48 protein-coding genes (2 of these 48 running past the window's edge) are annotated in these 57,671 nt (G+C 44.6%); 32 read left to right on the forward strand and 16 right to left on the reverse strand.

All coding sequences use genetic code 11. The features are described from left to right. Both acnA and OCV11_RS07155 read right to left on the reverse strand, forming a co-directional pair. Positions 1-2,085, reverse strand: partial view of an aconitate hydratase AcnA gene (acnA, locus tag OCV11_RS07150; RefSeq protein WP_261895951.1) — the 5' portion only. 531 nt of this gene lie to the left of the window's left edge; only the first 2,085 of its 2,616 coding nucleotides appear in the window; it begins with the start codon at positions 2,083-2,085; its stop codon lies beyond the left edge, outside the window. 32 nt (positions 2,086-2,117) lie between these two features. Then, the gene (locus OCV11_RS07155; protein WP_261895952.1) at positions 2,118-3,098 is read right to left on the reverse strand and encodes an NAD(P)-dependent oxidoreductase; all 981 of its coding nucleotides are present in this window, start codon (positions 3,096-3,098) and stop codon (positions 2,118-2,120) included. Between the two features lie 294 nt (positions 3,099-3,392). On the opposite strand from OCV11_RS07155, the gene OCV11_RS07160 reads away from it, so the two are divergent. After that, complete coding sequence (locus tag OCV11_RS07160) at positions 3,393-5,981, forward strand: bifunctional aconitate hydratase 2/2-methylisocitrate dehydratase (protein ID WP_261895953.1); 2,589 nt, start codon at positions 3,393-3,395, stop codon at positions 5,979-5,981. A 102-nt stretch (positions 5,982-6,083) separates the two neighbouring features. Here the strand turns inward: OCV11_RS07160 and OCV11_RS07165 are convergent, their stop codons facing one another. Next, entirely contained in the window at positions 6,084-6,968 is an 885-nt protein-coding gene (locus OCV11_RS07165) for a LysR family transcriptional regulator (protein ID WP_261895954.1), read from the reverse strand. A 945-nt stretch (positions 6,969-7,913) separates the two neighbouring features. Between OCV11_RS07165 and OCV11_RS07170 the strand changes: the two genes are divergently transcribed. From OCV11_RS07170 to OCV11_RS07190, 5 genes are all read left to right on the forward strand, one after another. Then, positions 7,914-9,602 carry a sulfatase family protein gene (locus OCV11_RS07170; RefSeq protein ID WP_261895956.1) on the forward strand — a complete coding sequence of 563 codons (1,689 nt, stop codon included), beginning with the start codon at positions 7,914-7,916 and terminating at the stop codon, positions 9,600-9,602. A 99-nt stretch (positions 9,603-9,701) separates the two neighbouring features. After that, positions 9,702-10,253 (forward strand): hypothetical protein, encoded by a 552-nt coding sequence (locus OCV11_RS07175; protein WP_261895958.1) that lies wholly within the window; start codon positions 9,702-9,704, stop codon positions 10,251-10,253. A gap of 31 nt (positions 10,254-10,284) precedes the next feature. Then, the gene (locus OCV11_RS07180; RefSeq protein WP_261895959.1) at positions 10,285-11,505 is read left to right on the forward strand and encodes an anaerobic sulfatase maturase; all 1,221 of its coding nucleotides are present in this window, start codon (positions 10,285-10,287) and stop codon (positions 11,503-11,505) included. 424 nt (positions 11,506-11,929) lie between these two features. After that, complete coding sequence (locus OCV11_RS07185) at positions 11,930-12,196, forward strand: hypothetical protein (protein WP_261895960.1); 267 nt, start codon at positions 11,930-11,932, stop codon at positions 12,194-12,196. A 22-nt stretch (positions 12,197-12,218) separates the two neighbouring features. Then, entirely contained in the window at positions 12,219-12,674 is a 456-nt protein-coding gene (locus tag OCV11_RS07190; protein WP_261896247.1) for a GNAT family N-acetyltransferase, read from the forward strand. Positions 12,675-12,768: 94 nt separating this feature from the next. On the opposite strand, the gene OCV11_RS07195 is transcribed toward OCV11_RS07190, so the two are convergent. The 3 genes from OCV11_RS07195 to OCV11_RS07205 all read right to left on the reverse strand — a co-directional run bounded on the left by OCV11_RS07195 (position 12,769) and on the right by OCV11_RS07205 (position 16,600). After that, on the reverse strand, positions 12,769-13,932 hold the full coding sequence (locus OCV11_RS07195; RefSeq protein WP_261895961.1) for a hypothetical protein: 1,164 nt from the start codon (positions 13,930-13,932) through the stop codon (positions 12,769-12,771). 457 nt (positions 13,933-14,389) lie between these two features. Then, positions 14,390-15,568: an MFS transporter gene (locus OCV11_RS07200; RefSeq protein ID WP_261895962.1), complete on the reverse strand. Its 1,179-nt coding sequence runs from the start codon at positions 15,566-15,568 to the stop codon at positions 14,390-14,392. Positions 15,569-15,676: 108 nt separating this feature from the next. Next, positions 15,677-16,600, reverse strand: coding sequence for a LysR family transcriptional regulator (locus tag OCV11_RS07205; protein ID WP_261895963.1), 924 nt, complete (start codon positions 16,598-16,600; stop codon positions 15,677-15,679). A gap of 878 nt (positions 16,601-17,478) precedes the next feature. Here OCV11_RS07205 and OCV11_RS07210 point away from each other — a divergent pair. Next, entirely contained in the window at positions 17,479-20,271 is a 2,793-nt protein-coding gene (locus tag OCV11_RS07210) for a hypothetical protein (protein ID WP_261895964.1), read from the forward strand. Between the two features lie 132 nt (positions 20,272-20,403). Beyond that, positions 20,404-20,691 (forward strand): GIY-YIG nuclease family protein, encoded by a 288-nt coding sequence (locus OCV11_RS07215; protein WP_261896248.1) that lies wholly within the window; start codon positions 20,404-20,406, stop codon positions 20,689-20,691. Positions 20,692-20,766: 75 nt separating this feature from the next. Here the strand turns inward: OCV11_RS07215 and OCV11_RS07220 are convergent, their stop codons facing one another. Beyond that, positions 20,767-21,330, reverse strand: coding sequence for an RBBP9/YdeN family alpha/beta hydrolase (locus OCV11_RS07220; protein WP_261895965.1), 564 nt, complete (start codon positions 21,328-21,330; stop codon positions 20,767-20,769). Between the two features lie 213 nt (positions 21,331-21,543). Here OCV11_RS07220 and OCV11_RS07225 point away from each other — a divergent pair, with 213 nt between their 5' ends. After that, positions 21,544-23,163, forward strand: coding sequence for a PAS domain-containing sensor histidine kinase (locus OCV11_RS07225; RefSeq protein WP_261895966.1), 1,620 nt, complete (start codon positions 21,544-21,546; stop codon positions 23,161-23,163). Between the two features lie 102 nt (positions 23,164-23,265). Here the strand turns inward: OCV11_RS07225 and OCV11_RS07230 are convergent, their stop codons facing one another. Beyond that, positions 23,266-24,822: an HD domain-containing phosphohydrolase gene (locus OCV11_RS07230; RefSeq protein ID WP_261895967.1), complete on the reverse strand. Its 1,557-nt coding sequence runs from the start codon at positions 24,820-24,822 to the stop codon at positions 23,266-23,268. Between the two features lie 263 nt (positions 24,823-25,085). Between OCV11_RS07230 and OCV11_RS07235 the strand changes: the two genes are divergently transcribed. The 8 genes from OCV11_RS07235 (at position 25,086) to OCV11_RS07270 (ending at position 33,787) form a co-directional block, all read left to right on the forward strand. Then, a complete protein-coding gene (locus OCV11_RS07235) occupies positions 25,086-25,433 on the forward strand; it encodes a putative quinol monooxygenase (RefSeq protein WP_261895968.1) in 348 nt (115 codons plus the stop codon). Positions 25,434-25,736: 303 nt separating this feature from the next. After that, positions 25,737-26,675, forward strand: a complete 939-nt coding sequence (locus tag OCV11_RS07240; RefSeq protein WP_261895969.1) for a GlxA family transcriptional regulator — start codon at positions 25,737-25,739, stop codon at positions 26,673-26,675. 204 nt (positions 26,676-26,879) lie between these two features. Continuing rightward, the gene (locus OCV11_RS07245; protein WP_261895970.1) at positions 26,880-28,097 is read left to right on the forward strand and encodes a bifunctional succinylornithine transaminase/acetylornithine transaminase; all 1,218 of its coding nucleotides are present in this window, start codon (positions 26,880-26,882) and stop codon (positions 28,095-28,097) included. Positions 28,098-28,099: 2 nt separating this feature from the next. Continuing rightward, positions 28,100-29,113 carry an arginine N-succinyltransferase gene (locus OCV11_RS07250; RefSeq protein WP_261895971.1) on the forward strand — a complete coding sequence of 338 codons (1,014 nt, stop codon included), beginning with the start codon at positions 28,100-28,102 and terminating at the stop codon, positions 29,111-29,113. Between the two features lie 21 nt (positions 29,114-29,134). Then, positions 29,135-30,169, forward strand: coding sequence for an arginine N-succinyltransferase (gene astA, locus OCV11_RS07255; protein ID WP_261895972.1), 1,035 nt, complete (start codon positions 29,135-29,137; stop codon positions 30,167-30,169). 3 nt (positions 30,170-30,172) lie between these two features. Next, positions 30,173-31,660, forward strand: a complete 1,488-nt coding sequence (gene astD, locus OCV11_RS07260; protein WP_261895973.1) for a succinylglutamate-semialdehyde dehydrogenase — start codon at positions 30,173-30,175, stop codon at positions 31,658-31,660. A gap of 8 nt (positions 31,661-31,668) precedes the next feature. Continuing rightward, positions 31,669-33,012: an N-succinylarginine dihydrolase gene (astB, locus tag OCV11_RS07265; protein ID WP_261895974.1), complete on the forward strand. Its 1,344-nt coding sequence runs from the start codon at positions 31,669-31,671 to the stop codon at positions 33,010-33,012. A gap of 232 nt (positions 33,013-33,244) precedes the next feature. Beyond that, positions 33,245-33,787, forward strand: coding sequence for a flavin reductase family protein (locus OCV11_RS07270; protein ID WP_261895975.1), 543 nt, complete (start codon positions 33,245-33,247; stop codon positions 33,785-33,787). Positions 33,788-33,885: 98 nt separating this feature from the next. Here the strand turns inward: OCV11_RS07270 and OCV11_RS07275 are convergent, their stop codons facing one another. Further along, the gene (locus tag OCV11_RS07275) at positions 33,886-34,773 is read right to left on the reverse strand and encodes a LysR family transcriptional regulator (protein WP_261895976.1); all 888 of its coding nucleotides are present in this window, start codon (positions 34,771-34,773) and stop codon (positions 33,886-33,888) included. Between the two features lie 170 nt (positions 34,774-34,943). Between OCV11_RS07275 and OCV11_RS07280 the strand changes: the two genes are divergently transcribed. From OCV11_RS07280 to OCV11_RS07290, 3 genes are all read left to right on the forward strand, one after another. Continuing rightward, positions 34,944-36,146, forward strand: a complete 1,203-nt coding sequence (locus tag OCV11_RS07280; RefSeq protein WP_261895977.1) for an MFS transporter — start codon at positions 34,944-34,946, stop codon at positions 36,144-36,146. A gap of 163 nt (positions 36,147-36,309) precedes the next feature. Beyond that, positions 36,310-36,516, forward strand: a complete 207-nt coding sequence (gene nqrM / locus OCV11_RS07285) for a (Na+)-NQR maturation NqrM (protein ID WP_261895978.1) — start codon at positions 36,310-36,312, stop codon at positions 36,514-36,516. A 254-nt stretch (positions 36,517-36,770) separates the two neighbouring features. Further along, positions 36,771-37,385: a hypothetical protein gene (locus tag OCV11_RS07290; RefSeq protein ID WP_261895979.1), complete on the forward strand. Its 615-nt coding sequence runs from the start codon at positions 36,771-36,773 to the stop codon at positions 37,383-37,385. Between the two features lie 118 nt (positions 37,386-37,503). Here OCV11_RS07290 and OCV11_RS07295 read toward each other — a convergent pair whose 3' ends face one another. From OCV11_RS07295 to OCV11_RS07320, 6 genes are all read right to left on the reverse strand, one after another. After that, entirely contained in the window at positions 37,504-39,585 is a 2,082-nt protein-coding gene (locus OCV11_RS07295) for a methyl-accepting chemotaxis protein (RefSeq protein ID WP_261895980.1), read from the reverse strand. An 18-nt stretch (positions 39,586-39,603) separates the two neighbouring features. Next, entirely contained in the window at positions 39,604-40,770 is a 1,167-nt protein-coding gene (locus OCV11_RS07300) for an ABC transporter substrate-binding protein (RefSeq protein WP_261895981.1), read from the reverse strand. A gap of 236 nt (positions 40,771-41,006) precedes the next feature. Continuing rightward, positions 41,007-42,146 (reverse strand): hypothetical protein, encoded by a 1,140-nt coding sequence (locus tag OCV11_RS07305; RefSeq protein WP_261895982.1) that lies wholly within the window; start codon positions 42,144-42,146, stop codon positions 41,007-41,009. A gap of 446 nt (positions 42,147-42,592) precedes the next feature. Further along, positions 42,593-42,901, reverse strand: a complete 309-nt coding sequence (locus OCV11_RS07310; RefSeq protein ID WP_261895983.1) for a hypothetical protein — start codon at positions 42,899-42,901, stop codon at positions 42,593-42,595. Between the two features lie 76 nt (positions 42,902-42,977). Beyond that, positions 42,978-43,208 (reverse strand): hypothetical protein, encoded by a 231-nt coding sequence (locus OCV11_RS07315; RefSeq protein ID WP_261895984.1) that lies wholly within the window; start codon positions 43,206-43,208, stop codon positions 42,978-42,980. Between the two features lie 327 nt (positions 43,209-43,535). Beyond that, the gene (locus OCV11_RS07320) at positions 43,536-44,714 is read right to left on the reverse strand and encodes a pyridoxal phosphate-dependent aminotransferase (RefSeq protein WP_261895985.1); all 1,179 of its coding nucleotides are present in this window, start codon (positions 44,712-44,714) and stop codon (positions 43,536-43,538) included. A 446-nt stretch (positions 44,715-45,160) separates the two neighbouring features. On the opposite strand from OCV11_RS07320, the gene OCV11_RS07325 reads away from it, so the two are divergent. From OCV11_RS07325 to OCV11_RS07380, 12 genes are all read left to right on the forward strand, one after another. Then, on the forward strand, positions 45,161-45,661 hold the full coding sequence (locus tag OCV11_RS07325) for a hypothetical protein (RefSeq protein ID WP_261895986.1): 501 nt from the start codon (positions 45,161-45,163) through the stop codon (positions 45,659-45,661). After that, entirely contained in the window at positions 45,658-46,005 is a 348-nt protein-coding gene (locus tag OCV11_RS07330) for a hypothetical protein (protein ID WP_261895987.1), read from the forward strand. Before OCV11_RS07325 ends, OCV11_RS07330 begins: the two co-directional genes overlap by 4 nt. Next, positions 45,996-46,682: a hypothetical protein gene (locus OCV11_RS07335; protein WP_261895988.1), complete on the forward strand. Its 687-nt coding sequence runs from the start codon at positions 45,996-45,998 to the stop codon at positions 46,680-46,682. The genes OCV11_RS07330 and OCV11_RS07335 overlap by 10 nt, the downstream gene beginning before the upstream one ends. Positions 46,683-46,746: 64 nt before the next feature. Further along, positions 46,747-47,613, forward strand: a complete 867-nt coding sequence (locus OCV11_RS07340) for a viperin family antiviral radical SAM protein (RefSeq protein WP_261895989.1) — start codon at positions 46,747-46,749, stop codon at positions 47,611-47,613. Between the two features lie 423 nt (positions 47,614-48,036). Further along, positions 48,037-48,645, forward strand: coding sequence for a dTMP kinase (locus OCV11_RS07345; RefSeq protein WP_261895990.1), 609 nt, complete (start codon positions 48,037-48,039; stop codon positions 48,643-48,645). Next, complete coding sequence (locus tag OCV11_RS07350) at positions 48,645-48,872, forward strand: hypothetical protein (protein ID WP_261895991.1); 228 nt, start codon at positions 48,645-48,647, stop codon at positions 48,870-48,872. The genes OCV11_RS07345 and OCV11_RS07350 overlap by 1 nt, the downstream gene beginning before the upstream one ends. A 369-nt stretch (positions 48,873-49,241) precedes the next feature. Further along, on the forward strand, positions 49,242-50,261 hold the full coding sequence (locus tag OCV11_RS07355) for an ABC transporter permease (RefSeq protein ID WP_261895992.1): 1,020 nt from the start codon (positions 49,242-49,244) through the stop codon (positions 50,259-50,261). A 2-nt stretch (positions 50,262-50,263) separates the two neighbouring features. Then, positions 50,264-51,175, forward strand: coding sequence for an ABC transporter permease (locus OCV11_RS07360; protein WP_261895993.1), 912 nt, complete (start codon positions 50,264-50,266; stop codon positions 51,173-51,175). 3 nt (positions 51,176-51,178) lie between these two features. After that, positions 51,179-52,879 (forward strand): dipeptide ABC transporter ATP-binding protein, encoded by a 1,701-nt coding sequence (locus tag OCV11_RS07365; protein ID WP_261895994.1) that lies wholly within the window; start codon positions 51,179-51,181, stop codon positions 52,877-52,879. Between the two features lie 16 nt (positions 52,880-52,895). Continuing rightward, positions 52,896-54,461: a hydantoinase/oxoprolinase family protein gene (locus OCV11_RS07370; protein ID WP_261895995.1), complete on the forward strand. Its 1,566-nt coding sequence runs from the start codon at positions 52,896-52,898 to the stop codon at positions 54,459-54,461. Position 54,462: 1 nt separating this feature from the next. Then, complete coding sequence (locus tag OCV11_RS07375) at positions 54,463-55,542, forward strand: DUF917 domain-containing protein (protein ID WP_261895996.1); 1,080 nt, start codon at positions 54,463-54,465, stop codon at positions 55,540-55,542. A gap of 29 nt (positions 55,543-55,571) precedes the next feature. Beyond that, a complete protein-coding gene (locus tag OCV11_RS07380; RefSeq protein WP_261895997.1) occupies positions 55,572-57,158 on the forward strand; it encodes an ABC transporter substrate-binding protein in 1,587 nt (528 codons plus the stop codon). 75 nt (positions 57,159-57,233) lie between these two features. On the opposite strand, the gene OCV11_RS07385 is transcribed toward OCV11_RS07380, so the two are convergent. Then, positions 57,234-57,671: the final stretch of a LuxR C-terminal-related transcriptional regulator gene (locus OCV11_RS07385; protein WP_261895998.1), read on the reverse strand. 1,923 nt of this gene lie beyond the right edge of the window; only the last 438 of its 2,361 coding nucleotides appear in the window; its start codon lies beyond the right edge, outside the window; it ends in the stop codon at positions 57,234-57,236.

A 57,671-nucleotide genomic window follows, 5' to 3' on the forward strand; every position in this document is an offset into this window, starting at 1 on the left:
CATCATCACTTCCCAGTTACCACGTCGGGAGGCAAACACATTCAAATCGTTGCGATCTTCTCCGCGTGCCACCAAATAATCGGCGATGAAACTGTCTGGCGGAATGGCACTCGCAGGTGATATGTGGTCAGTAGTGACGTCATCACCTAATGACAAAAGTGGGTAGGCCGTATAGTGGCCGAGCAATGAGCCTGCGGAACTGTCGACAAACAGGGGGCGACGCAGCGTATTGGATGCTGGGTCCCATGGGAAGAGTGGTGAATCTTCCACCTCAAGAGCTTGCCACAATAAGTTATTACTGGCCTTGGCAAAATCACGGGCAAAGTCATCAGCGTTGAGCGCTTTTTGGGTGAATTCAGTGATTTCTTGGCGAGTTGGCCAGATATCTTTCAAGAAGACGTCGTTACCTTGTGAATCGGTAAAGAGGGGGTCGTTGGCTAAGTTAACCTTGGCATCTCCTGCGATTGCAAAAGCGACCACCAAGGCTGGAGACATCAAAAATCCCAGCTCAAGATCTGGGTGAATACGACCAGGGAAGTTACGGTTACCCGAAACAGCCGCGACGGGTTTGCATTGCTTGGCTTTTTGAGCATCAGCAATCACTTTAGGCATCGGTCCTGGGTTACCGATACAGGTCGTACAGCCAAATCCCACAATGCCAAAGCCCAAGGATTCAAGTTCAGACAGCAACCCTGCGCGTTTTAAGTAGCTGGCGGCTGCGGGTGACCCCGGGGCCAGGGATGTTTTTACCCAGCTTGGCACTTGCATACCGTACTTATTGGCGTTACGAGCGAGTAAACCCGCCGCGATCAATTGCTGTGGGCTTGAGGTATTAGTACAGCTAGTAATTGCAGCAAAGGTAATTGGGAAAGAGGGCAGCAGATCGTGTTGGAATTCTGGTGCCTTTTCTTTCTCGGTCAAGATCTGAGGAATATCACCAAAGTGAATTAAATCTTGCGGACGTCTTGGGCCTGCCGCTTGCAGCTGAATTGCGCTCAAATCGATCTCAATTTGGCGAGTATAGCTTGGTTCTTGCGCGGCATCGAACCATAGACCATTAAGTTGGCTGTAGGCTTGCACCAGTTCAACACTGCTCTTCTCACGACCAGTGCGGTGTAAGTAAGCGAGGGTTTGATCGTCAATGGCAAAGTATCCCGTGGTTGCACCGTATTCTGGTGCCATATTGGCGACAACACTACGGTCATCCGCGGTTAGCGTTGAAACGCCAGGGCCATAAAATTCAACAAATTCACCAGTGACACCTAATTTACGTAATTCATGGGTCACTTTTAGGGCTAGGTCGGTTGCTTGAGCCATAGGATCCAATTCACCTACCAATTTCACACCCACGACATCAGGAATGCGGAGCATGGTTGGTACACCAAACATCACGCTTTGCGCTTCAAGGCCGCCAACACCCCAACCAAGGACACCGATACCATTAATCATCGGAGTATGGCTATCTGTTCCGAGCATCATGTCAGGAACCACCCATTGTTGACCCTCTTTTTCTTCCGTTTTCACAACTGTGGCGAGTTGCTCTAAGTTGATGGTGTGCATAATCCCTGTACCTGGAGGATTGATATGCACGTTTTCAAAGGCTTGGCTTGCCCAACGTAGGAACTGATAACGTTCACGGTTACGCTTCATTTCTAAAGCGAGGTTTTTGCTGATCGCGTTTTCTTCGGCAAAATATTCAACCGCGAGTGAGTGGTCGACGGATACATCCACTTGCAGCAAGGGGTTGAGGATGGTGGGATCGATATCTTGTTCAGCCAGAGAATCACGCATCGCCGCCATATCGACGAGCGCCGGTGTGCTGGTAGTGTCGTGCATCAATACACGGCCTGGTTGGAATGGGATCTCTTTATCGCTAGAGCGATTATCAAGCCATGACAAGACGGATTGAATAGTGTTATCACGTTCTGCACCCTGCAAATGGCGTGCAGCATTTTCTAGTAATAGACGCATCACATAAGGTAGTTGAGTGAGTTTATTACCGCAAATCTGGTGTAGATCGATGTAATGAAATTCTTGGTTGTGCCAAGAAAAAGGTTTAATAAAGTCAGTGGTGACGAAAGACATTGCTGTTACCCCAAAGCGTTTGTTTTTATTGGTTATCGTTGATTTATAATTGCGTTAGCGGGCATTCCTTTGTCCACGTTCTGAATATTGTTGAACGCGAAATCAATGCGTCGTTGCCAGTTATCAATCGATGTTCCTGCAACGTGTGGCGTTAAAATCACGTTGTCGAGAGAGCGCAATTCATCGTCACTTGGCAGAGGTTCTGTGTGAAAGGCATCTAAGCCTGCGCCGCCAATAGTGCGGTTTTTCAGAGCGTTAGTTAGAGCTTCCTGATTCACAATTGGACCGCGTGCGGTATTGATCAGAAGGGCTGTTGGTTTCATCAGTGCAAATTGTTTTTCACCAATCATATTGCGCGTGGCTTCAAAAAGAGGAATGTGCAGGGTAATGATGTCAGAGCTTACTAATAGCTCATCAAGTGGTAACCACTTAGTATTGAGCTCGGTTTCGATACGTTCATCGACCGGACCACGGTCGGTATAAACCACGTCACCACCGAACGCTTTGACAATACGAGCAACGCGTTGGCCGATATTACCAAAACCGATAATGCCGACCCGTTTACTGCAAAGCTCTCCCAGTTCAAGTGCATATTTGTGACCTAGCCATTCACCATTCACCATGCTGTTATGATGAATAGGTAGTTTTTTGAGCAAACTTAACATCATTAAAATGGTGTGTTCTGCAACGGTCGGTGCATTCACACTACCGTTATTTGCAACAGGAATATCGAGTTGTTTGAAGCGGTTAAGGTCGAGCAAGTCTGCTCCTGCACTGAGCAATTGCACAAAACGTAATGATCCCGCTTTATCAAAATCCTCAAACGGAACACTGTAGTTTACTAGGTATTCAGCCCCATCAATCATGGCTCGGCGCTCATCAACTGGCGTGTCATTGGTACACACGTGTAATTCAAAACCAGCCGGTGTTCTGTCTTTGATGCGATCAACGATCAGGTCAGGAATACTTTTGCTTCCTTTGTACATCAGGACAATCTTTTTATTCGTTACCATAAATGTCTCCTACGACGAGCATTGCTTAAATCGGCAACTCCATCACATTTTGTAAGGTTACTCACGAGAATGGATTGCATTTTAATCGATCAAAAGTTAACTTTCGGCGATATTGCACTTTGATGTAAAAAAGTTCAACAACCAATATATTCCATTTGTGAGTTACAGCCGATATTCGCTATAGGAATGATCAGAAACGGTGATCTATCGGGAAAAAGAAAGTCGTAAATGCACATACAACGGATGTCGACTCTGACTCACCCCTAACAAGTAAAAAGAAGCTGGGAAATAACCATGTTGAGTGCCTATTTTGAAATGAAACAAGCGCGTGATGCCCTTGGTATCGCACCAAAACCGTTAAACGAACAAGATACCCAAGAGGTTGCTAACGCTTTACTCGATGCAAGCTTGCCAAGAGAGGAGCAAGTTAAATGGCTGGAACTGCTGACCAAACGTGTGCCACCGGGTGTGGATGAAGCGGCGAAAGTGAAAGCTCAATTTCTCCATCAAATTGCAGCGGGTCAATTAACGTCGCCAGTGCTCAATTCGGCACAAGCGATTGAATTATTGGGAACGATGCAAGGGGGTTACAATGTAGCACTGCTCATTAGCCTATTAAAACAGCCAATCTATGCCGCTCAAGCTGCGCAAGCGTTGAAGCATACTGTCTTGATGTTTGATGGATTAGATAAAGTGGCTCAGCTTGCCAAGCAAAATAACAAGGCAGCGGCTGAACTCATCAACTCATGGGCACAAGGTGAATGGTTTACCGATAAAGCGCCAGTACCAGAAAAAATGACATTAACGGTATTTAAGGTTCCGGGCGAAATTAATACCGATGATTTTTCGCCTGCTCAAGATGCTTGGTCTCGTCCTGATATTCCGCTTCATGCTCAAGCTATGCTAAAAATGCCCCGTGAAGGTATGGTTGATAACCCATTAAAATGCATCAATAAATTAAAAGAGAATGGCTATCCAATTGCGTTCGTAGGCGATGTGGTGGGGACAGGTTCATCACGTAAATCTGCGGCGAACTCACTACTTTGGCATATTGGTCACGATATTCCCTTTGTTCCGAATAAACGCAGTGGTGGAGTGGTACTAGGCCAAACCATTGCGCCCATTTTCTACAACACATTAGAAGATGCAGGGGCACTGCCAATTGAAGCCGATGTATCAAAGCTGAACACAGGGCTGATCATCGATGTGTATCCGCACCAAGGTGAAATTCGCGATCATAAAACCAATGAGCTTATTACTACTTTCCAACTTAAGTCCGATATGCTGCTCGACAGTGTCCGAGCGGGTGGTCGTATTCCATTGATTTTGGGACGTCAATTGACTGACGACAGCCGAGAACATTTACACTTACCTCAATCTTCTTTGTTTGTTCGTCCAATGCAAATAGAAAAAGAGTGCGGTTTTACCTTAGCGCAAAAGATCGTTGGTAAAGCGTGTGGTGTTGATGGTGTCTATCCTGGTCAATATTGCCAACCCAAAGTGACTTCAGTGGGTTCGCAGGACACAACCGGCCCGATGACTCGTGATGAAATTAAAGATTTAGCATGCCTATCCTTTAAAGCCGACTTGGTATTGCAAACATTCTGCCATACCGCACCCTACCCAAGACCTATCGATGCGGAAAACCATCGCACCATGCCCGCGTTTTTTGAACCACGCGGCGGGGTCGCAATTAAACCGGGAGATGGCATTATTCACTCATGGCTTAACCGCATGATTTTGCCTGATACCGTCGGTACAGGTGGTGACTCTCATACTCGTTTCCCGATGGGGATCTCGTTCCCTGCAGGTTCTGGGCTAGTCGCATTTGCGGCAGCAACGGGCATGATGCCACTGGATATGCCTGAGTCAGTCTTGGTGCGTTTCAAGGGGGAAATACAAGAGGGGATTACGCTGCGCGATCTGGTCCATTCAATTCCTTATTTTGCCCAAAAAGAAGGGCTGTTAAGTGTCGAGAAAGCAAATAAAAAGAACATCTTTGCTGGTAAAGTGATTGAAATCGAAGGTGTATCTCAGCTCTCGGTTGAACAGGCATTTGAGCTAGCAGATGCAACGGCTGAACGTTCTGCTGCGGGTTGTACGATTGCGCTTGATGAACACCAAGTAGCGACGTATCTGCGTTCGAACGTTACATTACTCAATTGGATGATCTCGCAAGGTTATGAGAACAAAGCAACGCTAGCCAAACGTGTCGTTGCAATGGAAGAGTGGTTAGCAAATCCAACCTTGTTAAAAGCGGACAAAAATGCCGAGTACGCAGTGGTACTTGAGATTGATGTTAGCCAGATTAAAGAGCCATTGCTCTGCTGTCCGAATGACCCAGATGACGTAAAAACACTGTCCGATGTTGCCAATACGCCAATTGATGAAGCCTTTATTGGTTCATGCATGACCAATATCGGTCACTTTAGAGCGGCGGCGACCGTTTTCGAACATACTCAAGGTAAAACGGCGAGTAAAACCTGGATTGCACCACCCACTAAAATGGATGAACAGCAGCTGAAAGGAGAAGGTATCTACAGTGTGTTTGCTCAACGCACCGAGCTACCGGGCTGTTCACTTTGCATGGGTAACCAAGCGCAAGTTAATGAAAATGCCACGGTCATTTCTACTTCGACTCGTAACTTCCCCAACCGTTTAGGTAAGGGATCACAGGTCTATTTAGGCTCTGCCGAGTTAGCCGCCGTGACAGCAATGCTTGGTCATTTACCAACACCCGAGCAGTATTTTGCAATGACGCAACCGCTACGCATTCAATCTGAGCAGATATACACATATCTTGATTTCAGTACGATAGATAACTACGTTCATCCAGCAAGTCACACAGAGCGTTCGATGATAGAACTTGTTCATAATAATTAGATGCTATGGAAGAGGTACAAGTGACATTGTCACTAGTACCTCTTTGAGTAAATGACATCTTTGGCTGAAGGAGTGCAGTAGTCCTGGGTTTAGACGGTCTGACTAATGTTGACTATTAATATGATCGATGATCTCCGTTGCCAGTTTTTCGGCGAGCTTATTTTTCGTCAAATACATCACGCCGACGGGTAATGTTTTATACGTTAGCGATGAGGGTAACGGTACTAAGCCATACTCTTTGGCGGTCTCTTCGAAAAGATTGTACAGGAAAATGAGACGGTTTGAATCTTGCGCCAGCTTTAATGCCGCGGTCACTGACTGACAGTTAAACTGGATAGTATCCAATGGCATGATCGACGCGTACACACGGTCATTGATTTCTGGCTCATTGGCATAACGAACGGTTATCCATTGGTAGTTTGCTAAGTCGTTGTTATCGACAGTTTCTTGGCTCAGTAAAGGGTGATCTTGAGCGACAAACACCAAAAAGTGTGTATAAAACACCGGCAAATAGGCGATCTCTTTATGTTGCACCAGTCGTTCTGGGATAGTGCCCATGGCGATATCACAGCTGTTCAGTAGCAACTCTTCCTGCAGTTTTACGGTGTCATCATTTTTGATGTTGAACGTGATCTCGCTATGTTGAGTCGTCACCGCTTTGATTGAGTCAAATATACGGGTATGAGTCCAGTTAAAGCCACAACCAATAGTGCATATCTGACGTTTATTTTCTGCAAGACCCGTTACGCTGGAAATTAATTTTTCATAAGAATTGATGGTATCAATAGAATTAATATACAACGTCATTCCTGCATCAGTTAACTCGATACTATTTTTGTTACGAGTTAATAATGTGACACCTAATGTTTTTTCTAATCGAGAAATATTTTGCGTCAAAGTAGGTTGAGATATGCCTATAATTTCACTTGCTTTAGTGATGTTACGGATATCGCCCACCACTTTAAATTGACGAATTAACTTAAGCATTAGGGTGTACCGATCTATAAACCATGATAAGCCTAGATAATATCATAAAAATGAGTGGTGAGAGAGTGTGAATTTTACGTTATTTTCATTGAGATGGAGAACATTTATTCAGCAGTGAAATAGAGAAAAGAGAGTGGTGCTCAGATAGGACGATGTCACTCAGGTGAGTTCTTCTGCAGTTGATAAACACAGCCCAGAATAGCGTGCTATTTAAAAGATAAGAAGTGAGACTTACATCGCTACACGCTGGATGAAGCGAAGAATTTTGTGTCTTCAGATCGCAAATCTTATCACTGATACAGCAGATGGTGTTACATGGGTGAGTGAGTAACTATCTGTTATGTAATATTAAAAAAATCATTCCTCGCTAACGGTACGATTCTTTTACGTATTTGTTTTCATCTTAGACAAAAAAGCACTAATGAATAGGTTTAAGCTATGATTTCATTGTATAAACCTATTGTATTGATATTGCATTTTGCTGATATTCTATTGCCATTATTTATCTACTTATTTAAGTTTGTGATGAAAAGGTATTCCCGCAACGCTGTAAAGCGGTAATTGAGGGAGTGTGGCCTTGCCATAAAATAGCTTTCATCATTAACGAGGTTGTTACCGAGAAGGGCAATACTCAAGACTCTGTTTGATGTTGTTTATCACACCATCAAATAGTTTTGAGTGTTGCCCTTTTTTATTATTTTTATCTAAAAATTAAAGTAATGGAAGACAATGTGATATTCACCAATTTTATTCTCCATTATTTCCTTTTTAACCTCTTTGATGAAGAGGTAAGGCATCGATAGTAATAATAACAGCGTAAGTCGCCATATTTTTAATGGGCGTTATTTGTACGCTTATAGGTGATGCCAGTGAATTGTAAAGAATCTGATTGAAATTAATTACAAACGGTCTGATCAGATAGATAGGTAAAATAGGAATAATCTTATGAAGAAAAAAATATTAGCGGGAATGATAGCCGTTGCCTGTTCGCCAATGGCGATGCACGTAGCTCCTGTCCAAGCGGCGCAGCAGAGTCAAGCTGAGCCAAACATCGTTTACATTATCGTTGACGACCAACGTTATGATGCGATGGGCTTCATCGGTGGTGAAGCCGTAACGCCTAACATGGATAAATTGGCGAAAGAAGGGACTTATTTCAAAAATGCCTTCGTTACCACATCACTGAGTGGTCCAAGCCGCGCAAGTGTGCTGACGGGTATGTACGCTCATAACCATGGCATGGTTGATAACAACAAAAACCCCGATGTATTCAAACTCCACTATTTCCCAGAATTGCTGAAAAAAGCGGGTTACCAAACCGGTTTCTTCGGTAAATGGCACTTTGGTGGTGTCGAAGAAGAAGCAAAACCAGGTTTCGCTGGCTTTGATAAATGGGTTGGTTTTATCGGTTCGAATGCCCAGGGTAACTACTACCCTATCGATGCAACCGGTAAACCTTCAATGCTTAACGTTGACGGCAAGCTAGTGAAACAGAAAGGGTACATCACCGATGAACTGACGGATTACGCAGTAGATTGGCTAGACCATCGCGATAAGAAAAAACCATTTATGTTGTACCTAGGTCATAAAGGGGTTCACGCGGACTTCCTACCTGCACCGCGTCACATTGGTAAATTAGCTGGTAAACATTACGAAAAACCAGATACTTACGCGAATACAGAAGAGAACTACAAAGGTAAACCTCGTTGGCTGCGTGATCAACGTAACAGCTGGCACGGTATCGATTACCCATACGATATGAAAATCGACTTAGATAAATTCAAAGAAGATTACTACGAAACCTTGATGTCAGTGGATGACAGCGTTGGTCGCGTAATGAAATATCTAAAAGATCATAATCTTGATAAAAATACTATCGTGATGGTAATGGGTGATAATGGTTTCCAATTTGGTGAACACGGTATCATTGATAAACGTACTGCTTACGAAGAATCTATCCGCGTTCCACTGATTGCGATGGGGCCAGGCTTTGATAAAGGTCGTGTAGTGAATGACATCGTGGCTAACATCGATATCGCACCAACCATTTTGGATGCAGCACATATCAAAGCACCAAGCAACTATGATGGTTCTAGCTTCTTACCACTTGCGTCCGGTAAGCAACCAGCAACTCCTCGTGCTAAAGACTTTGTTTACGAGTACTTCTGGGAATACAACTTCCCATACACGCCAACCACATTTGCCGTCCGTACTGACAACTACAAGTACATCAACTACTACGGTGTTTGGGACACAGAAGAACTGTATGACATCAAGAACGACCCACACGAAAAACACAATTTGATCGAATCAAACGATCCAAAAATTGCCGATGTTCGTGTGAAATTGCGTCATGAACTGTTTGCTAAACTGAAAAACCATGAAGGTAAGAACAACATTCCTTACAACGAACGTTTGTCTACCGGTATCTTGTTCCGTCATGGTCCTGAAGGTAAGAAAGCGGCTGACTTCCCTGACAGCTGGCTACGGGGTTATGACCCAGCAGATAAGTATTTCGGATTCTTCCCAGACGTGGCAGACAAAGAGAAAGCGTACGGCGCATTCTCTGATGGTCTGAAACGTACTCAGGAGTACATCCAAAAAACTTACATGCAAAAAGAAGAAACAAAATAATGAGTTCTAGGCGCTCCCTTGGGAGCGCCGTTTTGCCTTATGTCGCTCTTACTAAGCGATGAGCAACCCGACAACGAAAAACAATAATGAGACAGAGTGATGAACTTTAAACAATGTCTAGCAGTCCTGACTGCTTCAGCCTCGATGGCTTTTACGACTTTTGCCCACGCCGAAATAACTTCTCAAGAAGCGAGTGCGCCTTCAGTACTCGTGCAGACTCAACAAGCTCTGGTCAAAATGATGGGGATCAGCCCACTCATGATTCAATCGCCTAAAGAGGCGATTACACTGCCTATCTATGGCAAATCCGAAATGGTACTCAACAAAACATTGGGCATGGATTTCGATGATGGTCGTCGTTCACTTCCTTTCGCCACTTTTGTCAGTGATAGCCATTACGATGACGTGGTGACTTACTATAAAAAGGCATTGCCCGATTTTGCCGAATTGCATCAGAAAGGGGAAACCCAGTTTGTGAAACTGGCCTTAGATGGCGGCCAATATCCCAACGACTATTATCAGATTCCAAATATAGAAATCTTTCCAACTCAATTAGTTGATGGATCCGATGGCACCATGTTTGTGATTATGTACCATGAGAAAAAGCCAGCAAAGCCGGTAAAACAAGCCGCGCAACCAGTAAAACAATAAGAAAAAAAGCAGTGTGAAGTGAGGTCCAAACATGAAATCGATTAATAACTTCCAGATGATCGCCAAACCCAGTGGCTCAGTCTGTAACATTGACTGTACCTACTGTTTCTATTTGGAAAAAGAGAAGCTTTATCCCGATAGAAAAAACCGCTGGAAAATGGACGATGAGACTTTAGCGGCATATGTCCAAAAACAGATTCAATCGCAGAAAGGTGAAGTGGTTGATTTCATATGGCAGGGTGGAGAACCGACTCTGCTCGGCATTGACTTTTTTGCTAAAGCGCTTGCGTTGCAAGAGCAATATAAGGGCGGCAAAAAGATTCAGAATTTCTTCCAAACCAACGCGATTAAAATCGACGATGAATGGGTCACCTTTTTAGGTAAGCACCAATTCTTAGTGGGCGTTTCTATCGATGGTGATCGTGAAGTCAATGATAAGTATCGTATCTCCCGTTCGGGGAAAAGCACCTTTGATGAGGTATTGAAAGGCATCGAGTGTCTGAAAAAACACAAGGTGGAATTTAATACGCTCACGGTAGTTAACGAATTCAACGTACGTAAGCCGCTCGAAACCTATCAGTTTTTAAAAAGCATCGGCAGCCAATTTATGCAGTTTATTCCGCTGGTGGAACGTAAAGCGAAAGAGGCGGATGAAAATGGCTTAACCCTGATTCAACCGGATTTTACTGGCCAGTGTGATGTGACGCCTTGGTCTGTTCCTTCAAAAGCTTACGGCGCATTCCTCAATAAAATTTTCGATTATTGGGTCGTGAACGATTTTAACCGCATCTTCGTGATGAATTTTGAACAGACCATGTCTCAAATGATTGGCCGTTCGGCTGCCTGTGTGTTTAGTGAAACCTGCGGTAGCGATTTGGTCATGGAAGCCAATGGTGATGTGTACTCGTGCGACCACTTTGTGTATCCAGAACACAAGTTAGGTAACTTACATCACCACGATTTGGAAGCGATGGTCAACTCACCACAAAACTTAGCTTTTGGTGAAAGTAAGAAAACCAACATCAGCCGTGACTGTCTCGACTGCCCTGTGAAACAAGCTTGCAATGGCGGCTGCCCTAAACATCGTTTCCAAATTTCGAGCGATGGTAAACCCAACAAAAACTATCTGTGTGAAGGGTTCAAAACGCACTTCACTCATGTGCTGCCGAAAATGGTCGGCATTTTTGAACTAATGGAACGAGAAATCACCCCTAAACAAATAAAGGCCGCAATGAAGAAGCGGTTCTACTAAGTGACTATTTCCTGATTGCCCCTCCGCTTGTTCGGCTTATCGTTGGAGGGGCCTTTTTATACTTATTCGTTAGTTAAATCTTGATGCGTTAGTTAAGTCTTTCTGCCAAATGCGCCTTAAAATTGGCAAGCGTTTCTGGCGTCGCCCCCCATTGCTTCATAGAAATAGAGTGGTTTGGCATAGCTAATCCCTACCTATAACACTGCATATTCCATTGGATAGCCTAAGACAGTACCAATATTTTCCTCACTAACTATGTATTAGTAAATTAGAATATTAGCGCACCAAGTCATCTAATTGGTGGCATTTAAAAACATAGTCATCAATAATCGAAAAAGCGAAGTTTTTGTAAATTGTTATTGATAGAGAAACTCAGCTCGGGTAATTTGTCACCATACGATATTTAATTTAATCAAGGTGTTAAATGAATCAAGAGCGATGGAAAAAAACATTTAATAAAGATTTTATTCGCTGTGTATTTTATGAAGGAATTTTAGTTTTTGGAACTATTTCATTTGTTGGGAATTCCTTGTTTAAGTACTTTGATCAAGACGCGAATTTCTCCCCGGAAAATCTCTTGCAAACATATTTTTCAAGTATATTTAATGGTTTTATCTATGGTGTAGTTATTTGGTTTTTCTCGAGTAAAAAGCGAAAAAGAAGAGGTAAAACGGTGAACGCTAACCAATAACCTCTATGAGGAACATACGATTATCAGACAAGCAACGGTAAGCGAATTTGATGTAATTTACGCTCTCGGTTTTGATGTTTGGGGGGAGGGATTATCTTTCCCTGACTATTTATCTCTGTGTCGCAGCAGTCAAAAATATCAACGTGGCACATGGTATGTATTAACCCAAGATGAGCGAATTGTCGCAGCTGCTATTATTTATGGTTGCGGACATTTTGGTTTAGGCGTGGGCTGTTATGGGCTAGGATCACTCGCCACTTCTCATTTGCACCGCCGCCAAGGGTATGGCGCTGCACTTACCAAAGCGATTGGCAAGATGTTGTTAGAACGACCAGAAACAAAAGCGATCTATCTACATAGTGATATTGATCCTCAGTTTTACCAGAAGCTCGGTTACCGCCGTATTGGTGATTCACAATGCCTCTATCTAGCGAAAGAGCAACAATCTATGCCTGATACAATTCCCGATTATTTTTAGATTGTAAAACGGTACTGGGAAAACTACTTACATCGTCATCTAAGCGATGTAAGTAGATTATATAGAATTGACAACTAGCTCGTTTAATAAAACCTTAAAGTCCTAACGCTGAACTTATTTGTTGTTTTTGTTCTTCCGGTATTTTGAGTGAATTAAATAAATTTGCTAAGTGCGATTTTTTCTTTTCGCTATCTGTTAACTTTGCACCACTGTTAACTAACGCAGTAAATTTTTCCTTTTGTATTTCAAATTCATTATCATTATCCACTCTATTTAGTAATACAACACTAATAGCAAGTATACTCGGCATGCGTCCATCTTCGACATTAACGTCCAAGCCTTTATCTATTAGTGCCGTAATCGTCGCTGGATCTTGAATTCGCTTGGAACTTAGGCTTGAAATCAATAAGCTTTTTCTAGCTCTAGTATCAAGTGTCGAGATGTCTAGGTCAGGAAGAAGTGCGCGTACCATTTGATCATTGGCGCCATTTTGGATCATTTCGGCAAGTAAAATCGGGCCATTTTCTCTGCGCTTGCTATTGGGATCGATCGTCACTAAGGTATTGGCCAAAATCGAATCTTCCAAATTATCGGTAAAACTTAACTGTGGCAGAATATGAAGATACATGTCGTCAAAAAGATAGCCGCTGTTAAATAGGTAATCGATTTTTGACTTGCCGAGACTCAAATCGTTGCTTCGCTGTATTAATTTGACAATGTTTTGGTAATTGGGGCTGTTTAGATTTTGAATATGGTCAACAATCAATCGGAAATTGACTAGGTTGGCATTTTCAGCTGCAACCATTAACGGAAAATCGTCATGTGTAGGTGCGGCATCGATGGTCATTTTGCGACTCAGTAAGCGTTCGATAAGCTTGGTATTATTCTCTGAGATCGCCAAGTTTAATAAGGTCAATTGTGCACGTAGATCCTTTGCCCAATAATCAAGCGACTTTTGTCCAATGAAATCATTCCATTGCATTTTATCTAAGTTAGATAGGCTATAACCATAGCGGTTTAGCTCACGTTCGACAATGTTGCTCCCCGCTGAATCACTGGTAAAAACAACTTCTTGCTGTGTGTATTCCTCGGTAGTCGCGAACGTATCGCTACTTAGATAGTCGTCATCGTTTGGTTGTTCATCGCTGCTACCATTAGCCGCAGTGGTTTGTTCTGGTGATGATAAAGTTTGTGAAACACCATAGCCAATCACGCCAGAACCGATAGATGTGATAAGCAAAAGATAGGGCAACTTCATTATTTAAGCCTTTCGTTATTTAGCTATTTATATTATTGAATGCGAGCTTGAAGAGAATGCGATTCATTTTTATCTGGCGGACAATTTACAATAAAACCATATAAAAGATAAATGTTTGTATTAATTTATTACAATTAAATAACTGATGATTTTGATAATAATTTTATTTTTAGCAATTTCTTATATACAAGAGCTTATTTTTTGGCGGAGCAAATATAAAAATCGTAAACGAGGCTGAAGGGAAACTTGGTGTTAGCCAGTGCAAGCTTGCCATATCCCAATAATAACGAGCTATAACGAGGGCATACAGCTTAATTAGAATGCCAACAAGAAAACACATCTTGAAAATACTCAATCAGCTTCAACTAAAGAGAGAAAGGGTAGTGTGTACTTGTTTTAGGCATGGACTGAATACGAAATGACAAGAGAGCCTAATGGCTCCCTTGTTTATATCAGTTTAGCTATTCACCGATACAGGCTCGGCGTTAGCAGATTTATCCGTTATACCGGAAATAATCGCGAGAACGAGAGCGCCAGCGGAGAGCAAGCCACCCGCCCAGTTAGGGGATTGCAGTCCAAACCCTGCTGCAATCACAAACCCTCCAAACCAAGCACCCACAGCGTTACCTAGGTTGAAAAAACCAATGTTAACGGCAGAAGCCAGTGTGGACGCTCCAGCAGCTTTGGCTTTATCCATCACCAACTTTTGAATCGGTGAAACCGTTGCGAACCCGAACGCCGCCATTAGGAAGATGCAGATAACTGACATTACTTGGCTGTGTACCGCATAATTGAAGATAAACAAAATGATTGCTTGTGCTGCTAGGGTGATATAAAGCATAGGCATTAAGGCTTTATCAGCAAATTTACCGCCGAGATGGTTACCGACAAATAAGCCCAACCCAAACACCAGCATCAACCAAGTGACACTTGAACTACTAAAACCAGCTATTTGCGTCATCATTGGTGCGATATAAGTAATTGCAGTGAAAAATGCACCAGGGCCTAAAACCGTAATCCCCATTGCCAGAATCACATTGATATTGCCAAAGGCTTTAACCTCTTGCGAAAACCGCTGTTCTTTAGGGCGAGGCTGATGAGGAATCAAACGCCATACACTCACGGCCGTCACAACCCCAACAATGGCAACAAGAGCGAACGTCAAACGCCAAGTAATATGCTCACCAATCCAAGTACCAGCTGGCACACCCACCAAATTGGCGATGGTTAATCCCATAAACATAAACGCAATGGCTTGTACGCGTTTATTGGGAGCGACCAATTCCGCAGCGATCACCGACCCGATGCCAAAGAACACGCCGTGAGCAAGGGAGGTAACAATTCGCCCAAGCAATGCAAACGCAAAACTTGGCGCGCAAGCGGTGATAAGGTTACCGGCGACAAACAGCATCATTACCGCGATCAGCATGGTTTTGCGCGAAATCTTCGCTCCCAAAATAATCAAAGCTGGTGTGCCAAAGAACACCCCAAGCGCGTAGGCGGTGGCTAAGTAACCCGTTACAGGAATCGTAATGTGAAATTCGTTAGCAATGGCAGGCAACAATCCTGCAATCACAAACTCCGTAGTGCCAATACCAAAGGCGCCAACTGCGAGCGCCCAGAGTGCGAATGGCATAAATCTCTCCTCAAAGGTGACTGTTTTATTATGTTGCGACGAGTGTAACGGTATTCCTCTGGTGGATAAACACGCTTTAGGTTCACTCAATGTAGAGAAATAGTCTACTTAGTGGCTAAATGACCCCTGTTTGGCATGCTCTACCAGTTCATCTACCAGTAAGCGCACTTTAGGAACAAGAGCTTTACTGCATGGCCAAAGGATATGCAAAGGTATCGGCTCTGGCATGAATTTGGGAAGTACAGGTACTAATGTGTTGTTTTCTATATGGTCTTTAACCATGCTCTCAGGAAGCTGAACGATCCCCATTCCGCCTAAACAGGCATTTAGTAAGGCGTCACCATCCCCAATTTGATGAAACTTTTCAGGGAGATAACTAATAATTTTTTCGTCCGCATCTTTAAGTTGCCACGCTAAAGGAGCTCGACAGCGGTAGCCCATTAAACAGATATGATGATTCAAATCCGCAAGTTCTTGTGGTGTACCATAACGCTTTAGATAAGTGGGTGAAGCACATAGATAGAGATACTGCTCACCAAGGCGACGAGACTTTAACTCATTAGTGCTTTTCAATTGGCTAAAGCGTAAAACTAAGTCTAATCCCTCTTCGATAGGGTCTACGAGTCGATCATTAAAAGAGAGTTCGAACCTGATGTCCGGATAGCGCTGAGAAAAATTGATCAGAATAGGCATCATCAAATGACGGCCAAAAAAGGCAGGCATATCCATCCGAACAACACCAGAAGGACTCTCTTTACGTCGACTTAACGAGTTTTCTGCCGAATCTAATATCTCTAATGCTGTTGTACAGCTGGCAAAATAGGCTTCGCCATCGCTAGTAAGGCTCAGTTTACGCGTTGAACGATGAAACAGTTTTGTTCCCAAACGCTCTTCTAATCGTGCGATGCTTTTACCCACAGCTGATTTCGTAATCCCTAACTTTTCACTGGCTTCGGTAAAACTTGCCGAATTCGCTGCAACCACAAAAGTGGTGATCCCCCGCAGCGATTCGTCGGAATTGAATGTAGACATATAAGAAACGATTCCAAGCTAAGCGAAAGTAGAATAGAGAAAGATTCTACAGCAATAGAGAATCAGGTCTACTTAATGTAAAGCAATTGGCTATAAGAGGAAAACAACGAGTTAGAAAACGCAAAGTGACATTAAGATGTTGAGACGCGTATCCGCCGTGGCTATCAAGAAAATGACGTATGTGATCAGTTGGTTTTTCCTATCTCACTATTATTAAGGAAATTTGATTTTAAATATCATACTATTAGAATTAAATCTGAATTTTTTAACACGGATTTACCATCTGAGATATTATTGTGAACGACCGTTTATTAATAAATATCAATTTTTCAATCGCAGATGTCTTATAAATGATGCAAAGAAAATAGACGTTTTATTTGTCATGGTTGTAATTTCAAAAAAGCAATAGTACTTTTATCAATCAAATATATTAATAACATTATTATATTTATGTGGTAATAGTGTGAAATCGAAATTTATTCTCATTTTCTCTAGTTATGACACATTAATCAAATAACATTTAATTTGAAGTGCTAATTTATTTGTTACGTTTGGTAAGTGCAGGGATTCTTTTCTATAGGTTATATTCAACGGATTTAATTATTAGACTATGTTAATTTATGAAAATGAAGGGTTTTGTGTGGTTAATTTATGATTAAATATTTTAAGTTGTTGAATTTTATTTATTATGTTTAACACAGTTAATGATATCAATTGTGTGGCTAAGGTAAGTTAAAAAGCGAAAATGAAAATAGTATTTATTATGTAACATCTAGAATTCTCTCATACTGATAATTATCGTGATATATAATCTGCGAGGGGGTTCTATGTGCTGAATTAATTAGTAGAAAACAACCGAAATTGTCTAAGGAAATATAATGAGAATGAAGAATAAAGGTAATATAGCAGCGATGTTTATGGCACTATTTTTGGCTGGGTGTGGCGGAGGAGATGGCGATGCCGATACCGATAATACGGCAACAACAAGCTCATCTTACGCTTACTACATTGACTCTGCAGTTAGCGGTCTTACTTATGAGTGTGGAACTCAGTCCGGTACGACAGATAGTAATGGTAAGTTCTATTTTGATGAAGATAGTTCTTGCCGCTTTTCAATTGGTGATCTTGTATTAAAGGTTATCGATGCCAATACACTAGATGCTTTGTCTAATGGGCAAACACTACAAGAGACCGATACCAACATTGCGCGTATCTTACAAACCCTCGATGAGGATAATGATACTAGTAACGGTATTACTATTGATCAGGAATCCGATACCGTCACCGCTTTTGTTCATTACGTCGATAATAGTAGTTCCTATACCACTGATGGTTCAGACTCAAGTTCATTACTTGAGGCCTTAAATAAGGCAGCGAATGAAGATGTGATTACTATTGATGTGGCCACAGAACTTGATGCTAATGCCCATTTGTTACACACCATTTTAAGTGACAGCAGTGGTACATTACTTGTCGGAGATGCTAGTTCAGCTGTGTATGCGAGTTTGATGCTTGCTGATTCTACCAGCGAGAGTCTTACACTGGCATCTGCCAATCAGTTGGAAGAGGAAGACAGCGATACAGTGACCTTTAATGAGGATACCGATACGCTAACCATTGGTTCAGTGAGCTATGCGCCAAATCTGGTTCAGACAGACATTGACGGTATGTATTATGTTCAGCTCAGCAATAGTGCGGACAATACACAAACGCTGCGTATTTATCCTTACGCTTATAAAGGGGCTGCAGAAAGTTATTTAGCGGGGAACATCCTCAGTAATGACATCCTATATTTGGTTGAAAGCTATAGCACTGGCGTTAAATCGTTTACATATTCTGATGCCACTTATGACACACTATCCCCGCAAGTGGCGCTGGCCTACGGCGATTCAAACTGGGTGATGACCTTTACCGCGTTCACCAGTGAGTATGCCATTTTTACCTACACCAGTGGCGATGCCACGGGTAGCGGCCGGCTTTATTATGGTGATAACAGCGCCACAGCAGCTAATGCGTATTGGTTGACTCTGGAGCCTGATGATAGCAGCGCTCTGAGCTTTACTGATAATATGGTGGCTAGTGGCCTAAGTTTGTATCTTAATGACGGTGATCTGGAAAAAATCACCTTTGGCGACAACAGTACGGCTAATTTTGTCAATATTCTTAATAATGAAGAAGACGATGGTGAAGACAGTATTACCTATGCTCTGACCGATGGGAAGCTGGTGTTCACTATTACCGACACCGACGACAGCAGTGTGTCTACTACCACCTTTAGCTTGGTCAGTGTAGGTGATGTGGAGGGTAGCTATATCGCCACTGAGGAAAGTGATGACGAGGATGAAAGCGACGACACCGTTATCCTGTATACCTCGCGGTCGGCTCTTGAGTCCACTTTTTTTGACGATCTCGACACCACGCGCACTGTGACTGATGAATCCGATGACAGTACCAATGCGAATCATGCTGGTTTTGAGTTGACTACACTTAGCGCAAAGGAAAGCAGCAGCGGTCGGATCGAAATAACTCTTACTGCCAACGGCAGTATTAAAGATGCCCTAGCAACGGATTCAGTTTCCGGAACCGGTTATGTTAACATGCTTTGGATTGGGGTTAATGACAGTATTGAGTTTGGGATGAAGGGTAATGGAGACAAATGGGCTCTAAAGGATTACTGGCAAGATGGTGTTTATGTTGAAGGAGAAAGCTTAGACACAGATATCTATTCATTCGAGGTATCGTCTGATGGCAAAACCGTGACTATTACTCTGGACAGTGATCAGGTACCAAGCAATGATTATGGTTACTTCTTTATTGATGCTGATATTGGAGAAAACTGTAGTAGCTGTGCCGAAGAAGATGTGGGTGACCATAGCTATGATAGGATACAGCTGGGAGCCCTGTGGCAAGATGACAGCCTTTTGGCTGGTGCTTGGGTGAATAGCACAGATGATGCACCTTTTGCCGATATTGTGGTATTTCTTGACAAGCAAAACTATGTGATTGCGCAACAAGCGCTGAGTGAAAATAGCGTGATCGGTGGCGTGGAAGCCGGTACCTACACCTATACTCATTCTGCGACTGCCGATACAGCCAGTGACGCCGTTCCAGTCATTGATTCCAATGGCACTTCCAATGGTGGGGCTACCCTGAAGGATACGTCAATGACGGTGTACAGTAATAATAATGAGGTTCTGGATATTGCTGATGATGATCAAGATCTCACTAAAATCGTCGCCTCAGACAGCCATCCGGAAGCCGGTGCTTGGTTGATTGAAGCAACCTCAGATGGAGGAATTGCAGATAATGCCTTGGTGGTTCTTGATGGTAATGGACACTATATGGAAATCGATTTGTATTATGGCGCAAATGGGTTTTACTATGAGGATGATGAGACATTAGAAAATGCCTCTGAATTTGGTACTTATGTGATAAGTGGTGACAACAGTACCATTACCTTTACTGCTGATGCCACAACGACCACTAATACCTTAGTTTGTACTGACGACGATGAGAGTGACTGCGGTACTGTTGCTGGTGACTCAAACATATCGGCTGGATTTTCTGATGAAAATGGACAAGCATTGGATTACTCAATCAAAGATGATGTGATGACCATAATCATCCCTGAAGATGAGAATCCGACAGTAACGTTAAATCGTGTGCAGTAACTGTAATTAGCTGTTATAAAAGGTACAATTTAAAATTAAAACCCAAAAGGACATACACCTCGAAAATGAATTGGGGTGTGTGTCTTTTATAGAAATTAGTAGCTACAGAATTATGAACGTTCTCGTGACTTTATTGCATTTAAAGCGTCTCATTCTAAGGCGTGTTGTAAAGTAAATAAGCCGTCGGAAGTCCTATATGTTGGATCTTCGACAACAGGCATCAAAAAACGATTAACTCAACATCTCGTCGATTGTGCTGATCAAACATATGCTTTACACCTTTATGCGTGGTTTAAAGGGAAATACAAAGTTGATGTACTCGAATATGATGAACCGAATGAAGTCATCCAGTTAATAGAAGATAATATTTCCAATAAGTTGAAACCAGCATTTGGCAAACAAGGTGGAAACAATAAGTAGTCACTGTGAGAAGTTCAGCTAACGGAATTAAGGTGTCATTCCTTTCACAAACATTATCAATACACGTCCACTCGCTCACTCCGCAATCCTCTCTTCTGTCCATTTATATCCCAGCAGCCGTTCGATAAGTTTTTCTCCTTGCGGCCAATAACCAAAGCCAGCATCGGTGTTAATGTGGCCGGCTTTATGTAATGTCACCACGTCACTTTGCAAATGTTTAGCGAACTCTTTAGCTCTTGGAATCGAGAGGTGTGGGTCGTCATCGCTGCAGACCACTATGCTGGGAAACGGTAGTGGCTGCATGGATAATGGTCGCTGCACGTGAATTTCTGGGATTGCGGTTGATGAGTCAACGTCAGCTGGAGCAACCAGCAATGCACCAATGACGTTTTCGGATGAATAAAGAGATGCCCACTGAGTAATCGCGACTGAGCCGCAGCTGTGTCCCACCAGTAATACGTTGCCTGATACCTGTTTTATGGTGTCGTTTAGCGCATCAGCCCACGCTTGGCGTTCCGGTACTAGCCAATCTTTTTGCTGTACTCGTACTGTGTTGGTGTAGCTGCGTTCAATAATGCTCTGCCAGTGGTTTGGGGCGGAATTAGTGTATCCCGGCACAAGAATAATCGTCGTATTCATCCATACTGCTCAGTTGATAATGGGGAATATGACCATAACATGCTCATTTATCACAGTATATTGCAGAGATTGAGATTAGAACGAAATCGTAAAAGCAAGGCTTGATTGTCCTGAACTCACTCTATTCATCCCCCCTGACAGTGGAATTCTCCCCGTTCTTTGCTAGCTTGATTGATAGAGATTGTTTCAATATCTACAGGGATTTAGCTGAACATGAACGAAGCGCACACGCAAGACAAAGGGTTCGAAACGGTTTTTCGTCACTCTAAAGATGGCTTGGCGATTTTTAAAGACGGTATCTTTGTCGATTGCAACCAATCGATGCTCGATTTGGTCGGCTTAGCGACTCGTGAGGAGTTTATCGGCCTTACGCCGTTCGATTTCTCTCCTGAATATCAGTTTGATGGTCGTAGCTCAGCCGAAAAAGGCATGGAGTACATTACCCAATGTTACGAAGAGGGCAGTGTGCGCTTTGAATGGTTGCATAAAAAGTCGAATGGCGAGCCCTTTTGGTGTGAAGTGATCATCACCAAAATGACCTTGGCGGGTGAGGTGGTGGTGCATGCCAATTGGCGCGATATCACCGAGAAGAAAGATCTGGAACTTAAGCTTGCTGAGCAAAAAGAGATATTTGAGACGCTGTTTAATGAGTCGATGGATGGTCTGAGCGTGTTTGATGGGCAGAAATACGTCGACTGCAATAAGGCGTTTTTGCGCATGTTTGGTTTTAGTTCCAAAGATGAAGTGATTGGGATTCATCCCAAAGACATTTCTCCGGAGTTTCAAGCTGATGGACGTTCGTCAAAAGAGGCCGCTAAAGAGCTGATTTTTAAATCGTTAGATAAAGGCAGCACGCGATTTAAGTGGATACACTGCAAAAAAGATCGCACCAACTTTTGGACCGAAGTGATCATCACTAAGGTCAACCTCAAAGGCGTTGATGTGATTTACGCGGTGATTCGTGATATCTCAGAGAAAAAGGCGTTGGAGCTGGAGCTTTACGAACGCAATACCGAATTAGATCTTTCAAATAGTCACCTTGAATTGATGATTGACGATCTAAAACGGACGCAAGAGCAGTTGGTGGAATCGGAAAAAATGGCGAGTTTAGGATCGCTTGTGGCAGGGGTAGCACATGAAATCAATACGCCCGTGGGGGTTGGTTTGATGGGGATTACTCAGTTTATGGAAGAGACCAAAGCCATTCGTAGCCATTATCACAAAGGTGAACTGACCGAAAATTCTTTTGAAGATTACCTCAACAGTGCCAATGAACTTTCTAATATCGTCCATAAAAACCTTGAACGTACAGCGCAGTTGGTGCGCGGCTTTAAACAAATTGCCGTTGACCAAACCAGCGAAGAGGAGCGTTCAATCAATTTACGGGAATACTTGGAAGAGGTGGTGTTTAGCCTTGGTTCGATGACCCGAAAAGCCAATACCCAAATCACTATCGATTGCCCCGACAATTTTAACGTAGTGACCAATCCTGGGTTGATTTCGCAAGTGGTAACCAACTTGATTGTTAACTCCATGGTGCACGGCTTTAGCGAACGAGGCTTTGGTGAGATTACGATTCAGGTGCGTGAAGAAGAGCGCAACTATTTTGTCATGACCTACCAAGATAACGGCAAAGGGATCAGCAAAGAGATTTTGCCGAGAATCTTTGACCCATTTTTTACCACCAACCGCGCTAACGGTGGCACGGGATTGGGGCTAAATGTCACGTATAACATTGTGAAAAATGCGCTAGGTGGTTCGATTGAGTGTCAAAGTGAACCTAATCAAGGGGTGCAATTTACGATTGGCTTTGGTGTAAAAGATCGCGCATAGCTGCGAATCGGGCGATGTGAACATCCGTTCCATCGCCCGCAATATCGCCTTGGTTTGCACACATCTAACCGTCACACTGTGTAACCATGAAACAAACTGTGTTTAATCAGGGTAGATGTCGCGCAGCGCCATGATGTTATCAAAGTGAGTGATTGCAAGATCGCAAATTTCAGGGTCGAAATGACGCCCGCGTTCTTCTTTCAGCAAGCTTAAAATGCGGTCGGCAGGCCACGGCTCTTTGTAGGAGCGACGCGCTGCGAGCGCATCAATGACATCGGCTATCGCCATCAGCCGACCTTCAATCGGAATCTCTTCCTCTTTTAAGCCTGATGGATAGCCGGAACCATCCCATTTTTCATGGTGATAGAGCGCGATGCTCGCACCTACTTGTGGCAATGCACGTTTCGAATGACACAGCAAATCGTAACCGACTTGAGCATGGGTTTTCATGATCTCCCACTCATCAGGATCAAGCTTGCCCGGTTTATGTAAGATGGTTTCAGGAATGGCGATTTTACCAATATCGTGCATTGGGGTAGCGTGTTTGATGAGCTGCACAATGTGCTCCTCTAACCCAAGCCGCTGAGCGAGAAATTCACAGATCAGGGACACGCGGCGCACGTGGGCTCCGGTCTCTTTACTGCGCATTTCAATGGCATCCCCTAACACGTACATCAACTCTTGTTGAGTGCGTTCAATGTCTTCACGCCGAGTTAAGTTCTCAAAAATAATCGAGATTTTAGTGAGCATCACATTCAGTAGTCGCTCGGTTAATCGCGAAATTGGGGCAGTAAAAGTGATGGTGGTGGCGCTTTCACTGCTGTCGGAAAGCTGAGTGAAATTACAGAAAAAACCTTTGTCGCTGATGTTTTGCTTTTGCATTAACGCTTGGTCAGCGGTTTTGCGAATCGCTGCCGGGAAGATATCGTCTTTCAGTTCAGTGTCGATCTGGTATTGCACTCCGTCAAAACTAAGCAAGATTTGCTCGCGATTACCCAAGGCATTAAGTAACTGATAGTGCAGATAAAACGATACCGTCTGCTGACCAATCAGCTCTTTGACTTCCCGCAATGCCTGGCGACAAAATGCTTCAGAATTGGAGGCTTGCAACACCCGCGTGGTGGCACTGACCACATCTTCCAGCCCTTTGCTGCCTTGTTCTACTTCTCGAATATCTCGATAAGCACGAATGGCAGCGTAAATGGTGGTTTTAAGGCGGGTGGAATTTAGCTCGGTTTTGTTTTTGTAATCGTTGATATCGTAATCGCGGATCACATCCTCTTCCGGCGCTTCACCCGGTTGACCGGTACGCAGTACCAAGCGGGTTGAGGTATTTTTATGGCTTTCGCGAATCCATTTCACCAGATCCAATCCGGCGTGATCGCTTTCCATCACCACATCAACTAATGCGAGGGCGATATCGGAATGGTCTTTAAACAGCTGTTTTGCTTCTTCTGCCGAACGGGCTTTCAAAAAGAGCAATGGACGACTATCGACCAGAACGCGTTTTAATACCATCTCGGAAACCGAGATCACGTCATCTTCATCGTCAATCAATGCTACTTTCCATGGCGTAAGTTCTTCGCCTAACTTACCTTCATTCGCTTGAGACGCAGCAGGGTAAGGTGTTGCTTTTTTTGCAAATAATGGGTTTGGCATAGCAATAGCGTACCTAATAGTTAATCACAACAAAGTCCATCTGGTTAAAATATAGTTTGCTCATGCGGCAGAATCCATTGACCCACCATAAATAAGCGTTTTGTTTCTTTGTTGTACTGCTTAACCCCTTTAAATCCTGAGTGTAGTGAGCTGAATTGCTTGGCAAATCGGCTTAAGCAGCATTGGCTTTTGATTTGTTCTGTCAATTACCTAGCGGCTTTTATATGATGCCAAGTTCCATAAAACAAAGAGGATTATTATTCATGACCGCTCGAGTTTACGTATTCGCTCAATTTAAGCCAAAAGAAGGCAAAGAAGCAGAACTGTTTGAAGTGCTTAAAGCACTTGAACCAGATGCTTTGCGTGAAGAAGGCTGCATTCAATACCGAGTTACTCGTCAGATCGATCATCCAAGCGCCACGCGCAATGATTTTCCGATTGTGTTTAACGAGATTTGGGCCAGCGCTGATGCATGGTCTGCGCACGGCCGTCGTAAGCAGATCCAACACTTCTTTGATACCCAAGTGGCTAGCGAAAATGGCTTAGTTGCTGATGCTCAAGTCACTGCGTATACCGATGAAGGCTACGATTACGACGCGCCAGTTTTTTAATACGTACGTATTGAGTGTTTAAGTGCCACTTTATGGGGTGCTTAATTAGGCGTTAAACACGGTTTTTAGGTGTTGATTGAATAAAATAAGGCTTCGCGTGCGAAGCCTTATTTTTGTCGCTAGCTCGCACTTTCCCCCTCGCTGTGTTCACTTTATTGGCTATTTTACTGGTGGATTATGACGGTACGACTAATACAAAAGATTGATTAAATCGGTTTACTTCGTCATGCTTAGCGTCGATTTGTGGCTTGCTACAGCAATGAAGTAGGGCACTGTGGTACTCACGGATAGAAGTACGGTTTGATGGATAAAGCAAAAACAATCAATGTGTTAGTCTATTCTGCTGCAGGGTGTTCCCACTTTGCTCTGGGAATGGTGCTTGAGCCGTTTACGCTATCGAACCGTTTGGCGACCGCACCCACGTTTCATCTTGAGCATGTGGTTCAACACTGTGAGGATGAACAGTCTGCATTGGAAGCACAGCCTTGGGATTGGGTGGTGCTCGTTGCCGATACGCCTATGGAATCTGCGCCTCTCACGCCGGAACTGACCTTTCTTAAACATCAAATCAAGTACATGGGCACCAAAGTGTTAGCGGTGGATTGCGGTGTTTATTGGCTGGCTGCGATGGGAATTACTTCCAAAGTTCCGCTCGCGGTGCATTGGCATGATAGCGATCATTTTAAGCTGCAGTTTCCCAATCAGCCGGTGGCAAATCAGCTGTTTCAGCAATCGCCGACGCTCATCAGCTCTGCGGGTAAACTGGCGTCTCTTGATGCGGTATTGCATCTGATTGGTCGCTATCAATCCCCTGAGCATCTGCGCGAGCTAAGCGATTATCTGTGTCTTGATCGGATGCGCAGTGAGGATGAAAAGCAGCGTCTACCCGGGCATTTGGTTGGCGGCGCTACTCAGCCACGTTTAACCATGGCACTGGAATTGATGGAGCAAAACCTTGAAGAGCCGCTTTCAACCGACGATATCGCCGATTTAGTGCACATCTCACGGCGCCAACTTGAGCGGCTGTTTAAGCAATATCTCAATACCATGCCTGCCAAACATTACCTTGGCTTGCGTCTCGCTAAAGCCAAAAAGCTGCTGCTCACTACCAACATGTCGATTGTGCAAATTGGTTTGAGTTGCGGGTTTTCCAGTGGGCCGCATTTTTCCTCATCCTATAAAGCCTTTTATCAAATCACACCCCGTGAAGAGCGCAGTCGTAAGCTTAATATACTTAAGTAACCTCAAGATGCGGTTTCAGCGAGAATGTATTCGCTCATAGGCAAGGCACCGATTTGAATACATAGTTATTCTACGTAGAAAATCATAGTTAGCCTAAAATGGAAAAAAGCGTCCGAATCTATAAATTGGCGTCGTATTTTTGAAATGCTCTGAACGGTTTACAAGGTAGCGTATAGGGAACATTGATAAATCAGAGGCACGAAGATGAAGCAGTCCATTCCCTCAAGGAACGATTTTGACCAATATATGATCCCCATGTATTCACCGGCTCCGTTTATTCCGGTGAAGGCACAAGGTTCCACTTTGTATGACCAAAATGGCAAAGAATACATCGACTTTGTCGGCGGTATTGCGGTAAATGCCCTAGGTCATGCCAACCCTGCTTTGCGCGAAGCGCTGATTGAGCAATCAGATAAGCTCTGGCATACCGGTAACGGTTACACTAATGAACCGGTGCTCAATCTAGCCAAACACCTTGTTGAATCGACTTTTGCCGACAAAGTGTTTTTCTGTAACTCCGGGGCAGAAGCGAACGAAGCGGCACTGAAATTAGCGCGCCGTTACGCACGTCAGCATTTCTCAGCAGAGAAAACTGAGATCATCGCGTTTAACAATGCCTTTCATGGGCGCACTCTGTTTACCGTTTCGACCGGCGGACAGCCTAACTACTCAAAAGATTTTGCCCCATTACCAGGCGCCATTACGCATTTGCCATTTAACGATTTGGCGGCGGTTGAAGCGGCGATTTCTGACAACACTTGCGCAGTGATTGTCGAGCCCATTCAAGGCGAGGGCGGCGTGGTTCCTGCTACTGCTGAGTTTTTGCGTGGCTTGCGCGCGCTGTGCGATAAGCATAATGCGGTGCTGATTTTTGATGAAGTGCAAACTGGTGTTGGTCGTACTGGGTATCTGTACGCTTATCAGAGTTACGGTGTCACTCCGGATATGCTGTCAACGGCAAAAGCCCTTGGTGGCGGTTTCCCGATTGGCGGCATTTTAACGACAGACAAATTTGCCAGCGCTCTGTCAGTCGGTTCTCATGGCACCACTTACGGCGGTAACCCGCTGGCGTGTGCGGTTGCTAATGCGTCGTTAAATATCATTGATTCACAAGAATTTCTTGCCAATGTACGTGCAAAACAGGCAACCTTTGTCGAAACATTGGAAAACATCAATCGTCGCCTGGGGATGTTTGTGGAAATCCGCAGCGCAGGACTTCTGATCGGTTGCCAATTGACCGAAGAATACGCAGGTCAAGCCAAAGCCATCAGCACTTTGTGTGCCGAGCATGGCGTGATGACCTTAATCGCAGGGCCAAACGTGATTCGTTTTACCCCAGCACTGAACATTAGCCAGCAAGAGCTGGAAACGGGCTTGGCTCGGTTTGAGCAAGCCTTAAAGGATTACCAATCAAGGAAGTAAACATGATCATACTGCGTCCTGCGCGTTTAAGTGATTTAAGTCAGCTAGAACGTTTAGCAAAAGAGAGTGGCACTATGGTGTCCACATTGCCCGATAAAAAAGAGAGTTTGGTCCGTAAAATCGAACGCTCTGTGGCCTCTTTTGCGCAGGATGTCGTAACGCCCGGTGAAGAAAGCTATTTCTTTGTTTTGGAAGAGAGTTTAACTGGGCAAGTGGTTGGCACAGGTGCAATCAACGCGTTATCTGGCTATCGAACGCCTTTCTATGCGTTTCGAAATGACATGCTGATTCACTCATCTCGCGAACTCAATGTGCATTCGCGCGTTCATGCACTCTCTTTAACTCACGACTTAAGCGATCACTCTAATCTGTGCAGTTTTTACGTGGTGGAGTCGTTACTAAAAACGCTCTATCCCGCACTGATAACCTTGGGTCGCTTACTCTATATGAGTGTTGAGCAGCAGCGTTTTACCAACGAATGGATGGCAGTGCTTCCTGGACTGTGTGATGAGAAAGGGCGCGCGCCATTTTGGGAGCATGTGGGGCGCAAGTTTGTTGGCTTAGATTACGATGAGGTGGAGTTCCTCAACAGCACCAAAGAGGGCACGTTCATTGCGGAATTGATGCCACATTACCCATTGTATGTGCCGCTGTTTCATGAAGAAGCGCAACTGGCGATTGGTATGGTCAACCCCAAGGCCGAACTGCAGTGCAATTTGCTCAGTGGGCAAGGGTTTGAACCCGATAAATACGTCGAGATTTTTGATGGCGGGCCAATTTTAAGTGCCACGCGCTCAACGTTAAGCGTATGGCAAGAGCATCGCCAAGCTACCTTGTCTCTGGGTGCTGTGCCAGCCGATGCTGAATTACATTTAATTGGATTTAACACCGATAACGGCTTTGTAGCCTTTATCGCGCCTTGTCAGGTGAAAGGCGACAAGCTCAAATTAGAGAGTGCGGTTGCCAAACAAGTCGGGCTTAAGAGTAAGCTCAAGGTCTGGCATATCGCGCTTTAGCTGTAAGAAAAGGATTTTATCATGATGATTATTCGCCCAGTCACTTGGGATGATAAGGACGCATTACTAAAGTTAGCCAGCCAAGCTGGCGTGGGCTTTACGTCATTACCGGAAGACGAAGCACGTCTTATCAGTCGTTTAGAACGCACGCTCAATACATGGCATAAAACCGCTCCATTGCCAGAGCAAGGCTATCTGTTTGTGTTGGAAGATAGCGACACCAAAGAGGTGGTTGGAGTAAGCGGCATTGAAGTCGCAGTGGGGTTAAACGAGCCTTGGTATTCATTTCGTCTTGGCACTTTGGTGCACGCCTCCAAAGAACTCAATGTCTATACTCAAATGCCAACGCTGTTTTTGAGTAACGACCACACCGGTCACAGTGAATTGTGTACGCTGTTTTTGAACGCTGATTACCGTCACAGCAAAAATGGTCACCTGCTGTCGAAAAGTCGCATGATGTTTATTGCTAACTTTCGTGAAGAATTTGGCGACAAAGTGTTTGCTGAAATGCGCGGCGTGAGTGATGAAAATGGCGAATCGCCGTTTTGGGAATCCCTCGGACGGCACTTTTTCTCCATCGATTTTAGTCAGGCAGACTATTTAACCGGCATTGGGCAAAAGGCGTTTATCGCCGAACTGATGCCAAAGCACCCGCTCTATGTCGATTTTCTCACTCCAGCGGCACGTGAAGTGATTGGTCAAGTGCACCCTTGCACCGTACCAGCGCGTAAGATTCTGGAAAGTGAAGGTTTTCGTTACGCCAATTATGTCGATATCTTTGATGCGGGCCCAACTCTTGAAGCGTATGTGGAAGATTTGCGCATCGTGAAGCAGAGCCAAATACGCAAAGTAGTGGTGAGCGACAATCCTATTTCAGCGCCGCAACCCTATTTGGTCAGCAACACCGAATACCAACAGTTTCGTACCACGTTAATTCATTCGCTGCCTGACGATGAGTACATCTATCTCACGCCAGCTGAGTGCGACGCATTGCAAGTGACCGCAGGAAGTGAGGTGCGTATCGCCTCCTTGTTTGCCAAACAGCCAGAGGTATAAAAGATGAAAACATTACAACCCAATCTCTTTATTCAAGGTCAATGGCGCAGCGCTGGTGAGAGCGCGTTTGATAAAGTCAATCCGGCCAATGGCGAGCTGCTTTGGCAAGGTTTTGCAAGTTCTGATGCCAGTGTGGAACAGGCGGTAAGCGCAGCGCTCACCGCATTTAAAAGCTGGGCTAGAACCTCTTTAGAGCAGCGAGTTGAGCTAGTAAAACGTTTTGCCCAATTGGTCACTGAACATAAACAGATGCTTGGTGAAACCATTGCGAATGAGACCGGTAAACCCTTGTGGGAAGCGCTGACCGAAGCGCAAGCCATGGCGAATAAAGTGGCGATTTCAATTGAGTCCTACCATGAACGTACGGGCAGTAAAGTGACCGAAATGGCCGGCGGCACCGCCTCGTTACGACATCGCCCACATGGGGTGATGGCAGTGTTTGGCCCGTATAATTTCCCAGGACACTTACCCAATGGGCACATTGTACCGGCGCTGATCGCGGGTAATACCGTGGTGTTTAAGCCGAGCGAATTAACCCCGATGACCGCGCAAAAAACCATTGAATTGTGGGAACAAGCGGGGCTACCCGCAGGCGTTATCAACTTGGTTCAAGGGGGAAAAGAGACGGGCGTAGCGTTAGCGCAAAGCGCGGGCATTGATGGGCTGCTGTTTACAGGCAGTGCCAATGTGGGCTATGTGTTACATGAGCAGTTTGCGTCTCGTCCCGATAAAATTCTGGCGCTGGAAATGGGTGGTAATAACCCATTAGTGATTGATTCGTATGAAGATACGGATGCCGTAGTGAATTTGATCATTCAATCGGCGTTTATCAGTGCTGGGCAGCGTTGTACCTGTTCGCGCCGCCTGCTTGTGCCTTACGGCGAGCAAGGCGATCGCTTGATTGCACGTTTGGTTGAGGTGACCAAGCAGATTCGAGTCGGCGCTTGGACCGATGAAGTCGAGCCTTTTATGGGGCCAGTGATTTCAGCAAAAGCAGCGCAGCAGCTGCTCAATGCGCAAGCGATGTTAATTGAAAAAGGCGCTAAATCTCTGCTCACCATGACGCAGTTGGTGCCCAACACTGGTTTGTTATCTCCCGCCATTTTAGATGTCACGGATGCGAAATCTCTGCCAGATGAAGAGTATTTTGGTCCGTTACTGACCATTACGCGTTATCAAGGGCGTGAGCAAGCTATAGAAATCGCCAATAACACTCGCTTTGGTCTGTCGGCTGGGTTGGTTTCAACCGACCGCAACTTTTACGAGCAGTTTCTAATTGATGTGCGTGCCGGGATTATTAACTGGAATAAACCGTTAACGGGCGCGGCGAGTAACGCGCCTTTTGGTGGCCCAGGCGCATCCGGTAACCATCGCCCAAGTGCTTATTATGCGGCGGATTACTGTTCATGGCCGGTGGCATCACTGGAAACCGACACCGTAAGCATGCCGGAAACGGTCTCGCCGGGTTTAGATTTTTCACACACTAAGTAGGAGTCACTATGTCAGCATACGAAGTTAACTTTGATGGTCTAGTCGGTCCTACCCATAACTATGCAGGGCTCTCTTACGGTAACGTTGCATCCACCAATAACAAAAACGTGGTGGCTAACCCGAAACTGGCGGCGCTGCAAGGTTTAGACAAGATGAAAGCTTTGGCGGACATGGGCTTTAAGCAGGGGATTTTGCCTCCACAAGAGCGCCCTTGTATTGCCACATTGCGCCAACTCGGTTTTCGTGGCACTGATCAGCAAGTGATTGAACAAGCGGCCAAGCAAGCGCCGCGTTTATTGGCGAATGCCAGCTCTGCTTCATCCATGTGGGTGGCGAATGCGGCGACGGTTTCGCCATCGGCAGATACTGCAGATGGCAAGGTGCATTTTACGCCAGCTAACCTGAACAATAAGCTGCATCGCAGTATCGAACATCAGCAAACGGGTCGCGCTTTGGCAGCGATTTTTACCGATCCTGACTACTTTGCTCATCATCCAGCGTTGCCGATGCATGAATCATTAGGCGATGAAGGCGCGGCCAATCATAACCGTTTTAGCCATCATCATGGGGCTAAAGGCGTGGAGCTGTTTGTCTATGGACAGCACTATTTTTCTGATGAGCCAAAGCCAACCCAATTTCCTGCGCGGCACAGCTTAGAAGCGAGCCAAGCGATTGCGCGTTTACATGGTTTATCACCGGACAATAGCGTCTTTTTGCAGCAAAATCCCGACGTGATCGATCAAGGTGTATTTCATAACGATGTGATTGCGGTGAGTAATGGCTCGGTGTTTTTCCATCATCAAGATGCCTTTTATCAGCAAGAGGCTGCGTTTGATGAATTGCGCCGTAAACTGGCAACGTTGGAATGCGAATTTCAGCCTATTGAAGTACCACGGGATCAAGTTTCGGTCAGCGATGCGGTACAAACCTACTTGTTTAACAGCCAGTTACTGACGAAGGCCGATGGAAAAATGATGCTGGTGGTGCCAAGTGAAGCGCGTGAACATCAAGGCGTGTGGCGGTATTTACAAGAGTTGGTGGTAACCAGCGGCGTGATTAACGAAGTTAAAGTATTTGATTTGCGTGAAAGCATGCGTAACGGTGGCGGCCCTGCGTGTCTGCGATTACGCGTCGCTTTGCAGCAGCGTGAACTCGATTCGGTGAATCCTCACGCGTTGATGAACGATCGCCAATATCAACAGTTAGTCGGGTGGGTGAACAAACATTATCGCGATCGCCTCTCTGAGCACGATCTTGCTGATCCGGCGTTGTTGGTGGAGTGTCGTACTGCGTTAGATGAGCTGACTCAAATCATGCAACTTGGCTCTATCTATCCATTTCAGTTAGTTTGAGCGCTAGCAACGTAGCATTTTATAGCGCTTAACCTGCCGTTATTTTTTTATTTGTCATTATGAGGAGCTTTGATAATGAAGCTCCTCACGTTCTCTTGCACCATCGCCTCGCATAATGTTCGCGTTGTTCTTAGCGCTCGGTTTATTTATTATAGAGCTTAGTCAGTCTTTATCTTTATTTGTCTTTGTTATCAGGTACTAAATGGTTCTTGGTCAAGGCGAGGTTGCTCTCATGAACATTATCCCTAATCACACCAGTTTCACCTTGCTTGAGCCAGGCCCAGTGGTTTTTGTCACCACTCATGATGGGAATTTTGCCAATATCATGACCATCTCGTGGAGTATGGTGATGAGTTTTGAGCCTCGCTTTGCCTTAACCACAGGCGCTTGGAACTGCTCTTATACTGCGTTGGAACAAACCAGAGAGTGCACTATCGCCATTCCCAGTGCCGAGCAAATTGATTTGGTGGTTGGCGTCGGTACTTGCAGTGGTCGCGATACAGATAAATTCGCTAAATTTGGCTTAACTCAACTGCCGGGTCAGTATGTTAAAGCCCCTTTGATTGCCGAATGTATGGCAAACATCGAATGCAAAGTGGTAGATATTATCGAAGAGCACCACATCATCGTACTGGAAGGGTTAGCGGCTTACACAGCTGATGATTTTACACAGCGCCAAATGTTACACGCCGTTGGCGATGGCACCTTCATTGCTGATGGTGCCAAATTGGATCGCCGCGAAGCCATGGCATCGAAACTGCCGCAAGGATGGTAAATGCCCGCTGGTGAATCACCTAGCCATGTTGTACAAGGCTAGGGTTTTAAGGCTAAGTGTTACAAGGTGCTGCTTCACAAGGTGAGGTAGCAATCGAACTAACTTAAGTTCGACTCTGCCACTTCCGCTAACACAAAATCACGAAACGCTTGATTGGCGCGCGAGAGGTAACTGTCTTTGCGCCACGCCAAACTCACGTCCACTTCAAACGCTTCGGCGAAAGGGCGCGTAATTATTTCGTCGTCGCTTTGGATAGCAACTTGCCACATGGGCGAAATCGCATAGCCGCGACGAATTACCGATTTAATCAGCGGCAACAGGTTACTAGTAAATGCTATACGAGGCTTGATATTGACTTGGCGGCTGATTTTGTCGAGCAGAATGTGGTGGTAGTAACCTTTACGCAGCAAGGCCAAATCGTGGGAAAGAAAATCCTCATAGCTGATCACATCTTTGTCCGCTAGAGGGTGATCAACCGACATACACACCACCATTTTCTCACGAATCAATGGGCTAGCTTCCAGCTCTGGCGTTAAGTCTTTAGTGGCAACGACGCCCAATTCCACCTCACCATCAAGCAGCAAACGACGAATGTTGCGCGTACCGGTATCCAAAATATTCAAATCGATGTTCGGATATTGATGACGAAACGCCATTAACAAGGGCGGGAAATAATAAGAACCCAACATGCCAGGAACCGCAATGTCCACCTGTCCTTGGTCTAATCCTTCCATCGCTTGCATTGCTAATTTTGCGTCGTGCGCCTGATTTAAAATTTGGCGTGCGTGGGGCAAAAACTCATGACCCGCCACGGTCAAGTCAATGCCGCGATCACGACGATTAAACAGTGGCAGCTTAAGTTCTTCTTCAAGCTTTTTCACGCTACTGCTGATGGCTGGTTGCGCCAAATTGAGCGTGCGCGCTGCTGCGGAAATTGATCCCTGTTCTACGACAGTCACAAAATGGCGAAGCTGTCTTAACTCCATAACAAGCGGTCCTTATCAAAAATGAGAACGATGTCAAACATTAAAATATGGGCATAAATTTTATCTATGGAACAGATAAACACAACATATTTTATTTATTGATATCGCAGGCGTACTCTACAGCTCTAAACCCGAGTCTTTTAACCCTTTGATATATGTAGTCGAGAGCAGTGAAAAATATTCCCCATTACAGCCGCTTTGTTATTTGTGTTTGCCTCTTTTCCGTCATTACTTTTGCAAACATTTATTGGTTACAACCTTTACTGCCTGTTTTACAACAGGATTTTAATATCACGTCTTTAGCGGCTAACTTTGCTATGTCTGCTCCTTTGTTGGGGATGGGGCTGGGTTTAGTGATTTTTGCCAGTTGGTCGGATGCTGTTGGGCGTTGCAAGATCATGCTGGCAGGCTCAGCCATTGGTGTGTTTATCTCGTTGATTTTGCCTTTGGTCGATAACTACAGTGTGTTTATCTCGCTGCGCTTTCTCCAAGGGATGTTTTTGGCGGTTTGTCCTGCCTTAGCCGTGCCTTTGTTGGGTGAAGAACTGCGTAAAAGTTGGTTGGCTGGAGCGGTGGGTTTTTACATTGCTTCCAATACGTTAGGTGGCTTATGTAGCCGTTTGCTCGGCGGCTTTAGCTCAGAATATCTTGGCGGTTGGCAAAATGGTGGCCTAGTGATTGCGGGTTTAACCGCAGTTCTGTTGGGTTTTGTTTACTATCTACTGCCAGAGCAGCGCCATTTCAAACCGAAACCTTTAAGAATTGGTCGTTCTATTAAAGCGTTCGGTCAGCACTTAAAACGTCCACAGCTACTGCTCATTTATTTGTTGATTGGGCTCGCTTTCGGTACGTTCGTTAACTTGTCTAACTACTTAATGATGGTGCTTAGCGACTACCCATACCATTTGCCTAGTGATATCCGCAGTATGATGTTCTTGACCATGTTAGGTGGCACAACCAGTTCGACTTTGGCTGGTAAATTTGCGAAAAAACACAGCCAAATTATGGGGATTGCCGTTGGTATCGGTGTGATGCTTCTCGCCAACTTCCTCATGAGCTGGGGGAGCATGTTCATGATGATCATCGGTATGGTGTTAGTGGCGTTCGGATTCTTCTTCTGCCATGCCAATGCCAGCACCTTGGTTGGCCGTAAAGCCAAAGAGAACAAAGGCAGCGCGCAAGCTCTGTACAGTTTGTTCTACTACTCAGGCGCCAGTATCGGCGTGTTCTTCCTGGAACCTTTCTATCAAAGCATGGGTTGGCAAGGTGTCCTCGGTGCAACCCGCATGGCACTCGCACTTTGCATCGTTTGTGTCCTTCTTTACCAATGGGTTGGGGCGCACAACAAAGGTCATTCTCATGTGACGCAGTAATAATGAATCCAATCGACAAAAAGCCACTTTGAGTGGCTTTTTGTGTTTTTAGCGTTAAGCAAGATTGCAAGTAATTGGCATATGCTATAAACTCGCCGCAATTTTTCAAAGTTAGCATGTGCTAAACTTTTGGAAACGGTTTGGTATGAACGAGGAGCAGCTCATGGCGTTTGTTTTGACATTATGTATTTTCTTGGCCGTTATTGCGTTGATGGCGATTGGTGTGATGTTTAAGAGAAAATCAATCCAAGGGAGTTGTGGCGGTTTGTCGACCATAGGTATCGATCGCGAATGCAACTGTGAAACCACCTGTGAAAATCACAGCCAGCTTTACCAAATCCAAGAGCCTTCACAGAACAAACGTTCTTAACGGTTTCTGTCTGCGAGAGTGGGCCTGCCGATTCACAGGAGGCTCACTTTAAGCGGATTTTCGTTACGCTATCTATCTCTTCATCACTTTTTTATCAAATTATTTGTGATTTTCTTTCCACTTGTAGTAACGTCTACCCCGAATCAAATTTCCTCTCAAAATCATTTATTTAGGAAAGTTGAATATACATATTTGTACACCACAAACAGGCTCTCGTGGTGGCGTTAAGGGTTTTAAGTGGTAAAGGAATTTTGATGGACGTGATGTCACCAGAATCTTACTGGCTTTTATTAGGCGCAGTGACAGTGTTAATCCTGTTGCAGGGCGTTATCTTTTTTAGACAGTATCAACACCAAAAAGCAGCACAAACACAATTAGCGACCATGAATGAGATGTTTGTGAAGCATCGACGCCAAATTGAATTGGAATTTGCTGAACTAAACCAGTTTATTACCAATGACACGGCGGAGCTCAAGCGTAAAGCCGCTCAACGTGAGGAAAAGGTCGATCAATTACGCATGTCAGTGCTGCAGCAGTTTCAACAGATTCAGCGAACGACGGGAAAGTTAAGCGCTACGCAAGTGGAAAATTCCGAAGAACTACGTAAGTTGATGATTCAAGTCTACTCCGGATTAAAGATGCAGCAGGGGCAGATTGAACGCAAACTGGTAGAGCAAAGTGTGGCAATTGAAAAAAGCGGCATGGAGACACGTGAGCAGTTAACCAATCAGTTGAAATCATTACGTGTGGTATCGGTTAAGCCTGCAGTTGCAACGCCAGTCAGTCGCCCACAAAACAAACCGGCAGCAGTAACTCGAACTGCGGCGCAGCCAGTCAAAAGGGTACGCGAAGCAGAACCTGCACTGTAGCGGCAAACAGAACAAGATTGCTATTGAAAAGGCCACTTCGATGAAGTGGCCTTTTGATTTTAAAGTCGATGGTTTTAAAGTTACGTTTTTTAAAACGGACGGATTAAAAACAGATAGATTAAAAGCGGAAACGGTGCACTGCGGTATGCAGCCGTTTCGATAGGGTGTCGAGTAGCGTCGAAGATCGTTGGATTTCACTGATGGAATCGCGAGTTCCTGCGCTGATGGTGTTGATTCTATCTACGCTCGATGATGCCGATTGTGCCGCATTGTTTTGGTGTACAGCAGAGTCCGATATCTGTTCGTTAATATCGTGGATGGTTTTAATGCTGCTGTTGATATTACTAAATGCTTGTGAAACCAGTTTCGACTGCTCGACGCTGATATCCACGTGTTCTTTACCTTTCGACATCACGGAAAGTGTTGCTTGGGCGTCTTGGTTAAACCGTTCCAAAATCTGCGCAATTTCTGTTGCTGATGATTGCGTACGTCCTGCCAATGAGCGCACTTCATCAGCAACTACCGCAAAGCCGCGGCCGTGTTCGCCAGCACGCGCCGCTTCAATGGCTGCGTTCAGAGCGAGTAGGTTGGTTTGTTCCGTAATGTCGCTAATGACACTCAATACCGTCATCACGTTGCGGCTGGTTTCGGTCAGTTTTTCCATCGACGTGACGCCACTTTCGATACTCGAGGCGAGTTGTCCGATAGCTTTGGCGGAATCGGTCACCGTTTTTTGTCCAGTTTCAGCATCGTTATAGGCATCTTGTGTTGCCGATAAGGCCTGAGATGCCAGACCTGATGCCTCAGCAAAGCTTTGGCTTAGTTGCTCAACGGCACGCGCCACTTGGTTCGTTTCCGCACTTTGAGTTTCAATGTTGTCATGGCTAACTTTGGTGACTCGTGAGGTCGTGTTCACCGCTTGACTCAACTCACTTTCAACATCGGCAAGGGATTTTACCGTTTGTTGCAGTTGAGCGACGAAGCGGTTAAACGATTCAGACAGTACAATTGCTTCATGAATCCCTGATACTTGGATGCGACGAGTCAGGTCACCTTCACCGTCAGCAATGTCGGCCATTGCTTTGGAAATTTGATCCAGTGGGTGTGTAATGGAACGAGTGATACCAAAAGAGGCGATGATCAACGCTATCAACACCACGCCTGCGACAATCCCGCTGCTGTTAAGAAGTTTATCGATGGTGCCTTTGGAGTCCGCTAATGCCACGGTACTGGCTTGTTGGCTTGCATCGATGACACTATCGGCTGCCGCACTCATTTTGGTAGCAAGCTCAGAGACTTGTTTACTTTGATCTTTCAGTTTTGCTTGCAGATCTAGGTTGACTCGGCGGACAGCGAGTATCGATGTTTTAGAGGTGAACATCAGGGAGTAGAGCTGGTCTTTCTGCACAATCAGCTCTGCTAACAACTGTTTTAAATTGTCATCGTTTTGTATAAGTCCTTGTAACGTATTTATTTTGTCATCAATTAAGGCTTGAGTTGGGGCGGCGACGTTCTTTTCCAAGCTGATCAGACGCGACTCATCGGCAGCACTTTGAATCGCGTAGTTAATGGTTTCTAACTGGGTGACGCCTTGGCTTAATTGGGTTGCTGCGGTGATTACTTTATCGCTGTCACCCTGTAACACCTCTAATGCTTGCTTCGAAGTTTCAAGCCACTCTGTACTTGGAGAGTCGGCGTTCAACTTTTTCAATGCGCGTTCGACGCGGCGAACAAGACGCTTCTCTTCTAATGATGTTTTGCCGAGCAGTCCACCGGCATTTTTACGAATTTTGTCCATCAAATCCGTTGATTGCTTGGATATTGATTGAATCTGCTCTTCATTATTAAGCAGGGCAGACTTGGTACTGTAGAGCGCTTGGCTCGCGTTGGAGAACTCTTTTACGATTTGATTCAGCTCGTTATGACCGGAGTCAGAAAGGGAAACTTGGTAGTCTGATGCGCTACCAAGTTCCTGTCTTGATTGTGCCGAGGTAATTTTCAGAGTGTTAGCCAGCAGCGCAGAGGCGTCCTGGCTAACATTGTTCACTTGTTCAGAGTCTCTGACATTATTATCCATCACTCCACTTAGAGAGTTAGCGACATCACCGAGCCAAAAGATCATTCCCGCTACTACCAGAACGGAAACGATCGCTCCTGCCGATAAAGTAATGAGTAATTGACGAACAGATAATCTCAACATAGTGAATCCTCAAAGGGGTTAACGCAAAGTCGCCCAATCTAGCGCTTCATAATGACCGTTACGAATAATGGTTGGCCACACTTCATGACTTGCTTGGTGTTGGCTAGCACTGTAGGTGATTGGCACCTTGATACCGATATCCAAGCTGTTGAGTTTTTCTAATCCGTCAATCACTCCTTCGCGGCTCACTTCTGGAGCTTTTGCTACGCCAGCAACGAAGATTTTGGCGAGTAAATAGCCTTCAAGTGACACGAAATCCGGTTGAGCATTAGGTTTGTATTTAGCGAGGGCATTCCGATAAGCAACAACACCAGGAAGATCAGATTCGTAGTGCGGAACCACTTGAGTGACGATGACGCCTTCAGCATCATTGCCCAGCGCTTTCAGTAGCGGAATACTGCCGACAAACGAAACGTTTAAAAACAACACGTTATCAAAGTCTTTTTTGGCTTGGCGAATAAATTCAGCACATGGCGCATATGCTCCTACCATGATAATCGCTTTAGGCTCAACTGGAGCATCGAGCAGTGTCCCAAGGGCTTGTTCGACGTTCGTCGTGTTACGTGTATAACGTCCGTGCGCGAGTTTATCAGTATCGTTAAAACCCTGCGCTTTTAACGCGGCAACCGCACCATTGTAACCAGCGTCACCATAACCGTCGTTTTGAGTGAAGAAGGCAATCTCTTCTGGCTTAATGCCATTTGCCAATAGGTTTTTCACCATCGCGGCCGTTTCTTCAGCATAACTGGCTCGGTAGTTAATGATGTAACGATCTGGTGGTGATTTTCTCAATACACCTGCACCGGTATAAGCACCGAACAATAAGGTTTTGTCTTCATTCGCAATCGGTACGGTCACCACAGCGGTTGGAGTACCCACGTTACCTAAAACCGCGACAACACCATCTTGGCCAATGAGCTTTTTCATGTTTGGAGCGGCTTTATCGGGTTCATAGCCATCATCAAGTGGTACAAAGACCAGTTTGTTCCCATTGACACCGCCTGCTGCATTGACTTCGTCAAAATAGGTTTCAATACCGTCTTTTACTGCAATGCCCAGAGCCGAAGCTGGCCCAGTTAGCGCAGCAGACATACCCACTTTAATATCAGCGGCATAGCTTGATCCCACTGCGAGGACCGCTGCCGAGGCAATCAAACTTGTTAGTACGCTTTTTACACCCACCATAGTTAAAATTCCTTGTTGATTAGTCGCTTGTATTCAGCACAGGAATAAGTATAGGAGGGCATTGGTCGTATAAAGACGTGGATAACTTATATCATTGAGTGTTTTATGATTTATATGATAGTTCGCACATTTATTATGCAATGGGTTATGTAAATGTTAAAAAAGGGATGACTTATCAGCAGTCATCCCGTAAAGCTAAGGGCAGAGATTAGCGTTTAATGAGTAATATTTCGTTTCTAGTAGTCGATCTCAAATTCAGCTTGAGTCGAATTTTCACCATGGGTGGTAATAATATGACCCGCCCAAACGCGTACTTGAGGACTAAACCAATATTGCATTTGTGGGACAATTTTGTCAGTAAACTCATCGTGTGACACAGTAATCACAGGACCCCAACCTTTAAATCCTTCTGGGAAATATTGGTAAGTCGATGAAATAGAGAAGCCTAAACCACCTTTGGTATAACCTTGTTTTCTAATTTCACGGATAGATTCATCATTATCACGGTCAGAATAAGCCATGATCGCACCAATGCGGCCACTGAAACCAAATTGTTTATAACCACTTACAGAATAGGTATAGAGTGATTCGCTATCACGGTTATAATCTGTGTCTGATTTAATATTTGAAGTAGTATTAACGTTACCGATAATATTGGAATTGTAGCCTTTATTTAGCAATGGCTGACCATTATGCATGGAGAAATAAACACCATAAGAGTCAGGACGGAAAGGATAAATATTCGCTGTTTGATAACCAATATCTAAACCAGCAATGTCTGAATTAGTGTCGTAGCTGGTGTGAACAAAGAGATTATTGTCAAAATAGCTTTTATAAATAATTTTACCCGCGTTTTTACCACCTGCATCCATCTGGATATCGTATTGACCGTGCATACCAATATCGGTGGCATACACAGCCCAGTTTGCTGAGTGTTTCGCGTAAGCAAGTGTACCGAAGGTATTGGATTCAATACCAAAAATCAGGTTTTCCCAACTTGCGCCTTCATCAAGATCGTCGTAGTGATTTGAAGTTATACCATTAGTTTTATTATAGTTTTCTTTCGCTTTTAGCCAGAAGTCGCCAGTGAAACCGAGGTCATCGGTGAACATGGTTTTACCACGTAGGCGCAGGCTCGCTTCTAACTTACTGCCTTGGTCGTCAAATGAACTGCCGACTGTAGTTGTACCTTGGAAACGTAGATTATAATACCAACGGCTATTATTATCGATGTCAGTAAATTGTGCTAATTCGCTGCCGTTATTTCTATCTAAATAGTTTTCAATCCAGTTGCCATCATTATCTGTTCGAGCTTGCGCACTTGAAAATGCACTAAGAGATATAAGAAAAAGGGTAGTGTTAAGAGTTCGGCTCATAATTTTGTTCCTATTACTATTGTAAGAAATGTAATTAAGCTATCTACGTTTTATGATTATTGGGTTTTAAAAGGCAATACAATGCCGTCCATTTAAATAAATGGAATTTTATGATTATAAATTGTACACAAACAAAAAAACCTCACCCCAGTTTGATAACATCATTTGGAGTAAGGTTTTGCCTGATAAACAGTAACAATCCGATTTGTGTTTATTCTAATCTTAAAAAAGTCGATGACAATTGGCGATCAAATAAGCTGTGATTATAATCACACAAAGTTTTTTATTATTTAATCTTTGCTAATAAACGTCAGCATAAACTATTAAGGTGATGCAACACTGAAAAACACAATTAATGGTAAAGATTGGTAAATACGAAGAGGGAAATTGTCCTTCTTCGTATCAATATGGAATGTATTTAAGGTGAGTCGTTATTGAGAAAAAAGCTATTTGAATAGCACAATGTAAATTGCCGCAACCACTAGACGCAGTTTACGCTCTCTTTCTAGCTTAAGGTCATATGCTTGATGTGCATTTCGTAAGTGCTGAACTAAACAAACATATTGTTCAAACAAATAGTTAAGTTCGATTTGCTTTTTCTTGGTCAGTAACGATTCGGCACTGGCAATGTCATTGATGCGAACTCTATGCCCCAAGTACGGCTGATCATCACTAATAAAATGCAGGATGATCTTTTTGTACAGCTGTTGCATTGGGTCAGACATATGCGCTTTTAGTGGGTGACGATAATTCACGTTCTGTTTCCATTCCTTAAGTTATGAGACAACCTAGCAGTTATTCGCTGCATTTTTATGGCACGAAGTGGATCACTTAAGAGGCCAACTTGCCGGTTTCACGGTATTGGTATCGATCTGCTACCGATGAATAGTCAATGGTGAGTTGATTGGCGTTTAACACCATATGACCTGTGCTTTCACGCACCAACTGAGAGGCACATAAAGGGTCGATTGAAACGATGTCTCCTTTAATGCAGCACAGCGGCATGCTCCACACGTACTCTTTGAAACAGGCAGTTTTGTCAATTTGAACGAGCACTTTCATAAACACCTCACATGGACTGTTGACCATCTTGATCTTCAGAATAGGCAGTAATTCTTAAGAAAGGCTTAATATGGTGAAGTTTATTTATCGTCGTAGGGGAATTTTTAATATGAGATTAATGCATTGATTTTAATTGGCTAATTTGGGATTTGAACGATGGCTGAGTTGAGTTGGTTCTCATTGCACCAGCGGAGAGTAAGAATACTAAGAAAAGAGACCGCATAGGCGGTCTCTGCTTTTGGGGAAAGTCCGTTTTTGGGGAATGTCCGTTGCTAGGTTACGCTAAGAACTGTTTGAAAAGCTGACTCTGACCTCAGAATCACTTGCTTATGCGCGCGCAACAAACTCAGTGAGAAATTCTCGAATGCCCGCCAATCCTTTTTCTAACTTATCAGGATGACTGCCGTAGCAGATCCGCAAATGACCTGCGCCTGCGCTACCAAAGGCTTCACCTGGCGCTACGCCAACCCGATATTTTTCAATCATTTCTAAGATGGCTGGTTGGCTATTGTCATCTAAGCCTCGCACTTTTAAGAAAGCATAAAAGGTTGCAGGCATATCGTATAAGGTCACACCTTCAATATCGCCAAGGTATTTTTGTACTAATTCACGACCTTGACGGAAACGATCAAGCGTTTGTGTAACAAATGCTTCGCCTTGGGTAATTGCCGCTAGTCCACCATGTTGCACAAAAGCAGGTGCGCACGACACGTTAAATTCAATCAATTTGGTTATGGTCGGGGTGTAGCACTCAGGAAGTGTCAGCCAGCCAAGACGCCAGCCTGTCATACACCATGCTTTAGAAAAACTGTTACAGATAATCAGCTTATCGTCTGCTTGCATCTCTTTAACAAAAGAGGGCGCAGTTTCATCTTCGTAGCAGTGACGGCTATACACTTCATCCGATACGATCCAAACACCATGTTCACGCGCGAACGCCATAATCGCGTGAATCTCTTGCTGAGATGCCATCCAACCGGTCGGATTGTTGGGGCTGTTAATAATGATCGCCCTTGCGTCTTTCGCCTCGGCAAACAGCGCTTCAAGATTAAGTTCGAAGCGGTTCTCTTTTTGCTCTAACGCAAATGGCACAACCTCTGCACCCAGCAGTCCAGGAATAGCGAACAAGGTAGGAAAGACTGGGGTGATCACTACCACTTTATCTCCGTGGGAGATGCAGGTTTGGCAGGCAAGCATTACTGCGTCGGTGCCTGACACCGTCACCACAATATTGTTGTCGGCAATGGGACGGGCGAATAGGCGAGTCGAGTAATCGGCTAATGCGGTGCGCAATTGCGGTAAGCCATTATTGGGCGTATAGCGCGTTTCATCTCGATGCAAGCTCGCAATTGCTGCTTCAGAAATAAATTTGGGCGTTGGGATATCCGATTCACCAAACCACAGGGGAGTGACATCAGGTAAGGTCATACCGTAATTGGCGATCGTGCGGATAGATGACTCAGAAAGTCTTTGAGCGAGAGGGCTGATGTCGAGATGTGCATTCATGAACGGAATACCTCCATGTATTCAAAAAAGCCAATACCACAGCGCGCGAAGTCCGTGCCGCGTTGCTTATCGTGGAAAAGTGAGAGCCACTACTATCGCACGAACCACAATAAATGCAATGGGATACATAGGGTGGTTTAGGTGTGGGATGGGGTAGGTAGACAAACCTCGAGAAGTTGATTCATGTAAATCTAATATATTTATCATAATCAATAATCTGGCGAATCATAGAACTTTGATATTGTTCTTATGTGTCTAGTGTCTTAATATCGCCTTTGGTCTGTAAAACTTTGTAAGTTTGTGATTTCTTGCGAAAAAACTAGTTAGTTGCGTTGATTTTATCTCTTGTCATTTAAGGAAATAGTGAATCAGCGCCCGACTAAGGCTGAGAAGTTTGCCAGATTGTTAAAACGTCTATTCACCACCCATCTAGTAACGGTTAAATAATGGAAATAAATAAAGATCAGAAAGTTAGTTCAAGGGTATGGCAAGGAATTAAATTTGCTATTAAATGGTTATGGCTAATAACAATGTTCTTATTAGGAATAGCAATGTTTGTGTTATTACCTTCAGAAATATTTGAGTATAGCTATAGCTTATCTGAACTCGACCTCATTGAAGAGCTGTATCTTATTGTGCTGGTTTGCTTCATTTATAAGTACATAAAGCTGTGTTTAAGATTAAAAGCACCATTTGTGAGAAAGTTAATCACCCCTTTTGTTTATCAAGCCTATTTGTGTTTATTCAGTGTCGCTTGTGCACTGATAGCCTATCTTGCATTTGACGCTTCACTCGAAGAGATCAACTACTCTCCTATGATTAATGTTTTTTCTTACGTTGCGTCTATGATTATGACTGCATATAGCTACCATATTTTAAAGTACTCTTTTAATTCCTCTGAACTTAACGTTGATAACAGTGCTAATGATGCGGAGATCTCACAATGAAACTATCATTAAGTTTAGGTATCGTCTTAATACTCACTGCCACTCCAGCATTAAGTCTAGTGCAGCTTGACGCATCTACTGGTTCTGCCACTTTTCTAATTCAATCGTGTCGCGAATATATTGAACTCTATAACAAGAAGGAAGAACGTTTTGGGGCATTTCTGACCACCTCTAAAGATGAGAGTTTCAGAGCAGGATATTGCTTAGGTGCGATCGAGCATGCTGATATGAAATGTCGATGGGGTGAGCATAGTATGTATAAAACAGCAGAACTGATAGCTAAGTCATCGCCTCAAGATTACTACGGTGAAACCGTTCTTTTGGAGACTGCTTTGTGTCGTTAATAAATACTAGTCAAGCGGTTCAAGAACTGTTTGGTATGGATGGCAAATGTTTGAGAACTAAAGCCAATAGCTATGTTCGAAATGGAACGATTCCTTCTTCCTTAATTAAACGGTTTCCTTCTAAAACGGGTACAGAAGGCAAGGAAAGTGTTGCTTTAACATCAGATGGTGTTAGTTGCTTGTTCAATGCTCTCGTATTAGATGCGTTTTACAACGACACCAAGAAGGTAAAGAGCATTTTCGAAAAGTGGAAAGAACGAAAAGCGGCCTATGAGGAGTGTTTAGAAGGCTTGTTGAGTGCTCAGCAGGTTAACCAGTTAAATGCATTAGAGGATAAGAGCCGCGCTTTTTTACAACAACTAAGTGATGAGACATTTGATCTTAGGAATCAGCGCTTAACAAATCCTTTTTCAAAACACTTGCCGCAAATAGCATTGACAAATGGTGGACTACTATATGAATTGCTACGTAATAGTCGGCTTTCTCTTTCCCTTAAAGATGCACTATTACTTGCGTCATTGGAAAATGATTTGGAAAAAGCGAACTGCCTGAGTCTTGAGATAGATGCAAAACTCTTGGCGGATGACCCAATGCTTTCCAGCCTCGTTGACCGAGTCCAAAGGGATTATCAAGAGGCGCTATCTTTCCAATCTTTATTAAATTTGCTTCCCGACTAAAAAAGTCCTTTTTTGTGCACTGCACAAAGTAACACTACTCCTATCGAAACGAAGGAGTAGTGTTATGTCTAAAGTAAATCAACTAGTTATCAACTATCACATCACTGAAAAGTGTAATTACGATTGCCATTATTGTTATGCCAAGTGGGCAAAGCCGAATGAGCTACATCGTGATCTTCACCAAATGAAAGCAGTGCTCGCCAAATTGGCAGACTATTTTCTTGGATCAAACCCAATTCGAGCCCAATTGAAATATGAGAGCGTGCGACTCAACTTTGCTGGTGGAGAGCCTGTGCTGTTGAAAGAGCGCTTTATTGAAGCTTTGGATTATGCGAAAGAGTTGGGATTTGAAACTTCGCTTATCACTAATGGTCATCTCTTAACCGATGATTTTATCTCAAATCATGGCTCCAAATTTCAAATGTTGGGCATTAGCTACGATGCAATAAGTGAAAACGTACAGAAGCAAGTCGGCAGGGTAACAAGATCAGGAGCAATACTCACAGCAGAAAGGTTGCAAAATATCTTTCAACAAATGAGGCAATTTGCACCTAATACTGAATTGAAAATTAATACCGTAGTGAACCAATATAATACAGAGGAGAACCTTACTTCGTTGATGGAAGTACTTTTACCGAATAAGTGGAAGGTACTGCGTGTATTACCGGTATTTAAATCAATAGCTGCCATCACTGATGAACAGTTTTCAGCATTTGTTGAGCGTCATAGATCAGCTAATAGTTTTATGTCGGTTGAAAATAACGACTCAATGACTGGCTCTTATCTGATGATCAGTCCAGATGGTTCATTTTTCCAAAATGGGGATCAATTCGGTGGATATATAAAAAGTAGATCACTAGTTACAACGCCAATTGGCATTGCTCTAGCTGAAACCGGCTTTGATCCAGTGAAATTTGCAAATCGATACTAATGGAAATACCGAGATGAGGGGGTATTATTTTTTAGTATGCGATGATGATTTTATTACAGGCACATTTAAAAAACATAATGATTTTGATGTTATGAATGAAGAGCTGTATGAATGTTCTGTTGATTATAATGTGTGGCTTAATTTATCAAAAACAACGAAAAAGAAAATTTATTCTATTATGAAATTGACCTTCTATGGGGCCCCAATTGATAAGATTGGAGGGAGGGTAATTAAGTGTAACCCTGATCTTATTCGATTTAGAGTAGGGCGAAATTATAGACTGGTAATGTCGAATAAGTCGAATGAGAGAAAGTTTTTCCTATATCCAAGACAAAGTTATGAAAAGAATTTCAAGAACTTAAAATAATATATTTTATCAATTTTAAAAAATAATATTAATTCAAATCTATACAGAGGTTATTTATGTTTATTGTAATTGAAGGTCTAGATGGCTGTGGTAAATCAACTGTTTCAACTGCACTGGCAAAATTGTTGGATGCACAACTTTTAACTTCTCCTGATAAAGAATTAAAGGAAGTTAGAAAAGTGACGGATATCGTTTTTGATAATAATGTTAAAGCTCGCCAGATGTTTTATATGGCTTCGATATTAAAGGCTTCGGAAGATGCTAAAGAGCTTAACTTACAAGGAAAGCCCGTCGTGTTAGATCGATACTGGTTATCGACACAGGTCTATCATGCATGGATGAGTAATGGTAAACAGTTTAAATGTCGTGAAGTTGAATTAGTTCTTCATCAACCAACGTTAACCGTCTATTTGGATGTTCCTGCTGAAGTACGAGCTAATCGTATTAAGGCAAGAAATGTGTGTACTGATGAAGATATGAATACGCTTCAATACAATGCTAATGAAAAGCTTAGATCTTTATATTTTTCTATGAATAAATCATTACCTGTCGGGAATTGGTTATGTGTTGATGCTTGCCAAAGTGTGGACATTATTTTAGAAAAAATCATCACTGAACTTGAAATTTTAATGAGTAATAAAATGTATATTAAGGACGATTTATAATGGCAAAATCAATTAAAATTGCTAATGAACTTTATATTAATCTAGATCAGGTTTCCCATTTTTTTGTAAATGATGTCGACATTACTATTATTACAGGAAGCCAAGAGACGTTTCGTGTTAGTTGCAAACAAGGAAATTATTTGTTTGATGGTGAAACCGTATCGATTCAAGAGTTTTATAGAATAAAAAGAGAGCTTTGTGAATATATGGAGATAATTGATGATTAATATTGATTAAATAAACTATTGAGACATAGAGAAAGCCCATGGACTGACAATCAATGGGCTTTCGATTGCCTTTATTGCTTAAGTTTTGAAAGCTTATTTTTGACCCTATTAAGGGAATATTCAATCTTAATGATCTCATTAGTCTGAAGGGCTCTAACAAGAACTTCATATGTAAAGCCAATTTCCCCAAAATCCAGCCAGTTTTTTCTTAATCCATTCCATTACCATTCCCTTATTTGCCCGCAAATTGTTCAATTTTTCTGGTGTTAACTACCCGATATACTCAAAAAACTACCCGTGGTGAGGGTTGTGTGGGGGCGGTGGGTGTGGTGTTTTAATAGGCAAGGAACAGTTATCAAGGATAGATAAATGAACCAAGCCTATTACTTATGGCTACGACTGATGCGGCTCGTGCTGGTGTTAGTTGGGCTCTCCATCATTATTTTTGTTGTGGCGCGATTGGTGCCGGGCGATCCGGCTCGTATTGCGTTAGGTCCATTGGCAACGCCGGCACAGGTTCAGGCGCTGCACATTAAGATGGGCCTCGATCAGCCGATTGTGGTTCAGTACTTTGATTACATTGCCAATTTGTTCCAAGGGGATATGGGGCAATCGACAGTGACCGACCGTCCGGTACTCACCGATATTACCTCAGCACTACCCGCAACACTGGAATTGGTGTTGGTGGCGATTACTTTTACCGCGTGTATTGGTATGCCGCTCGGGATTTTGGCAGCGTATCGTCCTAATGGTTTGTTTGACCAGTTTTCACGAATTACCTCCTTAGTTGGGGTCGTTACGCCTTCTTTTCTGATTGCTTTGATGCTGCAACTGGCGGCGAGTCTGGGTTGGATTGAATTGCCTGTCACCGAGCGATTGTCTGCTTCGTTTAATTACAGTGGCGGCGCTACCGGGCTAATTTTGCTTGATAGTGCGCTGCAAGGGCGCTGGGATGTGTGGCTCAATGCATTGCAACACATTCTGCTGCCAGCGTTAGCACTCTCTGCGGCGGGGATCAGTCAGGTGATGCGCATTACTCGCTCTTCAATGATCGAATTTAGCCATCGTGACCATGTGGAAACCTTGCGTGCTTGCGGCGTTTCTAAACGCAAAGTGAACTTTAAATATCTGCTGCGCCTTTCTGCGTCTGCGCCGCTCACCATTTTGGGGTTGGAATTTGCCTCGCTAATTGGTAACGCTTTTGTGGTGGAAATGGTGTTCTCGTGGCCAGGGGTTGCTAGCTACGGTGTACGTTCTATTTTGCATAAAGATTTTAATGCGGTGATTGGCGTGGTGCTGGTCTCCGGGGTGTTCTTTATCGTGGTTAACCTGTTGATTGATTTCATCATTGGTTTGGTTGATCCGCGCGTTAAACTCAAAGGAGCCTAATCATGGAACTGGATAACACCCAACTTCCCAACGGGACAGAAGAATTTGCTCCAGCGAAGGCAGATAAAGAGTACAGCAACTTCCAAAAAGCGTGGTATCGCTTTACCCGCAACCCAACTGCAGTGATCGGGCTTTTGATCGTATTCAGTGTGGTGATTGTCGCGGTGTTTGCCCCGTGGATAGCGCCGCATCCTGAACATGCAGGCACGTTTGTTAACTTTCGTGCGCGTCACCATGCCCCAAGTTGGGAGTATTGGTTAGGCACCGATAACGTAGGTCGCGACATTCTTTCCCGAGTGATTTTTGGTTATCGCATTTCGCTGTCACTCGTCGTTGGTGTGCTGGCGCTCTCTGTGCCGATTGGTGTATTGCTCGGCATTATCGCCGCTTACGCTGGTGGCTGGGTAGAGCAGGTGATCATGCGTTTTAACGACATGTTATTGGCCGTGCCGCCTTTGGCGCTGGCTCTGGCAATTACCTCCATTCTTGAGCCGAACTTAGTCAATGCCATGATTGCGATTGCCTTTTTATGGTGGAACTGGCACTGCCGCTTGGTTTATCGCTTGGCGAAAAGCATTGTGACGGAAGATTTTATTGAAGCGGCGCGTCTGTCTGGCGCGAGTCACTGGCACATTGTGGTGAAGGAGATTTTGCCGAACTGCATTGCGGCCATCAGCGTCAAAACCACCTTAGATGCGGGCTTTGTGATTTTGTTTGGCGCGACCTTGAGTTTTCTTGGCCTTGGCGTGCAACCGCCAACGCCAGACCTTGGCACCATGGTCTCTACTGGCGCGTCTTATATGCCTGAATATTGGTGGGAGGCGATGATGCCGGGGTTAGCCATTCTGTATGCCATTTTAGGTTTTAACCTGTTGGGTGATGGCCTACGCGATTTCTTTGATGTGGAGGTTTAAAGCATGACATCTCTAGTGGAAATTCGAAATTTAAGCCTTGCGTTTAAAGTGTATGGCGGTTCGCGTCAGGTATTGCATAACGTCAGTTTAAGTATTCAACCGGGAGAGCGTGTAGCGCTGATTGGCGAGTCTGGTTCGGGTAAAAGTGTCACCAGCAAAATGCTGATTGGTACGCTCAACATGGATCATGTGCAGATCTTAAACGGCGACATTTTGATTGAAGGTCGCAGCATTAAAAGCATGAGCGAAGCTGAGCGCGAAAGCCTTAAAGGCAGCGTGATGTCGATGATTCAGCAAGACCCGCAAACCTCATTTAACCCTGTGTTTCGGGTGCGTGATCACCTAAGCGATATCATGAAATTTGTTGAACGCACCACAGGTAAACCACTCGCTAAAGCAGAGCGTAAAGCGCATATCATTGAGGTGCTGCGTAAGGTGAAATTGAATGACCCTGAGCGGGTGTATAACGCCTATCCGTGGCAACTGTCAGGTGGTATGCGTCAGAGGGTATTAATTGCGATGGCGCTGCTGCATCCGACTAAGCTTTTGATTGCCGATGAACCGGGAACAGCGCTGGATGTGACGACGCAAGATGAAATCATCAAATTGATCAACCAGTTGGTTGAGGATGAGCAACTGGCTTTATTGATGATTACCCATAACCTTGGCGTAGTGCGTAAAACCGCGGATCGGGTGTATGTAATGCAACATGGGCGTATCGTCGAACACGGTAGCTTAGATGCCATCTTTCGTCATGCACGGCATTCTTATACTCAGCGTCTGTTTGATTCCGTGCCGAAACTTTATGGCCCAGAGATGGGCAAAGTAACCCGTTTGCGCGATGAAAAAGTGATGGTCAAGGTCGTCGAAGTGAGCAAAACCTTCGTCACCAAACAAGATTGGCGTCAGCGCCCAATCGAAAGCGTGCAAGCGGTCAAACCGCTCTCTTTATCGATTCATCAAGGCGATACCTTTGGTTTGGCGGGCGAGTCTGGTTCAGGCAAAACCACGCTGGCGCGGATGATCATGGGCATTATTGATAATACCGATGGCAACATTCTGCTGGAAAGCATGCCGCTCAAATCGTGGCGCGGCAAAGTTAAAAATCGCCATTCCATTCAGATGGTGCATCAAAACCCGGCGGGGTCACTTAACCCGCGTCGCACGATTGCGCAAATCTTAGCGATCCCTCTTAAGTTCATTGGCGGTGAAAACGGCATCGCGTCGCAAAAAGAGCTAGATCAGGAAGTTGAACGACTATTAGCGCTGGTGGAGTTGCCCGCAGAATACGCCCAAATGTACCCATCGAGTTTGTCGGGTGGGCAAAAGCAGCGTGTGGCAATTGCGCGCGCGCTGGCGGCGAAGCCGAAAATTTTAGTGTTGGATGAACCGACCTCAGCACTCGATGTGTCGGTGCAAAAAAGCGTGATTGAGCTGTTGCAAAAGCTACAGCGCGAACTGGGATTGACCTATCTGTTTATCTCCCACGATTTAAGCTTGATGCGCAATTTCTGTAACCGTGTGGCGGTGATGTATCGCGGCGAGTTACTGGAAGTGGGGCCAACCGAGCAAGTGTTTGTTAATCCGAAACACAACTATACCCGAGCATTGATTCGCGCGATTCCCGTGCTCAGTGACGATGAAGAACAACATAAACCCTATTTAAGTGGCGATGATGCTGCAACGATTTTGCAGTCAGCGTGATGTTTAAGGAGTAAAGATGAAAGCCAACTATCGGATAGGCATTGACGTCGGTGGTACCAATACCGACGCCGTCATTATGCTGGACGATGCTGTGTTAGCGGCAACTAAACAGCCAACGTCAGAAGATGTCACCACTGGGGTGCAACAAGCCCTTAAAGCGGTACTTGCCGAATCAGGGATTGCCGACCATGACATTAAAGCCGTGATGATCGGCACCACCCATTTCACCAATGCGGTGGTTGAACGTAAACACTTAACTCGTACTGCCGTGATTCGTGTCTGTTTGCCTGCCACCTTGAGCGTGCCCCCTTTTATTGATTGGCCAGATGACATTCTTAAACTGGTCGATGGCGGTCGTTATTTAGTGAAAGGCGGTTTTGAGTTTGATGGCCGCATGATCAACCCGCTCGATGAAGCGGAGATTGTGCGTATCGCTGGAGAATTAAAAGAGAAAGGCATCCAAGCGGTTGCGGTCAACTGCGTATTCAGTCCGGTTAATGACTCTTCTGAGCAGCGTGTTAAACAGCTGATCCATGAGATTCATCCTGAGTGTGATGTGGTTCTGTCTAACGAAGTAGGGCGCATTGGCCTTTTAGAGCGTGAAAGCGCAGCGGTACTGAACGCCAGTTTACGTAAACTGAGTCGTAAAACCGTGCAAGCCTTTGGTAACGCTCTGGAAAGCTGTGGTCTGAATTGCCCGTTCTTTATCACCCAAAACGACGGCACCTTGATGAGCGCTGAATTTGTTGAACGTTTTCCGGTGCTGACTTTTGCGAGCGGTCCAACGAACTCAATGCGCGGCGCTGTGTTCCTCTCTGGTGAGCAAGACGCGATTGTGGTCGATATCGGTGGCACCACCACCGATGTTGGTTTAGTGCAGCAAGGCTTTCCGCGCCAAGCAGCGATGTCGGTCGATGTGGGCGGTATTCGCACTAACTTTCGCATGCCCGATATGGTTAGCGTTGGCTTAGGTGGTGGCAGCATGGTTTTCCCTCATGGTGACGGTGCTGAGCGTGTGGTAGCCATTGGCCCTGAAAGTGTGGGTTATCGAATTACCGAAAAAGCTCGCGTGTTTGGTGGTGATACCTTAACCGCAACGGATATTGCCGTGGCGAGTGGTCGCGCTGAAGTAGGCGATGCAAGTAAAGTGGCTGATTTGGATAAAGAAACCTTGTCGCTTGCCCTCGCAGAAATCGACCGCATGATTCAAGATACGGTTGAGAAAAACCGCCTATCGGCAGCCAAAATTCCAGTTATCGTGGTCGGTGGCGGTTCGATTTTGGCCCCTGATCAAATTGGCGATCTCACCACTTTGCGTCCTAATCATTTCTCCGTTGCTAATGCTGTTGGTGCTGCGATTGCGCAGGTGAGCGGCGAAGTCGACCGTATTTTCAGTCTAGCGGAAATGTCCCGTGATGATGCGCTTAATCAAGCGCGCGCAGCGGCAACCGAAAAAGCCATTGAAGCCGGCGCAAAAGCCGACACCATCAGCCTTGTTGATCAAGAAGATATCCCATTGGCATACCTACCGGGCAATGCCACTCGTATCCGTGTCAAAGTCGTTGGGGATTTGGAGTTTTAACATGCAAGAGTTAACAGAAAAAGATATTGAAGCGATTGAGATTGGTGCTGGTATTTTGGGCACTGGCGGCGGTGGTAACCCCTATTACGGCAAACTCCATGCGCTGGGTGAAATGCGCCAGGGGGCGAAAGTTCGCCTGATTAGCCTTGATGAATTGGACGATGACGCGGTAGTGATTTCGGTCGGTAACATTGGCGCGCCTGCCGTCTCTATGGAAAAAATTTGTGAAGGCAAAGAGATCGTCCGCGCGATTCGCGCCTTGGAAGAAGAAGTCGGTAAAAAGGTCGATGCGATTATCCCGGTGGAAATCGGTGGTGCGAATGGTCTTCGTCCTGCGGCTATCTCAGCGATCACCGGCCTGCCTATGGTCGATGGCGATGGTATGGGGCGCGCGTTTCCTGAAATGCAGATGACCACTTTCAGCATCTACGGACACAGCAGCATGCCCGCGGCGATGTCGGATGCCCATGGTAATACGGTGATCTTTAAAGATTTGGTGGATGAGTTTTGGCTGGAACGTTTGGCTCGCGCTTGCGTGGTTCAAATGGGCGGCGGCGCAGGCATGGTGGAAGCACCAATGAGCGGTGAATACGTAAAACGCTACGCGGTTCCGGGTACGGTCACTCAGGCGAAAAACTTGGGTTTAGCGGTAATGGAAGCCAATAAAAACAAACTCAACCCGATTGAGCAGATCTGTCGTCAAGAGAACGGTCAGGTGCTGTTTACCGGCAAGATCGTCGATCTTGAGCGCAAGATGGCGGCAGGGTTTACCCGTGGCGTGGTAGCGCTAGAAGGCTTTGCTGATTTTGCTGAGCAAAAAGCGTCAGTGGATATACAAAACGAAAACCTCATCTTTCGTATCGGTGATGAAGTGCGCTGCTCCGTGCCGGATTTGATCATCATTTTGGATGTGGAAACTGGGCATGCCATTACCACGGAAGTACTGCGCTATGGACAAAAAGTGGCAGTGCTTGGTATTCCGTGTCATCCACTGCTGCGCTCAAGCCGTGCTCTTGAAGTGGTGGGGCCAAAAGCCTTTGGTTATACAGACGTAACTTATCAACCGTTTGAAAGTTATTAATTTATCTATAGATCAATAAGGATGTTGTGATGAAGAAAACGTGGATAGCGGCCGCGATTGCCTCTGCGGCGTTGGCTCAAGGCGCGATGGCCGAATCTGGCCAGGGCAAGTTTGATGATTTAACCGCCACCATGAACGTGATTCAGGTGGTCGGTACCATCGACCCAGCGAAAATTACCGACTACACCGAATACATGATGGCGGTGAACCTGTATGACGGTTTGACCACCGCAGATAAAACCGGGAAGGTGATTCCGCTGCTAGCGAAAAGCTGGGATATCAGTGCTGATGGTAAGACCTTTACCTTCCATTTAGTCCCGGATGCTAAGTTCCAAAATGGTGACGTTGTCACAGCTGACGATGTGGTCTACTCCGTCAAACGTTTATTAACCATCAATCAAGGTCCATCGGGTTTCTTTAGTGGTTTCCTCAAAGCGGATGGAGTGAGTGCGGTGGATGCTCATACCGTGAAATTCACGCTCACTCAGCCATCATCGGCTTTCCTTGGCATGACACCGCTGCTGTTTGTGGTGGATAAAAGCGTTGCAGAGCAACATAAAGGCAAAGACGGTTGGTCTGAAGAGTATCTAGCGGCCAACCCAATTGGTACTGGGCCGTATAAGCTAGAAGAGTGGCAGCGCGGCAGCCGAATCGTATTTCAACGTAATCACGATTACTTCTATGGTTTTCCTGAAAACCCATTGGAGAAAGTGCGTGTCCTGATCACCTCTGACGAATCGACCATCAAGGCGCTCGCCAACAAAGGTGAATTGGACATCAGTAGTACTTACCAAGCAGAAGAAACCTTGAATGCGATTGGTAAGTTGCCGAACTACCATATCCAAGATTTGAGCACTGCGACTGGCTATTACATTAAGTTTAACAACCAGTTGGCTCCCACCGATGATGTGCATATTCGTAAAGCCTTGGCGTATGCGATTGACTACGACTTGGTCAATAGCGAGCTGCATCCTGGGAACTCAATGGCAGGTCCGTTGGTGTCGCTGTTTAAAGGCCCGTATTTAGAATCGCTTAACGCACCAAAATACGATCTGAAGAAAGCGGCTGAAGAGGTGAAACTCTCTAAATACGCAGGTCAAACGATTCCAATTACCTTGGGGTATGTGGCTGGCTCAGCGTACGAAGAAGAGATTGCATTGATGATGCAAGCCAACTTAGAGCAGATCGGTTTTAAAGCCAAATTGGAAGCTGACCCTTGGAGTCGTATTACTCAAATTGCGTCTAAGCCACAAACAACGCCTAACGTAAACCAAATTTTCTTTGGTCCAACGTACGCATCGCCACAATCGGTATTCTTTAACCAATATTCATCGAAATCCGCTGGCTCTTGGGCATCCATGTCTTGGCTCAACGATCCAAAAGTCGATAAATGGATCGATGAAGCGGGTAAAGAGCTGGATACCAAAAAGCGCGATGACATCTACCACGAGTTGCAACAATACCTAGTCGACAACCAAGTTGACGCGTATTTGCAAACCGTACGCTATCGCATGGCAGTGAATAACTGTTTGAGTGATATGCAGTTTGTCCCTGTTCAGAGTTTCTACTTTGACTTCTCCAAGTACAACTGGAAATGTCGCCCTGTAAGGAAGTAACTCTGAATTTGGCAGATGCTCTCTATGATGGCGGAGCATCTGCTTGCTAAAGCCGTTAAGTCATCATTATTCCTGTTATTGGATCCAACCTTTGATCCTCGCCAGTCCCAGTAGGTCCTGGCGATTTTTTATTTCATAGGTCTTAAACAGATTTTTGAGATGAAACTTCACCGTGCTTTCGCTGATCCCACAATATTGCGCGATCTGCTTATTCGATAAACCTTCCGCCAAACGCAAAATGATCTGCAGCTGTTTACTGGTGAGTTCGTCAATTGGTTGAGCTTGACCAAAGGGCTGATAAAGCTTTTGCCAGTGACGATACGCCTGCTCAAACGAGGTGTTGGTGTAGCGATACTTCTCTTTCTTCCATATCCAATTGAGGGCGCTGTTTAACCAGTGCTGTTCCAGAAGGAGCGGGCTCCACAGCGTTAATTGATGGCAACGTTGCAAAAGGTCAATAGCCGGTCGAGTCAGTTTTTGATAATCCCGTTTGTGCCAATAGAGCTTCAAATC

Origin of the sequence: Vibrio porteresiae DSM 19223 (genome assembly GCF_024347055.1) — a bacterium.
Lineage (GTDB): Bacteria > Pseudomonadota > Gammaproteobacteria > Enterobacterales > Vibrionaceae > Vibrio > Vibrio porteresiae.

Coding starts and splice junctions, on each gene's coding strand:
- OCV11_RS07380 (WP_261895997.1), top strand. CDS start 55,572: ATGAAGAAAACGTGGATAGCGGCCGCGATTGCCTCTGCGGCGTTGGCT.
- OCV11_RS07240 (WP_261895969.1), top strand. CDS start 25,737: ATGGATAAAGCAAAAACAATCAATGTGTTAGTCTATTCTGCTGCAGGG.
- OCV11_RS07325 (WP_261895986.1), top strand. CDS start 45,161: ATGGAAATAAATAAAGATCAGAAAGTTAGTTCAAGGGTATGGCAAGGA.
- OCV11_RS07365 (WP_261895994.1), top strand. CDS start 51,179: ATGACATCTCTAGTGGAAATTCGAAATTTAAGCCTTGCGTTTAAAGTG.
- OCV11_RS07175 (WP_261895958.1), top strand. CDS start 9,702: ATGAACTTTAAACAATGTCTAGCAGTCCTGACTGCTTCAGCCTCGATG.
- OCV11_RS07320 (WP_261895985.1), bottom strand. CDS start 44,714: ATGAATGCACATCTCGACATCAGCCCTCTCGCTCAAAGACTTTCTGAG.
- OCV11_RS07315 (WP_261895984.1), bottom strand. CDS start 43,208: ATGAAAGTGCTCGTTCAAATTGACAAAACTGCCTGTTTCAAAGAGTAC.
- OCV11_RS07165 (WP_261895954.1), bottom strand. CDS start 6,968: ATGCTTAAGTTAATTCGTCAATTTAAAGTGGTGGGCGATATCCGTAAC.
- OCV11_RS07355 (WP_261895992.1), top strand. CDS start 49,242: ATGAACCAAGCCTATTACTTATGGCTACGACTGATGCGGCTCGTGCTG.
- OCV11_RS07275 (WP_261895976.1), bottom strand. CDS start 34,773: ATGGAGTTAAGACAGCTTCGCCATTTTGTGACTGTCGTAGAACAGGGA.
- OCV11_RS07170 (WP_261895956.1), top strand. CDS start 7,914: ATGAAGAAAAAAATATTAGCGGGAATGATAGCCGTTGCCTGTTCGCCA.
- OCV11_RS07350 (WP_261895991.1), top strand. CDS start 48,645: ATGGCAAAATCAATTAAAATTGCTAATGAACTTTATATTAATCTAGAT.
- OCV11_RS07185 (WP_261895960.1), top strand. CDS start 11,930: ATGAATCAAGAGCGATGGAAAAAAACATTTAATAAAGATTTTATTCGC.
- astB (WP_261895974.1), top strand. CDS start 31,669: ATGTCAGCATACGAAGTTAACTTTGATGGTCTAGTCGGTCCTACCCAT.
- OCV11_RS07270 (WP_261895975.1), top strand. CDS start 33,245: ATGAACATTATCCCTAATCACACCAGTTTCACCTTGCTTGAGCCAGGC.
- OCV11_RS07245 (WP_261895970.1), top strand. CDS start 26,880: ATGAAGCAGTCCATTCCCTCAAGGAACGATTTTGACCAATATATGATC.
- OCV11_RS07290 (WP_261895979.1), top strand. CDS start 36,771: ATGGACGTGATGTCACCAGAATCTTACTGGCTTTTATTAGGCGCAGTG.
- OCV11_RS07300 (WP_261895981.1), bottom strand. CDS start 40,770: ATGGTGGGTGTAAAAAGCGTACTAACAAGTTTGATTGCCTCGGCAGCG.
- OCV11_RS07370 (WP_261895995.1), top strand. CDS start 52,896: ATGAAAGCCAACTATCGGATAGGCATTGACGTCGGTGGTACCAATACC.
- astA (WP_261895972.1), top strand. CDS start 29,135: ATGATGATTATTCGCCCAGTCACTTGGGATGATAAGGACGCATTACTA.
- OCV11_RS07345 (WP_261895990.1), top strand. CDS start 48,037: ATGTTTATTGTAATTGAAGGTCTAGATGGCTGTGGTAAATCAACTGTT.
- OCV11_RS07340 (WP_261895989.1), top strand. CDS start 46,747: ATGTCTAAAGTAAATCAACTAGTTATCAACTATCACATCACTGAAAAG.
- OCV11_RS07235 (WP_261895968.1), top strand. CDS start 25,086: ATGACCGCTCGAGTTTACGTATTCGCTCAATTTAAGCCAAAAGAAGGC.
- OCV11_RS07210 (WP_261895964.1), top strand. CDS start 17,479: ATGAGAATGAAGAATAAAGGTAATATAGCAGCGATGTTTATGGCACTA.
- OCV11_RS07205 (WP_261895963.1), bottom strand. CDS start 16,600: ATGTCTACATTCAATTCCGACGAATCGCTGCGGGGGATCACCACTTTT.
- OCV11_RS07220 (WP_261895965.1), bottom strand. CDS start 21,330: ATGAATACGACGATTATTCTTGTGCCGGGATACACTAATTCCGCCCCA.
- OCV11_RS07225 (WP_261895966.1), top strand. CDS start 21,544: ATGAACGAAGCGCACACGCAAGACAAAGGGTTCGAAACGGTTTTTCGT.
- OCV11_RS07250 (WP_261895971.1), top strand. CDS start 28,100: ATGATCATACTGCGTCCTGCGCGTTTAAGTGATTTAAGTCAGCTAGAA.
- OCV11_RS07180 (WP_261895959.1), top strand. CDS start 10,285: ATGAAATCGATTAATAACTTCCAGATGATCGCCAAACCCAGTGGCTCA.
- OCV11_RS07230 (WP_261895967.1), bottom strand. CDS start 24,822: ATGCCAAACCCATTATTTGCAAAAAAAGCAACACCTTACCCTGCTGCG.
- OCV11_RS07305 (WP_261895982.1), bottom strand. CDS start 42,146: ATGAGCCGAACTCTTAACACTACCCTTTTTCTTATATCTCTTAGTGCA.
- OCV11_RS07330 (WP_261895987.1), top strand. CDS start 45,658: ATGAAACTATCATTAAGTTTAGGTATCGTCTTAATACTCACTGCCACT.
- OCV11_RS07295 (WP_261895980.1), bottom strand. CDS start 39,585: ATGTTGAGATTATCTGTTCGTCAATTACTCATTACTTTATCGGCAGGA.
- astD (WP_261895973.1), top strand. CDS start 30,173: ATGAAAACATTACAACCCAATCTCTTTATTCAAGGTCAATGGCGCAGC.
- nqrM (WP_261895978.1), top strand. CDS start 36,310: ATGGCGTTTGTTTTGACATTATGTATTTTCTTGGCCGTTATTGCGTTG.
- OCV11_RS07160 (WP_261895953.1), top strand. CDS start 3,393: ATGTTGAGTGCCTATTTTGAAATGAAACAAGCGCGTGATGCCCTTGGT.
- OCV11_RS07195 (WP_261895961.1), bottom strand. CDS start 13,932: ATGAAGTTGCCCTATCTTTTGCTTATCACATCTATCGGTTCTGGCGTG.
- OCV11_RS07200 (WP_261895962.1), bottom strand. CDS start 15,568: ATGCCATTCGCACTCTGGGCGCTCGCAGTTGGCGCCTTTGGTATTGGC.
- OCV11_RS07375 (WP_261895996.1), top strand. CDS start 54,463: ATGCAAGAGTTAACAGAAAAAGATATTGAAGCGATTGAGATTGGTGCT.
- OCV11_RS07155 (WP_261895952.1), bottom strand. CDS start 3,098: ATGGTAACGAATAAAAAGATTGTCCTGATGTACAAAGGAAGCAAAAGT.
- OCV11_RS07360 (WP_261895993.1), top strand. CDS start 50,264: ATGGAACTGGATAACACCCAACTTCCCAACGGGACAGAAGAATTTGCT.